Below are 56,443 nucleotides of genomic sequence, written 5' to 3' on the forward strand. Positions count from 1 at the left end.
GAAGAAATTGTGGCCAGCGTGCAGCGCGTGAGCGACCTGATCGGGGAGATCACGGCATCGTCCACCGAGCAGCGCGACGGCATCGCCCAGGTGAACCAGGCGGTCACGCACCTCGATCAGATGACGCAGCAGAACGCAGCGCTGGTGGAGGAGTCAACAGCCGCAGCCGCCTCGATGCGCGACCAGGCGCAGCGGCTGGCGGAGGTGGTGTCGGTGTTCAATGTGGGCGCGGTGGCCGCGCGGGCCCCGGCAGTGGCGCCCCGGGCAGCACCAGCGCCTGCGCCCCGGCCTGCGGTGGCCAAGGCGACGGCCAACGCTCCGCGCGTGGCGTCTGCAGCAGCCCCCAAGGCACCTGCGCCAGCACCGGCACGCCTGCCTGCCGCCAAAGCCTCGTCACCCGCGCCCGCCGCCAAGGCGGCAGCGCAGGGAGGCGATGACGATTGGGAAAGCTTCTGAAGACAGGGTTGCCCGCGCTTGGCAGCTCAGCGCGGGGGCGGATCTTTTACAGACCCGCCGCGCAGCGGGCTAGACCTCCGCGCCTTCCACCAGAAACTGCACCTTGCGTTCACCCTTCCACTCGTTCACGTCGAGGCGGAAGGCCAGCAGCACGCGCGCGGGCAACTGCTCGGTGTGGCCGAACCAGATGGCGTCCACGGGGTTGCCCTGGTGGATGAGCTTGAGCGACAGGTGGTTCTTGGCCTCGCCCACCAGGCGCTGGCTCACGATCTGCACTTCTTCGCTGAAGGTGGGCGGCGCAAAACCCTGGCCCCAGACCTCGCGATGCAGGGTGTCCACGATGTCGGCACGGCAGTATTCGGGGGCCAGCGGGCCGTCGGTTTCGATGCGGCGGGTGAGGGTGGCGGCGTCCAGCCATTCTTGCGCGACCTGGGCAAAGGCCTGCTCGAACACGTCGAACGATTCCTCGGCCACGGTGCAACCCGCCGCCATGGCGTGGCCGCCAAATTTGAGGATCACGCCCGGGTGGCGCTTGGCCACCAGGTCGAGTGCGTCGCGCAGATGAAAGCCGGGGATGGAGCGGCCCGAGCCTTTGAGCTCATGCTCCTTGCCCGGCGCACTGCTCGCGGCAAACACGAACGTGGGGCGGTGCAGCTTGTCCTTGATGCGGCTGGCCACGATGCCGACCACGCCCTCGTGGAAGTCGGGGTCGAACACGCTGATGGCTGGGGGCGGCTCTTCGCTTTCGTCGAACAGGCTCTCGGCCATGAGCATGGCCTGCTCGCGCATGCCGCCCTCGATCTCGCGGCGCTCGCGGTTGATGCCGTCGAGTGTGCTGGCGAGTTCTGCGGCGCGGCCTGCGTCGTCGGTCAGCAGGCATTCGATGCCCAGCGTCATGTCTGCCAGCCGCCCGGCAGCGTTGATGCGTGGGCCTAAAGCGAAACCAAAATCGAAGGTGGTGGCGGCGGGCGCCTTGCGGCCTGCGGCATGGAAGAGCGCAGCGATGCCTGCGGGCATCTGGCCCATGCGAATGCGTTTGAGGCCCTGGGCGACCAGGCGGCGGTTGTTGGCGTCGAGCCTGACCACGTCGGCCACGGTGCCCAGCGCCACCAGGGTGAGCAGCGGGTCGAGCTTCGGTTGGCTGGCGGCGTCAAACACGCCGCGCGCGCGCAACTCGGCGCGCAGCGCCAACAGTGTGTAGAACATCACGCCCACCCCGGCCATGGACTTGCTCTCGAACGTGCAGCCGGGCTGGTTGGGGTTGACGATGGCATCGGCCGCCGGCAGCGCCGGGCCGGGCAGGTGGTGGTCGGTGACGAGCACCTGCAGGCCCAGGGCTTTGGCTTCGGCCACGCCTTCGACGCTGGCGATGCCGTTGTCCACGGTGATGAGCATGTCGGCGCCGCGCTCGGCCACACGGCGGGCGATGGGGGGCGTGAGGCCGTAGCCGTCCGTCACGCGGTCGGGCACCAGGTAGTCCACGTTCCGGGCGCCCAGCAGGCGCAGGCCGCGCACGCCCACGGCGCAGGCGGTGGCGCCGTCGCAGTCGTAGTCGGCCACGATGACCAGGCGCTGGTTCTGCGCCATGGCGTCGGCCAGCAGGCGGGCGGCGGCGTCGATGCCCTTCAATCCCGAAGGGGGCAGCAGGCGGCCCAGGCCGTCGTCCAGCTCCTCATGGGCGCGCACACCGCGTGCAGCGTACAGGCGGGCCAGCAGCGGGTGCACACCGGCCTGCTCCAGCGCCCAGGCGGCGCGGGGGGGAATGTCTCTTGCTACTATTTTCATAGCTTGTGGAGCATGTCTGCCGCGCGCAGGGGCCTGAAAAAGCCTTGAAAACGCTGTGCCAGCGAGCGGGGCGCGTTGTGAAAAGTCCGTGCATTGCGCTCGCCGCACAGCGTGAGCATCACAGGCGCGCCTGCCTCGGCCTGGCGCAGCAGCCCGGCCACAGGGCCCGCGTCCAGCGCGGCCCAGGCCTGGGCCCATGCGCGCCAGTCTTCGCGCAGCGCGGCATCGCGCAGCGGGGTGGGCATGGAGGGGGCGGCGGAAGGGGCGGGCACCGGCTGGGGCAGCGCGCCCGCGCCATGCACCCAGAACGAGTTGACCACCGGCAGCCCGCGCGCCGTGCGCTCGTCGTTGAAGGCGTGGGTGTAGAGCAGCATCTGCATCTCGCTGTGCAGGCGGTGCAGGGTGCGGGCCTGCTTGGCGTCGGGCATCCAGGCGCGCACGTCGCGCAGCAGCACCCGTTCCAGCGAGGCGGTGGCCAGGTTGGCAAACAACGGGCCGCTGGCGAGCCAGCGCGTGGGCTGGTCGTAGTGCAAGGTGATGCCGTCTTCGGCAAACCAGGGCGCCACGATGGCCAGCAGGGCGCGCGATGCGGACTCATGAAGGCCCAGTTGCTCCGGGTCGCGCAGCGTGACGTGGTCGGTGGTGACCTGCCACTGGCAGGGGGTGACAAAGGCCCAGGCTTCGCCATTCGTCGAAAGACCTTGCTGGTGGCGGTGCCAGGCGGCCCAGGGGATGCGGCCGTCCTCGGCAGGCAGGCCCAGGGCCCGGGCCAGGGCGCGTTCGTGCGGGGGGGTGAAGCTGGTTTCTTCGCCGTCGTCGCTCTGGGCGGGGTGGGGGCTGAGCCGGGCAAGGAGCCGGTCCAGGTGGGGCAGGGCGAGGCCCTGTTGGGCTTGCTGGCATCCCTCGGATGCGCTCGCGGCGCCAGGAATGAGCAAATGGGTGGTGTCCGACATCCCCCTATTGTCCGGGATGCCACAATCTGCCCCGGCCCGGCCCCCGGCATTCCGCTGGGGCGAGGCCTTCTTTCCCATTCCATGAAAATCCCCTACGAACTGGCCCTGGGCTGGCGCTACACGCGCGCGGGCCGCGCCACGCGGCGCAATGGCTTTATCTCGTTCATCTCGGGCGTGTCCATGCTGGGCATTGCGCTCGGGGTGGCGGCACTCATCATCGTGCTCAGCGTGATGAACGGCTTTCAAAAGGAAGTGCGCGATCGCATGCTCAGCGTGGTCTCGCACATTGAGATCTTTGCCCCGCAAGGCGCTGCGCTGCCCGACCCGGCGCGCACGCTGGCCGAGGCCAAACAGAACCCCAACGTGATCGGTGCCGCCCCCTTTGTGGCGGCGCAGGCCCTGCTGGCGCGGGGCGAGGACATGAAGGGTGCGCTGGTGCGCGGCATCGACCCGGCGCTGGAAGGCGCGGTGACCGACCTGGCCGCCACCAACGAGAAAACGCTGAACCTGCTGGTGCCCGGCGAATTCCGCGTGGTGCTGGGCGGCGAGCTGGCCCGTGCCCTGGGCGTGCGTGCGGGTGATGTGGTCACGGTGATTGCGCCCGCAGGCCAGGTCACCCCGGCCGGTGTGGTGCCGCGCCTCAAGCAGATGACGGTGGCGGGCACGTTCGACTCGGGCCACTATGAATACGACTCGGCGCTGGTGCTGCTGCACCATGAGGATGCGCAGCGCATCTTCCGCCTGGAGGGCCCCACGGGCGTGCGCCTCAAGCTCAAGGACCTGCACCAGGCGCGCGAGGTGGCGCAGCAACTGGCGGGGAGCCTGAGCGGCATGCTGCTGATCCGTGACTGGACGCAGCAGAACCGCACCTGGTTTGCCGCCGTGCAGCTCGAAAAACGCATGATGTTCATCATCCTCACGCTCATCGTGGCCGTGGCGGCATTCAACCTGGTGTCCACGCTGGTGATGACGGTGACCGACAAGCGCGCCGACATCGCCATCCTGCGCACGCTGGGCGCCAGCCCGAAAAGCATCATGGGCATCTTCGTGGTGCAAGGTGCCATGGTGGGCGTGATCGGCACGGCCGTGGGCCTGCTGCTGGGTCTGGGCATTGCGTTCAACATCGACGTGATCGTGCCCGCCATCGAAAAGGCGCTGAACGCGAGCTTTTTGCCCAAGGACATCTACCTCATCAGCAAGATGCCCAGTGAGCCACAAAGCAGCGACATCGTGCCCATCGGGCTCATCTCCCTGGTGCTGGCCTTCGTGGCCACCCTGTACCCGAGCTGGCGCGCCAGCCGTGTGAACCCTGCCGAAGCTTTGCGCTATGAATAATGTAGCTATCAACCCAATACCATCAGGCGGTAACGGCCAAAATGGTTTGAAAAATGGTGCGGTGGTACTGGAGGCGAAGGGCCTGACCAAGCGCTTTACCGAAGGCCGCCTGGACGTGACCGTGCTGCAAGGCGTGGATCTGCAGGTGCATGCGGGCGAAACCCTGGCCATTGTTGGTGCATCGGGCTCGGGCAAGAGCACCTTGCTGCACCTGCTGGGCGGGCTGGATGCGCCCACGGCCGGGTCGGTGCGGCTCAAGGGAGCCGAGCTGTCGGCGCTGTCGCCCCAGGAGCAGGGCCAGTTGCGCAACCAGCACCTGGGCTTTATCTACCAGTTTCACCACCTGTTGCCCGAGTTCAGCGCGTTGGACAACGTGGCCATGCCGCTGCGCATCCGCCGCATGCCTTCTGAACAGGCCCACCAGGCGGCCGAGCAGGTACTGGCGGCCGTGGGCCTGAAGGCGCGCGTGCACCACCGTCCGGCCGAGTTGTCGGGCGGCGAGCGCCAGCGTGTGGCCATTGCGCGCGCGCTGGTCACGCGGCCGGCCTGTGTGCTGGCCGATGAGCCCACCGGCAACCTGGACCGGGCCACGGCCGATGGCGTGTTCGAGCTGATGCTCCAGCTTGCGCGCGACCACGGCACGGCGTTTGTGATGGTGACGCACGACGAATCTCTGGCCGCGCGCTGCGGCCGCGTGGTGCGGATTGCAGAAGGAAAGCTGCAGGCGCCACGCGCCTGATCGCTCCGGCTGGATAGGCGCGCCGGTTCAGATCCCGAGGATCTTCTTGGCCTCGGCCAGCGCCTTCATTGAATCGTCGTGTTTGCCCGCCTTGTGGTGGGTTTCGCCATCGGCGCGCAGCTGTTTGACCTTGGCCGCGTTGTCGGCCGACAGGCTGGGGTTGGTGGCCAGCTTGGCGTCGATGGCCTTCATCTCGTTGGGGCAGTTGTGGGCCAGCGCCATGCCTGCGGCAGTGGCCAGAAGGGCGGCCAGGGCCGTGGTGCGGATCAGGGAACGCATGGAATGATCTCCTTTGTGCGAATACCAGGGCCGACGGATGGGAGTGCCGAGGCAGGGGCCCTGTGCCTGCGCCCGGCGGGGCTCGGGGGGCTACATCACCCGTCCGTACCACCACACCGACAGCGCCGCCGCCAGCAGGGCCAGCACAGCGCCCGCCAGCGCGAGCAGGGCGGAAATTTCGGTTTCGCGCTTCTCCACCGTCAGGCGTGAGCTGAGGGTCTGGTAGACCTTCTTGAGGTCGGCCGCCGTGGCGGCATGGAAATATTCGGCGTTGGTGCGCGCGGCCACGGCTTTCAGCGTCTCTTCGTCCAGCCGTACGCGCATGGACCAGCCTTCAAATCCAATGGTCTCACCTTGCACTGTGCCCACGCCCACGGTGTATACGCGCACGCCGCGGTCGGCCGCCCACTTGGCGGCTTCGAGCGGGTCCACGCCCGTGGTCCGCTGCCCGTCGGTCAGCATGATGATGGCGGCCGAGTTGTACGAGCCCGGTGCCACGGGGGTGAAGGGCTTGGCCGGGTCCTGCTTGCCGATTTCGTCGATGGGCTTGGGGCGCATGGCCTGGCGGCCGCCCAGCGCGGCGATGTCGATGCCCGCGTCCGGAAAAATGGTGGCCAGCGACAGCATGATGCCGTTGCCTGTGGCCGTGCCGCGCTGCAGCTGAAAACTGTCGATGGCCTTGACGAGGTCCTCGCGGCTTTGGGTGGGCAGCTGTGCCAGCTGGGCGCTGCCCGCAAAGGCCACGATGCCCACGCGCACATGGCGGGGCAGCTCGGCAATGAAGGCCTTGGCAGCATTCTGGGCGGCGGTGATGCGGTCGGGCTCCACATCGGCCGCGCGCATGCTGCCCGAGACATCCATGGCCAGCATGATGGTCTGGTCTTGCGAGGGCAGGGTGATCACCGCCAGTGGCCGCGCGGCGGCCAGCAGCAGCGCGATGAGGGCCAGCAGAAAGAGTGCGGGCGGGATGTGGCGCTGCAGGCGCTGGCCGGGGCCCTGGGCCTCGCGCACCAGCGACAGGCTGGAGTAGCTCAGCGCGGTCTTCTTGCGCCGGTGCAGCAGCCACCAGTACAGCAGCACCAGCAGGGGCGCAACCAGCAGCAGCCAGAGCAGGGTGGGCCAGAGAAAAACCATGGTGCGGGTCCTCAGGTGGCGTAGTGGGGGTGGGGCGCGGTGGAGGCTGCCGTTGCGCGGGGCGCCCGCACGCGGCGCTGGCGCAGGTCCATGAAGCGCAGCAGGGCGTCCACCAGGTCGTCGTCGGTGCACAGCTCCAGCGTGTCGGCCCCGGCGCGCGCCAGGCCGTCGCGCAGTGTCGCCTCGCGCTCGGCCGCCAGCTGTGCAAAGCGGCGGCGGAAGGCTGCATCGTGGGTGTCCACCTGCAGTTGCTCGCCGCTTTCGGCGTCGTGCAGGGTAATCAGACCCAGGTCGGGCAGCTCCAGCTCCAGCGGGTCGAGCAGCCGCACGGCCACCACGTCGTGGCGCTGGGCCAGTTGCGCCAGGGGCTTCTCCCAGCCCGGAGCGCTGATGAAGTCGGACACCACAAACACGGTGGCGCGGCGGCGCAGGTTGGCCAGACCGGTTTGCAGCAGCCGGTGCAGCTCGGTGGCCGCACCGCCGCCTTTGGGCTGGGGCGTGGCGGGCGGGGTAGGGGCCAGCAGGCGGTGCACCAGGTGCAGCACATGGGCGCGGCTGCTGCGGGGTGGCAGCACAGCGTCTACCGCGCGTTCGGCCTGGTGGCTGGCGCCGCCGTACAGCATGGCGCCCACGCGGTTGCCGTGGCGTGTGAGCAGGCGCGAGAGCACGGCCACAAAGCCGGTGAGGATGTCGCGTTTGGCACGCCCTTCCGGTCCAAAGCTGATCGAGGGGCTCAGGTCCAGCAGGAACCAGGCGGTCATCTCGCGGTCTTCGGTGAACACGCGTACATGGGGCTGGTTCAGGCGGGCGGTCACGTTCCAGTCAATGTGCCGCACGTCGTCGTGTGGCTGGTACTCGCGCAGGTCGGCCAGGTCCAGCCCGCTGCCGCGCATCAGGGTGCGGTAGTCGCCTTGCAGCAGACCATCGAGGCGGCGGATGACCTTCCACTCCAGCTCGCGCAGCAGCCGGTCGGCCTGCCCGGGCAAGGTCGGCAGGGTGTGGACTGTGGCGGAAGGGGTGTTGGGCGACTTGTTGCTCATGGTGCAGACTCAGGCCACTTTTTGTTCGTGGTGCAAAGGCCGCGCGGGCGCAGGAATCTTGGCCATGATGCGCTGGATGAGTGCGTCGGCATCCAGCCCTTCGGACAGCGCCTCATACGACAGCGCAATGCGGTGGCGCAGCACATCGGCAGTCAGGTCGGTCATGTCTTCGGGCAGCACATAGTTGCGCCCGCGCAGCATGGCCAGGGCCTGGGCACCCTCGGCCAGGGCTATGGTCGCGCGGGGGCTGGCGCCACAGGCGATGAAGCCGGCCAGGTCTTTGAGGCCATGCTTGGCGGGCACCCGCGTGGCGGCCACCAGTTTCACCGCGTGTTGCAGCAGGGAAGGGTCCACATACACCGTGCGGCATTCGGCCTGCAGCGCCGCCAGCTGGGCGGTGGTGGCCACGGGCAGCACCTGCACGGGCTTGTCCAGCGCGCGCTGGGCGATCACAAACTCTTCTTCTTCGGTGGGGTAGTCGATCAGCACTTTCATCATGAAGCGGTCCACCTGCGCCTCGGGCAGCGCGTAGGTGCCCTCGGTCTCGATGGGGTTCTGCGTGGCCATCACCAAGAAGGGCTCGGGCACCTTGTGGGTTTCGCCCGCAATCGTGACCTGGCGCTCCTGCATCACCTCCAGCAGCGCGCTCTGCACCTTTGCCGGCGCGCGGTTGATTTCGTCGGCCAGCAGCAGATGGGTGAACACGGGGCCCAGCGTGGTGCTGAATTCGCCCGTTCTCTGGTTGTACAAACGTGTGCCCACCAGGTCGGCGGGCACCAGGTCGGGCGTGAACTGGATGCGCTTGAAGCTGCCCTGGATGGTGCTGGCCAGCGTCTTGACGGTGAGCGTCTTGGCCAGGCCCGGCACGCCTTCGACCAGCAGGTGGCCCTGGGCGAGCATGGCGACCATGACGCGCTCCAGAAAGCGGTCCTGGCCTACCACCACGCGTTTGACTTCGTAGAGCACCTGCTCCATGAGGGTGGCGGTGGCGGCGTTGTTCATGGCGCTGGGGGATGGTGTGGTATCCATGGTGCTCCTTGGGGACGGTCGGGGTCAGAAAGGGGGCATGCCAACGGCCGAGGCCGCGTTCTCGATAGGCACCGCAAACCCGATGCCGATGAAGGTGCGCGCGGGCGTGGGGTTGAGGATGGCGGTGACGATGCCCACCACTTCGCCATCGAGCGTGACCAGCGGGCCGCCCGAGTTGCCGGGGTTGGCCGCCGCGTCGAACTGGATCAGGTTGCTGAGCTGGCGCTTGCCCTCGGGCGAAGCGAATTCGCGCTGCAGGCCCGACACCACCCCGGCGGATGCCGAGGGGCCGATGCCAAAGGGGAAACCCACGGCCACCACGTGGTCGCCCGGGCGCAGGTTCTGGGTGGAGCGCAGGGTGGCGGCCTCCAGGTCATCGGGCACCTTGTGCGCCTGCAGCACGGCCAGGTCGTTCTCGGGCTGGGCACCGGTGATGCTGGCGGTGGTTTCCAGCCCGTCGTGGAAGGTGATGCCGATGCGGTCGGCGCCCGCCACCACATGCAGGTTGGTCAGGATGACGCCCTTGTCCACGATGACCACGCCCGTGCCGATGCCCCGCTCGACTTCTTCCTTGCCGTTCTTGCTGCGGCCGTAGCCCACCACGCGCACGATGGAGGGGGCGATGCTTTCTACGGCGCGGGCAGCGGCCGATGGCGGCGTGGTGGCTTCCAGCGTGCGCAGCACGGCGGCATCGATGTCGTCCTGGGTGATCTTGCGGGCAGGGCTGCGGCTGCTGTGCCAGGCGCTGGCTACCAACAGGGCTACCAAAAGCACCACGATGGTCCAGAGGGCCCACAGCTGGCGCCGCACGGCAGGAGCGTGTGGGGCTGCCGCCTGGTTCCGGGCCGCATCCTGCAGCGCGGGTGGCGCGTCGGCCGAGGGCTGGGCAGCGTTCGCAGGTGCTGCGGGTGCGGCCACCGGGGCGGGGGCACGGCTGCGGGCGGGGCGAGAGCTGCTGTAGAGGGCGGGCCGGGGCATCCTGTCACCTTTGCTCTGGGAGCCTGCGGGTGGTCTCGGGGCGTCCCCGGAAGCGCATTCGCAGGTTCAATTGCGCCGAGGGCTGGCGCACGCAAATGACGGTAGCACGGTTTGCCCGTAAATGCACACGCAGGGCTACCACCGCAGTGTGGACCGTGTCGCATGGGGCATCATCGGTGCATGACGACCGCCTGGATTGACACCCACTGCCATCTTGATGCGCCCGAATTCGATGCCGACCGCAGCGCGGTGCGCCGTGAAGCAATGGCGCGAGGGGTGGACCATTGCGTGATCCCGGCCGTGGAGCGCAGCAACTGGGAGACCGTGCGCCTGCTGGCGCACCAGCATGGGGACAGCTATGCGCTGGGCATCCACCCGCTCTACACCGGGCGTGCCGACGATGGGGACGTGGCGCTGTTGCAAGAGATGCTGGTCCAGCACCATGCCGACCCGCGCCTGGCGGCCATCGGCGAGATCGGCCTGGACTACTTCGTGCCGGGGTTGGACCCCACGCGGCAGGAGCGGTTTTACCGGGCCCAGCTGCAGCTGGCCCGCCGGTTCGACCTGCCGGTGATCCTGCATGTGCGCCGGTCGGCCGACAAGCTGCTCAAGGGCCTGCGGGACTTGCCGGTGCGTGGCGGCATTGCGCATGCCTTCAACGGGAGCTTGCAGCAGGCGCAGGCCTTCATCGGTCTGGGTTTCAAGCTCGGGTTTGGCGGCGCCATGACTTACGACCGCGCGTTGCAGCTGCGGGGCCTTGCGGCCGAGCTGCCCGAGGAGGCACTGGTCCTGGAGACCGACGCCCCCGACATCCCGCCCCACTGGCTTTACACCCCGGCCGCACAGCGGGCCGAGGGTCTGCCCCAGGGGCGCAATGCCCCGGCCGAGTTGCCGCGCATTGCCGAGGTGCTGGCGCAGCTGCGTGGCCAGCCCCTGGCGGCACTGGCCCAGGCCACCACGGCCAACGCCTGCGCGGCACTGCCCCGGCTGGTGCCCTTGCTGGCGTTGCGAGGCATTGACGGCGAAATTGAGGAGTAATTTGGGAGCTTTGGGCCGTGTGGTAAACGGTTTACAGCTATCTTTTTTTGCGGCCACCCCAAGGTGCTTGCGTGGTTTCGGTCCAGAATCGGCCCATGTCCGACCTCTGCGCCCCCAGCCTTGCGCCTGTTCCTGCTCCTGCTCCTGTTCGGTGGCAGGGCTTGCCACCCGTGGCGTCTGAAAAGACGGTGGTGCTGGTGCTGGGCAGTTTTCCGGGCGCGGCCTCCTTGCGGGCGCAGCAGTACTATGCCCACCCCCAAAACCATTTCTGGAAGATCCTGCAGGCCCTCTGGCCGCAGCATCCGCTGCCCGCAGCCGGGCCGGAGCATTACCTGCAGCGCTGCGACTGGCTGTTGGCGCGCGGGCTGGGGCTGTGGGATGTCTATGCCAGCTGCGAACGCGAAGGCAGCCTGGACACCAGCATCCGCAACCCCCTGGTCAACGACTTTGCCCGCTTGCTCGGGCGCTGTCCCCGGCTGGCGGCCGTGGCCCACAACGGCGCCGAGAGCTTCCGGCATGCCCCGGCGGTGCAGGCCAGCCTGGCGGCGCAGCACAGGCCGCCATTGCAGGCCGTGCGACTGCCATCGACCAGCCCGGCCAACGCGTCCTGGAGTTTTGACCGTAAATTGGCGGCCTGGGCGGCAGTGTTGTCGGCCCACCGCCTGCTTTGAACGCTTTGAATGACCCGCAAAAAAGAAAAACTGCAAGAGTTGCCCGAAGTCAGTGTGTCGGACGACGGTGAGGTGCGCCACCTGCACCTGGGTACACCGTGGATCCAGGGTTCCATGCGCATTGATGAGCCCTTTGCGCTGGAGTTGGAGTATGTGCAGCGCATGATGGCCTGGCTGCTGTTTGCCGACCTGGCGCAGGTGTCCAAGGGCCATGCCATGCAACTGGGCCTGGGGGCAGGCGCCATCACCAAGTTTTGCCACAAGAAGCTGCGCATCTGCAGCACGGCGATCGAGCTGAACCCGCAGGTGCTGGCCGTGTGTCGCCAGTGGTTCAAGCTGCCGCCCGATGGCCCCAAGCTGCGTGTGGTGCTGGCCGATGCGGCCAAGGAGATCCAGAACCCCATGTGGCTGGGCACGGTCGATGCGCTGGCGGTGGATCTCTACGACCACGAGGCCGCAGCGCCAGTTCTGGATAGCCCGGATTTTTATGCTGATTGCCGGGCGTTGCTGTCGGACACGGGCTGCATGACGGTCAACCTGTTCGGCCGTGCGTCCAGCTTTGACCGCAGCCTCCAGAGCATGGCCCAGGCCTTTGGCAGCGATGCGCTGTGGGCATTCAAGCCCACGCGCGAGGGCAACACGGTGGTGCTGGCGCAGCGCACGCCCTCCCGGCCCAAACGCGCGGAGCTGGCTGAACAGGCCGAAGCGATCCAGGCGCGCTGGGATCTGCCCACCACAAAATGGCTGCGGGCGTTCAAGCCGGTGGCGTCCTGAAAGGCTCTGGATATGACTGCATCCGTGGACACCCCTGGCCGTCTGAAGTCCGCGTCCCATCGCGGTCCGTTGGACTGGCGCCGCATGGTGCAGTGGCTCAGTGACGACCACGTGATCTCGCGCGAGGAAGCGCAGCGCACCATTGCCCGGTGTTCCCAGGCCGAAAGCTCGCAACATGCATTGGTGCGGCTTGCCAGCGTGGCCATGGCGCGTGCAAGCGACGGCAAACCCCTCGATATCGAGGCGCTGTCCGAGTACCTGGCCACGCGGGCGGGCCTGGACTACATGCGCATTGATCCGCTCAAAGTGGATGTGGGCCGTGTCGCCGACAGCATGAGCGCCACCTATGCCGAGCGCCACAAGGTGCTGCCCGTGCAGGTCTCGGCCAAAGAAGTGGTGGTGGCCACGGCCGAGCCCTTCATCGACGACTGGGTGGCCGAGGTGGAGCGCCAGTCTCGCCGCACGGTGCGTCGTGTGGTGGCCAACCCGCAGGACATCCACCGGTTCACGGCGGAGTTTTTTGCACTGGCCAAATCCGTGCGTGCGGCGCAGAAGGCGGGGGGCAATTCGGGCGGCAGCAGCTTTGAACAGCTGGTGGAGCTAGGCAAAAGCAACAAGCAGCTCGACGCCAACGACCAGGGTGTGGTCAAGGTGGTGGACTGGCTGTGGCAGTACGCGTTTGACCAGCGTGCAAGCGACATCCACCTGGAGCCGCGCCGCGAGCAGGGTGTGATCCGTTTTCGCATCGACGGTGTGCTGCACCCGGTCTACCAGATGCCCATGGGGGTGCACAACGCCATGGTGTCGCGCATCAAGCTGCTGGGCCGCATCGATGTGGTGGAAAAACGCCGCCCGCAGGACGGTCGCATCAAGACCCGCAACCCGCGCGGAGAAGAAGTGGAAATGCGCCTGTCCACGCTGCCCACCGCATTCGGCGAAAAGATGGTCATGCGGATCTTTGATCCGGACAACGCGGTCAAGGACCTGGATGCCCTGGGTTTTGCACAGCACGACGCACAGCGCTGGGAGGCGCTGGTCAAACGCCCGCACGGCATCATCCTCGTGACCGGGCCCACGGGCTCGGGCAAGACCACCACGCTGTACTCCACGCTCAAGCGTGTGGCGACCGAAGAGGTCAACGTGAGCACGGTGGAAGACCCGATTGAAATGATCGAACCCAGCTTCAACCAGACCCAGGTGCAGCCGCAGCTCGATTTCAACTTTGCCGAAGGCCTGCGTGCCCTGATGCGCCAGGATCCGGACATCATCATGGTGGGTGAAATCCGGGATCTGGAGACCGCAGAAATGGCCATCCAGGCTGCGCTCACGGGGCACCTCGTGTTTTCGACGCTGCACACCAATGATGCACCCAGTGCCATCACCCGCATGATGGAGCTGGGGGTGCCGCCCTACCTGCTCAACGCCACCTTGCTGGGCGTGCTGGCCCAGCGGCTGGTGCGTACGCTGTGCAAGCAGTGCAAACAGCGGGACGAAACGGCTTCGCGCGATGCGCTGGCCGAGGTCGTCAAGCCCTGGAAGATCAATGGCGCCTACCAGCCCTACAAACCCGTGGGTTGCGTGGACTGCCGCATGGGCGGTTACCGTGGGCGCATGGGGCTGTATGAATTGCTGACCGTGAGCGAAGCACTCAAGGACCGGATCACCCAGGCCCCATCCATCGACACCCTGCGCCGCCAGGCTGTGCAGGACGGCATGCGTCCGCTGCGTCTGGCGGGGGCGCTGCGGGTGGCCGAGGGGTTGACCACCATGGACGAAGTGATCGCGGCCACTCCCCCGCTGGAGTAACGCGCCCAGCGCCGTACAGGCGTCTCCCTGGGCAGCGGTTCGTGGTTCGCACGCGATGCTTTGCCCGCGCGGTGTGGCCATGGGGCGTTACTGGATGTAGGTGGAATCCACATTCGCGCGGGCCATGCTTGCACGCACAATCGCGCAGTCAAGATTTCCGCCTAGGAGACATTTCGTGAAAATCAAGAGTCAAAAAGACTTTTTTTCCGGCCTCATGTTCATGGGTGTCGGAGTGGCGTTTGCGTGGGGTGCAACCACGTACAACGTCGGCACTGGCGCCCGCATGGGGCCCGGCTATTTCCCCCTGTTGCTGGGTATCTTGCTCGCCATCATTGGCAGCGTGATCACCTTCAAAGCAGTCACGGTGGAGACCCAGGATGGCGACAAGATCGGCAAGTGGGCCTGGAAGCCGCTGTTCTTCATCCTGGCTGCCAACTTCGCGTTCGGCATCTTGCTGGGAGGATTGCCCAGCCTCGGGGTTCCGGCCATGGGCCTCATCGTGGGCATCTATGCATTGACCTTCATTGCGAGTCTGGCGGGTCAGGAGTTTCACGCGAAGTCCGTGTTCCTCCTGGCCACCGTGTTGGCCATTGGCAGTTATGTGGCATTCGTCTGGGCGCTCAAGCTGCAGTTCCCCGTGTGGCCCAGTTTCATCACGGGTTGAGCAGGAGCACCGACCATGGATTTGATTAACAACCTCTCGATGGGTTTTGGCGTTGCGTTCACGTTCCAGAACCTGATTTACTGTTTTGTCGGCTGTCTGCTGGGTACGCTGATTGGCGTGTTGCCCGGCATTGGCCCAGTGGCAACCATCGCCATGCTGCTGCCGGCCACCTATGCGCTGCCGCCCGTGGCTGCGCTGATCATGCTGGCGGGTATCTACTACGGCGCGCAATACGGTGGTTCCACTACCGCCATTCTGGTGAATCTGCCTGGCGAGTCGTCGTCGGTGGTGACCGTGATCGACGGCTACCAGATGGCGCGCAAGGGCCGCGCGGGCCCGGCGCTGGCGGCTGCCGGCCTGGGTTCGTTCTTTGCAGGCTGTGTAGGCACGCTGATCCTGGCGGCCTTCGCGCCTCCGCTGACCGAAGTCGCCTTCAAGTTCGGCCCGGCCGAGTATTTCTCGCTGATGGTGCTGGGCCTGATCGGCGCGGTGGTGCTGGCATCGGGCTCCCTGCTCAAGGCGGTGGGCATGATCGTGCTGGGCCTTCTGATGGGCCTGGTGGGTACCGACGTGAACTCGGGCGTGGCGCGCTTCAGCTTCGACATCCCTGAGCTGACCGATGGCATTGGCTTCGTGACCATCGCCATGGGCGTGTTCGGCTACGGTGAAATCATTGCCAACCTGTCGCGTCCCGACGAAGACCGCGAGGTGTTCACTGCCAAGGTGGAAGGACTCTTCCCCACCAAGGACGACTTCAAGCGCATGATTCCTGCCGTGCTGCGTGGCACCTCGCTGGGTGCTGCCCTGGGCATCTTGCCCGGTGGTGGTGCTCTGCTGGCCGCTTTTGCCGCCTACACGGTGGAAAAGAAGACCAAGCTGCAACCTGGCGAAGTGCCTTTTGGCCAAGGCAACATCCGTGGCGTGGCGGCTCCCGAGTCGGCCAACAACGCGGGCTCGCAGACCTCGTTCATCCCCCTGCTGACCCTGGGCATTCCACCCAACGCCGTGATGGCGCTGATGGTGGGCGCCATGACCATCCACAACATCCAGCCTGGTCCCCAGGTGATGACCAGCAACCCCGAACTGTTCTGGGGCCTGATCGCTTCGATGTGGATCGGCAATGCCATGCTGATCGTCCTGAACCTGCCGTTGATCGGCATCTGGATCAAGCTGCTCACAGTGCCCTACCGCTGGCTGTTCCCCTCGATCGTGTTGTTCTGCGCGGTGGGTGTGTACTCCACCAACAACAACACCTTCGATATCTGGATGGTGGGTGCGTTCGGCCTGATTGGCTACATTTTCTACAAGCTGGGTACCGAACCCGCGCCTTTGCTGCTGGGTTTCATCCTGGGCCCGATGATGGAAGAGAACTTGCGCCGTGCGCTGCTGCTCTCGCGCGGTGACTGGAGCGTGTTCGTGACGCGTCCGCTGTCGGCCGGCCTGCTGGCGGCTGCGGCCCTGCTGCTCATCATCGTGCTGCTGCCTGCCGTGAAGAACAAGCGCGAAGAAGCTTTTGTGGAAGATTGATCGCCCTCGGGCTTCCTGCTCCCCCTGACTGAACAACGGCACCTGAGGGTGCCGTTGTTTTTTGGGCAGAGGCATTCGTTTCTGGCTGCTGTTGCCGGTACACAATCGCAGGCAGAGGTCAGCATGCTCACACCATTCCATCCCGCGCAGCACCCCTACCGGGCCATGCTGCACAACGAAATCCACGCCCGCCCGCCCGAGGCGATGAATGCCCCCCTGGCCATTGCACACATCGTGATGCTGGCCGATGCGGCCGGGCGCGAGGCGAGCCGGGCCCATGTTGCCGCGCTTTTGCGCGACCATCACATGGCCCTGCCGGATGCGCACACCACCCATCTGCGGATGGACCTGGGCGCCTTTCGCATGCGCTGGGAGCTGCACACCGAGTTCGTCACCTGGACCTTCATGGTGCCCGCCCCCATGGAGGCTTTTGGCGAGCGCGAGCCCGCCAGCGCCATGGATGCCGTGCCCCACGACTGGCTGGCCGCTTTGCCCGGGCAGTGCCTGTGCAGTCTGAACCTGTGGGTGCTGCCGACGCACACCTTTGGCTCGGGTTCGCTGGTCAAACATGTGCTGCACGAGGACACGCTGGTAGCCTCCACCGTGGCCGATGGCCATGGCGAGGTCTACACCGACTTTGCGATCCATGCGGACGGTTTTTCGCGCATGGTGCTGCTGGCGGGTGGCATGACGCCAAGGCGCCTGGGGCGCCTGGTGCAGCGCCTGCTGGAAATTGAAACCTACCGCATGGCTGCCTTGCTGGGACTGCCCGCCGCCCGCGAAGCGGCCAGCGTCCTGGCCTTTGCCGAGCGTGAACTGGCTGAGCTGGCCAACGCCATCCGCACCGCCAACCGCGACGATGAGCCAGCCCTCCTGGACCGCCTGACCCGGCTGGCCGGGCAGGTAGAGAGCCAGTATGCGGCCTCGCATTCGCGATTTTCGGCCAGCAGTGCCTATTTTGAACTGCTGGACAAGCGCATCGAAGACATTGCCGAATCGCGCCTGGCGGGCATGCAGACCATCCGCGAGTTCATGGACCGGCGCCTGACCCCTGCACGCAGCACCTGCGAGTGGGCTGCGCGCCGCCAGGACGCACTATCGCAGCGTGTCTCGCGCATGAGCAACCTGCTGCGCACCCGCGTGGAGATCGAGCAGCAGCAAAGCAGCCAGGCACTGCTGACCACCATGAACCACCGGCAGGACCTGCAGCTCAAGATGCAGTCCACCGTGGAGGGACTGTCCGTGGCGGCCATCACCTATTACATCGTGGGTCTGGTGAGCTACCTAGCGAAAGGAGCGCAAAAGCTGGGCTGGCCCCTGTCGCCCGAAACCACTGCGGCCGTTGCCATTCCCGTGGTGGCTGTGGGCGTGTGGTGGTCGCTGCGGCGCCTGCATCACAAGGTGTTTCACAAGAACGGTTGAGCTGTCCAACGGAGCGATGAAGGGCCTGCGCCACTTCTGGCCATCGCTGATGAAGGGGGTGCCCACACAGAGCTTCGATGGCACTGGTAGGGGATGCCTGTCACACTCGGCGGCTAGCGATCAGCGTGTGCGCAGCGCGTTCAGCCCGCGCGTTTTCTGACAAAAAATCCAAGCCCCGTGTCGTCAGCCCCCTCTCCATCCGCGCAGGCCCCCACCCCGGCGCCTACTGCCAAGGCGCACATGGCCTCGGGCCTGCTGCTGGCGCTGGCAGGCTCCATTGCGTTCAGTGGCAAGGCCATCATTGTCAAGCTGGCGTACCGCCACGGCGTGGACGCTGTCACGCTCATCATGTACCGCATGCTGTTTGCGCTGCCCATCTTTGCCGTGATGGCCTGGTGGGCCAGCCGGGGCAAACCGCCCCTGAGCCGCAAGGACTGGCTGGGTGTGCTGGGTCTCGGGATCACGGGGTACTACCTGGCGAGTTTTCTCGACTTTGCCGGACTGGCCTACATCAGCGCCAGCCTGGAGCGGCTCATCCTGTACCTCAACCCCACCCTGGTCGTGGTGCTGGGCTGGCTGCTGTATGGCCGGGGCATCCGCTGGGTGCAGGCAGCGGGCATGCTGGTCAGCTACTGTGGGGTGGTGCTGGTGTTTGGCCACGAGGCCAACCTGCAGGGCACCAACGTGGCCTGGGGGGCGCTGCTGGTGTTTCTGAGTGCTGTGAGTTATGCCATCTATCTGGTCTACAGCGGCGAGATGGTGCAACGCCTGGGTTCCCTGCGCCTGGTGGGGCTGGCAACCACCGTGGCCTGCCTGTGCTGCCTGGCACAGTTTGTGGTGCTGCGGCCCCTGGAGGCTGCCGTGGTGGCGCCGGAGGTGATCTGGCTATCTGTCCTCAACGCCACGTTGTGCACGGCCGCGCCGGTGTTGATGGTGATGATGGCCATCGAGCGCATTGGCGCGGGCATGGCTGCCCAGGCGGGCATGGTGGGGCCGCTGTCCACCATCCTGATGGGGGTGTGGATTCTGAGCGAGCCCTTCACCGTATGGGTGGCGGCGGGCACGGCGCTGGTGGTGGCAGGGATTTTTGTGTTCACCCGCCTGGCGCGTCGCCCAGGGGCTTGAAGCGGGGCCGCCGCACCCTGGCAGCAGGGTGCTGGCGCCTCCTCACCCCGCCTTTTTGGCGGCGGGCGCTGGCCGGTTGGCAGGTGCGGGGGCGGCTGGTGCACCGCCTCCACCACCACCACCCAGGCGCTGCGCAATCGTGGCCCGGGAGCCCCCCAGCCCATCAAGCTGCCGACCCATGGACTGCTCCAGGTAGTCCAGGCGGGCCTGGGCGGCCGGGTGGGTGGACATGGTCAGCGTGAACATCGGGTTGTCCGGCGTCACGGTGCGCAGCTGCTGCAGCACCGACACCAGCCCGTACGGGTCGAACCCGGCCTTGGCCGCCATGGCCACGCCGCTGCGATCGGCTTCGAACTCATCGGACTGGCTCAGCCCTTTGGTGTAGACCGTGCGGAACAGCGACAGCAGCTGGTCTTTGACAAGCTGGCCCGCCACGTTGCTGGTGCGGATCTGTGAGGCCAGCAGCTGGGTGCCCACACCCGCCATGGCGCTTTGCCGGATGGCCTGCAGGTGGTGCTTGGCGGTCACGTGCGTAATCTCGTGCGCCAGGATGCCCGCAAGTTCGGATTCGTCGGCGCAGCGGTCGATCAGGCCCTTGGTCACGAACACGTAACCGCCGGGTGCGGCGAAGGCGTTGTACCCGGCGTCATCCAGCACCACAAAGGTCCAGGGCAGCCCGGGGCGGGGCGACTGCAGGCTGATCCAGCGGCCCAGGCGGTTCACGTAGCGTTGCAGCGCCATGTCCGGGTGGGCAGGCTTGGCGCCCAGCAGCAGGGCGGCCAACTGGCGGCCGATCTCGATCTCCTTGGGCTCGTCGATGTTGTTCAGCGACTGGGTCAGCAGGCTGATCAGGTCGTCCCCTTGCGCAGCCGGTGCGGCCTTGCCGCCCGTGATCGCCGAGCCCAGGCCGCCGCCCAGGGAGTTCAGCAGGTTGTTCATGACGTTCTGGCTGTGGGCCGCCAGGGGGACCGCCGCCAGGGCAGTCAACAGGGCGGCCACCCCTGCACAGCGCTTCCAGCCGAAGTTCCGGTGCATGTTCATCTCCTCAGTTCGGGCTGTAGTTGGGGTCGGACGGGTTGCCGGAACTGCCACCGGAGCGGCTGCCGGACCCACCGGACGGCAAGGCGGGCTGCGCCATGGCGGGCACGTCACGCGCCTGTAGCGACGCGGAACTGGCGAACTGGCGCGCCTGGTCGGCGTTCACCCGCATGCCTTCAACCTTGCCCACAGCGGCCGGGTTGGGTTGTGCCTTGGCAATGTCTTCAGCATCCAGGCCGCGAATGCCCACTGTGGAGGTTGCTGTGGTGGTGTTCGCGCCGCTGTTGCCGCCGAACAGCCCCCCGAGGCCTCGCAGGCCGCCGGTGGCGGTGTTGTTGCTGGCTGCTGCCGCGCCGGATTGGGGGCCCAGATCGAACATGTGCACCCAGCCTGTGGCGCCCTGGGGGGTGCTCACCTTGGTCCAGGGGCCTTTGCGCTCGCTGCTGCGTGTCACGACGGTGTTGGCCTCCAGCGGGGCGAGGCTGGCACCGTTGTCTGCAGGGCTGTCGCGCAACTGCGTGGCGCGCTTGATCACGGCACTTTCTTGGGCATGGGTGGCGCCAGTGACCAAGGCCAGCGCGACCCCCGCCAGTGAGGTGGCCAGAGCGTTAGGGTGCAGCCATTTCATGGTTCAACTCTCCATTTATGATTTGCCCACGCTATATGTATCAGTGTGCAACTTGGAGATTGTTATGGATTTGGGTATCGCAGGCAAATGGGCGCTGGTGTGTGGCGCCAGCAAGGGGCTGGGCTTTGGTTGTGCGCAGGCGCTGGTGCGCGAGGGCGTCAACGTGGTCATCAACGCCCGCAATGCCGGTGCACTGGATCAGGCTGCTGCCCGTTTGATAGCTGAATGTGCAAGCCAGGCGCGCGCAAAGGGGCTCAAAGAGTCCGAAGTTCAGGTGCCCCAGGTGCTGGCCGTGGCGGCCGACATCACCACCCCTGCCGGGCGCGAGGCCGTGTTCTCCGTGGCGGGGGGGCCTGGACGGGATTTCGACATCGTGGTGACCAACGCCGGGGGGCCGCCCACCGGTGACTTCCGCGACTGGAACCGCGACGCCTGGATCAAGGCGGTGGATGCCAACATGCTCACGCCCATCGAGCTCATCCAGGCCACGGTGGATGGTATGGCCGCGCGGGGCTTTGGCCGCATCGTCAACATCACGTCCAGTGCGGTGAAGGCGCCCATCGACATCCTGGGCCTGTCCAACGGCGCACGCAGTGGCCTCACAGGGTTTGTGGCGGGTGTGTCGCGCAGCAAGATCGCGGCGAGGGGCGTGACCATCAACAACCTGCTGCCTGGCAAGTTCGACACCGACCGCCTAGCGGCCACTGTGACGGCGGCTGCAGGCAAGGCGGGAAAAAGCGTGGAGGATGTCCGTGCCGTCCAGCAGGCGCAGATCCCGGCGGGCCGTTATGGCACGGCCGAAGAGTTTGGGGCGATCTGTGCCTTTTTGTGCAGCCAGCAGGCGGGCTACATGACCGGCCAGAACGTGCTGGCCGATGGTGGCGCCTACCCAGGCACCTTCTGACGGCACATGGTGGCCAGTGACGGGGGACAGCGGCTACCAGGCCCCTTCGGGAGACCGCATGGAGGGCAGGGGCAAGGCCATGCCATGCACCAGTTCTCTCGAAGGCTCACGCGTGGTGTTTTGCCGACAATTTGCCTTTGGGGCTGAAAAATTGGTGGAATACTGCTCGCCATTGTTTGCCATGTTCACCACCCCCCGCACCTTGATCTCCCACTTTCGCCGCCAGGCACTTCTTCTGTGTGCAGCGCTGGTTGCATGGGGCGGGGTGCACGCGGCCGATCCCCCTGGCAGCGGTGCGGCTACGCCATACAAGCTGCGCGTGGTGGGCGGGCTGGCAGGTGTGAACCAGTACACGCGCCAGGAGGAACCCTTCTGGAGCAAGGAGCTGTCCCGCCTCAGTGGCGGCAGGTTCCAGGCAGAGATCGTGCCGTTTGACCGGGCGGGGGTGCCCGGCAACGAAATGCTGCGCCTGCTGCAACTGGGGGTGGTGCCGTTTGGCACCACGCTGATGAGTTCATTCACCTCGCAATACCCCGAGTACACCGCCCCCGATCTGGCGGGCCTGAACCCCGACATCGCCACACTCAAGGCCACCCTGGGCGCCTTCCGCCCCTATCTGGAAAAAGCCTTGCGCGAGCAGCATGGTGTGGAGGCGCTGGCGATCTATGTGTACCCCGCGCAGGTGGTGTTCTGCAAGAAGCCGCTGCGTGCGCTGTCCGACCTGTCCGGGCGCCGCGTCCGGGTTTCGTCCTCCACGCAGGCCGACTTTGTGGGGGCACTGGGCGGCGTGCCGGTGCTGACCAGTTTCTCGCAGATCGTGTCCAGCTTGACGGCGGGCAATACCGAATGTGCGATCACGGGCACCATGTCGGGCAACATCCTGGGCCTGCCCACACTCACTTCCCATGTGCACACCCTGCCAGTGACCTGGGGCCTGGCCATCTTTGGCGCCAACCAGGCGGCCTGGGCGGGCCTGCCTGCCGACCTGCGCGAACTGCTCAAGCGCGAGCTGCCCCGGCTGGAGTCGGCCATCTGGGCCGAGTCTGAGCGGGAAACCGCTGAAGGCCTGGCGTGCAACCGGGGCGCACCCACCTGCACCGGCGGCACCAAGGGTGCGATGGTAGTGGTGCCTGCTTCGCCTCAGGATGAGCGCAGCCGCCAGGAGATCCTGGCCTCCACCGTGCTGCCGCGCTGGGTGCAGCGCTGTGGTGCGCGCTGCGCCCAGGCCTGGAACCAGACGATTGGCCCCGCGCGTGGCCTGCTGGCCGCGCCCGTCAAATAAATCAATGAGAGAACCCATAACGCCACTGCGCATCAAGGCCTTTGTCGGGGCTGGGGTTGTGGTGTTTGTGGTGGCCGTGGCCATCGTGGCGGCTGCTGTGGCCTGGAACGCCCGCAAGGTGGCCCTCAACGACAGCGAGGCCCAGGCCACCCGTTTTGTGGCGGGGGCCGAAGTGGCGCTCAACCGCTCCCTGCTGACGGTGGACGTGCTGCTGGCCAGCATGGACGAGTTGCTCAACCTGTCGAACACGACCGCGCCCTGGATCGATGCGGAATCGGCCAGCCAGCGTTTGCGCGGCTCCACCCGGCAGAACCTGATGGTGCGTTATGTGGCGCTGCTGGACACCACGGGCAAGACCATGGCGTCGTCCGATCCGGCCGGTGGCGCGCTGGCCGTGCAGCTGCCGGCGGGCTTTCTGGAGTCCGTGCTGGAGCAGTCGGTGTCCACCCTGATGGTCAGCGCCCCGGTGGTGAGTTTTGCCAGCTCCGAACGGGTTCTGTATTTCGCGCGCCACCTGCGCCTGGCCGACAACACGCGCGTGGCCGCCGTGGCCGAGTTGCCGGTGGGCGCCTTGGGCGCGGTGCTGCTCCAAGGCGTGGACATCAGCGGCCTGCAGGTCACGCTGGAGCGCGCCGGCGGGCAGCTGCTGCTGGGCGTGCCGGGCCGCGAGGAGGTCATCGCCCCCACGCTGGCGCCGCCTCTGGCCGAGCTGGCCGACCTGGGTCAGGAGTGGAAGGCCCCGGCGCGCCTCACGGGGGATCCTGCCCTGGTGGTCTTCCGTCCCATCCTGTACCAGGATCTGCGGATCTCCGCGAGCATTCCGCTGCACGAGGCACTGAGCAGCTGGCGCGACCAGCGCGACGCGATCGGGCTGACCGCGCTGGTGTTTGTGGCCATGATCCTGGCGGCGGGGGGGCTGGCTTTTCGTTATCTGGACCGCCTGTCGCAGGCCCGCGTGGCCATTGCGCAGTCCAAGGCCACGCTCGACCAGGCGCTGGAGTCCATGGTCAGCGGCTTCTTGCTGCTCGACAAGAACAACTGTGTGGTGCAGTGGAACAGCCAGTTCGAGGTGATCTTTCCCTGGCTCAGGGGCATCATTGCCCCCAGGCTGCCCTTTCGTGCGGTGATCGAGGAAACCGTCAAGCACCACCACCCCCGGCTGGCCGACGAAGAACATGCGCGCTGGGTGGAGCAGCGGCTGCTGCGGCAAAAACAGCCGCAGCACGAACCGCATGAACAGGTCTACTCCAACGGCCGTACCATCCAGATCACCGAGCGCACCACCCCCGACGGCGGCCTGGTCATCAGCTACCACGACGTGACGGCGCTGCGGCGCGCTAGTGCCGAGATCGAGAACCTGGCGTTCTACGACCCACTGACCAACCTGCCCAACCGCCGCCTGCTCATGGACCGCATGCAGCAGGCCATCGCCTCCAGCGCGCGCAGCGGGCAGTATGGGGCCCTGCTGTTCCTCGACCTAGACCATTTCAAGACCCTGAACGACACCCGGGGCCACGAGGTGGGCGACATGCTGCTGCGCCAGGTGGCCCAGCGCCTGAAAACCTGTGTGCGGCGCGAGGACACCGTGGCCCGGCTGGGTGGCGACGAGTTTGTGGTGATGCTGAGTGACCTGTCGGCCAGCAGCGAAGAGGCGGGCGCCCATGTCCGCCGTGTGGGCGAAAAGATCCTGCGCAAGCTCAACGTGCCCTACACGCTCGGAGGTCATGCCCACCACAGCACGCCCAGCATCGGCGCCACGCTGATGGGGGGCGCGATCCAGTCGTCGGTCGATCTGCTCAAGCAGGCCGACATCGCCATGTACCAGGTCAAGTCGCAGGGGCGCAACGCGCTGTGCTTTTTTGACCCGCAAATGCAGATCAGCATCAGCCTGCGCGCGCAGCTCGAAGCCGACCTGCAGGCGGCGCTCACGGCGCGGCAGTTTGTGCTGCACTACCAGCCGCAGTTCCACCTGGATGGCCGCATGGTGGGCGCCGAGGGGCTGATCCGCTGGCAGCACCCCGAGCGGGGCCTGGTGGCGCCGGGGGCCTTCATCGGCGTGGCGGAAGAAAGCGAACTCATCGTGCCCATGGGCCACTGGGTGCTGCGCACCGCCTGCGAGCAGCTGGCCGCCTGGCAGGGCAACCCGCGCCTGCAGCACCTACAGCTCTCGGTCAACGTGAGCGCGCGGCAGTTCCGCCAGCGTGACTTTGTGGCCCGGGTGGTCGAGGTGCTGCGCGAAACCGGCGCGCGCCCCCACCTGCTCAAGCTCGAACTTACCGAATCGCTGGTGCTGGACAACGTGGACGACACCATCGCCAAGATCGGCACGCTGAAGACCAAGGGCGTGCGCTTCTCGGTGGACGACTTCGGCACCGGCTACTCGTCGCTGGCCTACCTCACGCGGCTGCCGCTGGACCAGCTCAAGATCGACCAGTCTTTTGTGCACAACCTGGGCGTGCGGCACACCGACGATGTGATCGTGCAGACCATCCTGGGCATGGCGCGCAACCTGGAGCTGGACGTGATCGCCGAAGGCGTGGAAACCGAGGCGCAAAAGAAGCTGCTGGCCCAGTACGGCTGCACCTACTTCCAGGGCTACCTGATGGGGCGGCCCGTCCCCGTGGCGGAGCTGGAGGCGCTGCTGGAGCCGGCCGCCACCACCGCCGAAGACCTCGACATGCCCCGTTAAGAGGCTGGGAGAAGAGGCCAAGGGGTGCACTGCACGCCCATGCCCTCTGCATACAGGTGGTTGCTATATTTATGGTAGCTGTAAAGGCATGATGGACGAGCGGTAATGCCGATTTTTATCAATAAATCGACAGGCCTCAGCGCCGCGAAGACACCACAATCCCACCCACGATCAACGCGAACGCCACGCCGTGAAATGCCTGGGGCGTTTCGCCCAGAAACGCGGCCGACAGCAGCCCGGCAAACAGGGGCGTGAGGTTGACAAAAAAGCCCGCCACCGCAGGCCCTGCGCGCTGCACGCCCACGCCCCAGCATCGGTAGGCCAGCACCGCAGGGCCCACGGCAATGAAGGCCAGCGCCGCCACCAGCGGCCAGCCCCAGGAGGCGTGGGTGTGGCCGGTGGCCCATTCGGCCCCGGCAAAGCTGCCCGACCAGGCCAGGCCGAACACCATCTGTGCCATCAGGAAGGCCGCCCAGTCGCCCCGGATGCTGCCAGGCTCGCTGGTGCGCGCCAGCAGCCAGCTGTAGAACGCCCACGAGATGGTGGCCAGCAGCATGAACAGATCGCCCGGCACCAGGCGGAACGCGAGCAGCTGCGCCCATTCGCCCCGGCTCAGCACCAGCAGCACGCCACACACCGACAGCAGCGCACCCACCACCTGGCGCCGCGTCACGGCCGCGCCAAAAAACAGTGCCCCCACGGCCAGCATCCACACCGGCATGCTCGAACCCACCAGCGTTGCGTTGATGGGCGTGGACGTCTGCAGCGCCATGTACTGCAGCGCGTTGTACAGGCCAATGCCCAGCAGCCCCAGCAGCGCATAGCGGCGCCAGTGCGGCCACAGCGGGCTGTTTTTGCGCAGCACACCATGCGCCAGCGGCAGCAGGATGAAGAAGGCCAGCACCCAGCGGATGAAATTGAGGGCGGCGGGGGAAATCAGGTCATGCACCAGCCGCCCCGTGACGGCGTTGCCAGCCCACAGCAGGGGCGGAATCACCAGCAGCACGGCCGTGCCGGGTGTGAGTTTGTGAGTCATGGGGCTGCACTGTAACGGTGCATGCCGTGCCCCGCTGCCGGAAGGCCACAAGGCCCCAGGCCGCCATCGGCGCTGCTGCCACATGCGGCACGCCCGCATGAATCGTGGCAGGATGGCCGCCGTTCTCACCCCCATTTCCCGTTTGTTTGAGGAGACCGTTTGCCATGAGCCTTGCCGTCCAGATCCGCCAGCACGGCGGCCCCGAAGAACTCCAGGTGGTTGATGTGACCGTGGGCAACCCCGGCCCCGGCGAAGTCCGCATCCGCCACCACGCCATCGGCCTGAACTTCATCGACGTGTACCACCGCACCGGCCTGTACCCGCTCACCATGCCCGCCACCATCGGCATGGAGGGCGCGGGCGTGATCGAGGCCGTGGGCGAGGGTGTCACGCACCTGCAGGTGGGCGACCGCGCCGCCTATGCCAGCAACCCGCCGGGCGCGTACTGCGAGGTGCGCGTGATGCCCGCCAAATGCGTGTGCAAGCTGCCCGACGCCATCAGCTTCGAGACCGGCGCGGCCATGATGCTCAAGGGCCTGACGGCGCAGTACCTGCTGAAAAAGACACGCCCGGTGGAAGGGCTGGAGCCCGGCGATTTTGTGCTGTTCCACGCAGCCGCCGGTGGCGTGGGCCTGATCGCCAGCCAGTGGGCCAAGGCCCTGGGCCTGCAGCTCATCGGCACGGCGGGCTCGGATGCCAAGTGCCAGCTGGCTCTGGCCAACGGCGCGGCGCACGCCATCAATTACAGCACCGAGGACTTCGCCGCCCGTGTGAAAGAGATCACTGGCGGTAAGGGCGTGAAGGTGGTCTACGACTCGGTGGGCAAGGACACCTGGGACAAGTCGCTGGAGTGCCTGCGGCCCTTCGGCCTGATGGCCAGCTTCGGCAATGCCTCCGGCCCCGTGCCGCCGTTTGCGCCGGGCAGTCTGGGCGCCAAGGGCTCGCTCTACGTCACGCGGCAGACGCTGTTCACCCACATCGCCACGCGCGAAGCTACCCAGGCCATGGCCGACGACCTGTTCGCCGTGGTGGCCAGCGGGCAGGTGAAGATCCACATCGACCAGCGCTACCCGCTGGCCGAGGTGCAGCAGGCGCACCGGGATCTGGAGGCGCGCAAGACCACGGGCTGCACCATCCTCACGCTGTGAACGCCGACGTGCAGAACCCCTCGTTCGAGCACTGGCTGGCGGGCGCACGCGCGTCGGCGCAGCAGCCCCCGAAGCTGCCGCGCCAGCCGTTGCTGGTGGCCGGGCAGGTGGTGGGGTCGGTGGCGGAGGGTTTTATGAACAAAATCGGCCTCCACCGCCTGCTGGATAAGCGCTTTAAGCTATCAAATAGTGAGCATTCTGGTGCGCCTGCCTGGCACCTGGATGTGCCGACGGGCGCGGCCACGGAGGCGCTCAACACCCTGGCTGCGGCCCTGCGTGATGCAGACCTGTGTGGCCCCTGGCGCAACGAGCAACTGGCCGTGTGCAACCCCGCCGGTGAGGTGGTGGCCACGGTGGAGCGTGGCGCCGTGCGGGTGCTGGGCATCACCACCCGTGCTGTGCACCTGGTGGGCCTGGCGCCCGATGGCCGCATGTGGGTACAAAAGCGCTCCATGACCAAACCCAACAACCCCGGCCTGTGGGACACGCTGATGGGCGGCATGGTCTCTGCCGCCGATTCGCTGCCCCAGGCCCTGGCGCGCGAGACCTGGGAAGAGGCTGGCCTGCGGGTGGAGGCCTTGCACGGCCTGCGCCACGGCGGTCATGTGGATTTCAGCCGCCCGAGCCGCGAGGGCGGCGGCGCGGGCTACATGCGCGAGCGCATCGACTGGTTCTGCGCCCAGGTTCCCGAGGGCATGGAGCCCAGCAACCAGGATGGCGAGGTCGAGCGTTTTGACCTGCTGCCGCTGGATGGCCTGCGCACGCAGGTGGCACAGGGCCTGTTCACGCTGGAAGCTGGCCTGGTGATTGCGGGCTACCTGGGGCAGTGAGCGGCGCTGCAGGCAGACAGCCGAGCCCCTGCAGCGTGGCCTGCACCGCCACATCCAGCGGGGTGTGGGGCTCGCTGCCCAGCACGGCCAGCAGGCGGTCGTTGGCCATGCGCACGGGCTGCTGCCACAGGTAGCGCATTTCGCGCAGCTCGCGCAAGGTCGCCACAAACGGCGATGCCAGCGTGACCAGCCACCACGGAAACGCCTGCACCCGGGGCGCCGCACCGCCGCTGCGCACCACGGCGCGGCCGATGGCGTCGGCCATCTGCGTGCCATCGGCATCCCAGTGCCCGGCCATGTGGAAAGGCGCAAACGCGGGCAGCTCGGCGCGCCGCTCCAGCAGCAGCACCATGGTGCGCGCCACATCGGGCAGGTAAGACCACTGGTGGCCTACGCCGGGGCGGCCAGGCTCCTTGACGCTGGCCACGGGCCGGCCTGGCTGCACCAGGCCCTGGGCAAACCAGCTGTTGCCCACCTGCGGGCCAAAGTAGTCGCCGGCCCGCACGATGATCACGCGGCAGGTGCCCGGGCCCAGCGGGTGGGGCTGGGTGGCCTGCCGCAGGCGGCGCTCCAGCTCTGCACGCACGGCGCCCTTGCGGGTGTGGGGCTGCTGCGGTGCATCCTCGCGCAGCACCGGGAAGGCATCGGGCCCGTAGTTGTAGACCGTGCCGGGCAGCACCACCGTGGCCCCGGTGGCCGTGGCCGCCGCAATGGTGTTGTCGATCATCGGCAGCACCAGCTCGCCCCAGCGCCGGTAGCCGGGTGGGTTGACCGCGTGCACGATCACGTCGCAGCCTGCGGCAGCGGCCACCACGTCCTCACGCCGCATCGCGTCGCCACGCACCCAGGTCATGCCCTCGCGCTGCTCGCGGGCCTGCGCCACACCCCGGTGCAGCGCATGCACCTCCCACCCCCGGTCGCGCAGCTGGCGTGCCACCTCGCCGCCAATGCCGCCGGTGGCGCCCAGAACCAGAACCTTGTTGCCTTGTGCCATGAAACTGCTCCTTATGTGGCCGTGGATGTGGCCGTTGCCGTGTTGATGGGTGCCAGTGTGGAGCGCGGCCCGTCAAAAAGAAATTGCTGAAAATAGAGGTGAGGCTATACATTTATGCATGACTCAACCCACTGCAGAATCGATTGGCTGGGAGCTGTACCGCTCCTACCTGGGGGTGCTCAGCGAAGGTTCGCTGTCGGGCGCCGCCCGGGCTCTGGGCGTGACCCAGCCCACGGTGGGCCGCCACATCGCCGCACTGGAGCACGCCCTGGGGCTCACCCTGTTCACCCGTTCGCAGCAGGGTCTGCTGCCTACCGAGGCCGCGCTGGAGCTGCACCCCTACGCCCAGGCCATGCAGCATTCGGCCGCCGCCCTGGCACGGGCGGCCAGCGGCCATGGCGAGGGCGTGCGCGGCACCGTGCGTGTCACGGCCAGTGAGGTGATTGGCGTCGAGGTGCTGCCCCCGCTGCTGGCCCAGTTGCAGGCCCGGCACCCCGGGCTGACGGTGGAGCTGGCACTGAGCAACCGCGTGCAAGACTTGCTCCACCGTGAGGCCGACATCGCCATCCGCATGACCGAGCCCCGCCAGGAGGCCCTCATCGCCCGCCGCGTGGGCGTGGTGGCGCTGGGCCTGCACGCCCACGCCAGCTACCTGCAGGCCCAGGGCACACCCGCATCGCTGGCCGACCTGGCGCACCACCGGCTGATCGGCTTCGATCTGGAAACCCCGTTCATCCGCGCCGCCCGCAAGGCGCTGCCCCCGTGGCGCCGAGAGGCATTTGCCCTGCGCAGCGACAGCGACCTGGCCCAGCTGGCGCTGATTCGCGCGGGCGGCGGCATTGGCATATGCCAGGTGGAACTGGCGCGGCGCACGCCGCAGCTGGTGCGGGTGCTGCCACAGCAGTTCAATGCCGCGCTGGACACCTGGGTGGTGATGCACGAAGACCTGCGCAACAGCCCGCGCTGCAGGCATACGTTTGATGCTTTGGTGGCGGGGCTGCTGCAGTACACGGGGCTGGCGGAGGAGGGGGTGGGTGTGGTGGCCTGACAGCTTTTTCTCTGCGGGGCTCACGTACCAAGGCCCCGTATTTCGCGAGATGCGGGGGCCGGGGATACCCGCAGCGCCGCGAAAAGCGCCTCAAGTTCGCTCAGGCTTGGCCGAAACATGGTCAAGCGCTGCCTGTGCCGCGCCACGCAACAAAACGAAAACTCTAGCGAGCGGACTGGGCGGGCAATCAACATGGCTTCGACGATCAATACCAACGTGTCATCGCTGACGGCCCAGCGCAACCTGGGCATGAGCCAGACCTCGCTGAACACCTCCATCCAGCGCCTGTCGTCGGGTCTGCGCATCAACAGCGCCAAGGACGATGCTGCTGGCTTGGCCATTTCCGAGCGTTTCACCAGCCAGATCCGGGGTCTGAACCAGGCGGTGCGCAATGCCAACGACGGTATCTCGCTGGCGCAGACAGCAGAAGGCGCGCTCAAGGCCTCCGGCGACATCCTGCAGCGGGTGCGTGAACTGGCGGTGCAGTCGGCCAATGCCACCAACAGCGCGGGTGACCGCCAGGCCCTGCAACAGGAAGTAGGCCAGCTGGTGTCCGAACTGGACCGCATTTCGCAAACCACGGAATTCAACGGCTCCAAGCTGCTGGACGGCACGTTCGGGACACAACAGTTCCAGGTGGGTGCCAACGCCAACCAGACCATCGTAGCCGCCACGGCCAACCTGCGCACCGGTGTGTATGGCAACAATCAGATGATTGCATCCGGCGCAACCCAGCAGGTGTATGGGCCTGAGCCTGCCAATGCCTACGGCACCAACGGGGTCAGTGCAGGGTCTGTGGTCATCAATGGTGCTTTGGGGTCTGGAACAGCAACGATCAGTGCGAATGCTTCCTCCAAGGAGATTGCAGACCAGATCAATGGGCTGGCTGCGCAAACGGGTGTCAAAGCGCAAGCACAAACCAACCTGCAGCTGACTTTTAGCGGGGCGGGGACATACTCTCTAACCCTGCGCTCTGACAACAGCAGCAAGATTGATCTGTCTTTTTCATTGAATGGCGGGACTGGTGCTGCCAACTTGGCTGCGGCCGTCTCTGCGATCAACGACCAGTCTGCAAAGACGGGCGTAACTGCTCAGGTGAATGATGGCGAGACGGGCATCATCCTGGGCAACCGCAGTGGGAACAACATCCTGATCGGTGACCGAACGAACCAGAGCACTGGAACCGTGACTGTTCAGAAGATGGCGGATGACGGAGATGGAGGGCTTACGCTCGTGGGAGCATCGGCGAATCTGATGATCGGGGGGCTGGACGATGCAGTCGTCGTCAGCGGCTACCTTACGTTGGACTCCGACAAGGCGTTTGCGGTCGATGCGACCGGAACCAACGCGGTGGCCGATAGCAGCTCCAGCCTGGAGAAGGTGGCGGATTTGGATGTCACGACTTTTGCCAAAGCTACCAACGCGCTCAAGACGGTTGATTCGGCGCTGAGCTTCATCAACGGCGAGCGTGCCAAGCTCGGTGCCCTGCAATCGCGCTTCGAAACCTCGATCAGCAACCTGCAGGTGACGTCCGAAAACCTGTCTGCCTCGCGCAGCCGCATCCTTGATGCTGACTTTGCCGCAGAAACCGCCAACCTCTCGCGTTCACAGATCCTGCAGCAGGCCGGAACGGCCATGGTGGCCCAGGCCAACCAGCTGCCGCAGGGTGTGCTGGCCCTGCTGCGCTAGCTCTGTCACGGCTTTCGCCTTGCGATTTCCCGCTCGGCTGTGGCGGGTGCCAGCCGGTGTCCTGCCTCCCTTTTCTCAGCCCTGGTCCACCATCGTCTTGAGTCGGCTGGGCGCCAGCGCCCCGGCCGATTCGAGGATGGGGTAGGCCACCGAGCACAGCAGCGAGTTGATGCGCTTGAGTTCGCTGATCAGGTCGATGTGCAGCGAACTGGTCTCGATGCTGGGCACCGTGTTGTCCGACAGGCGCGCCAGATGGGTGGCCGAATACGCATGCTCCAGATCGCGGAAGCGTGCTTTTTCCTCCAGCAGCTTTTGTGCATCGCGCACGCTGCCGTTCAAGAACACGCTCATCGCCAGGCGCAGGTTGTCGATCAGGCGCGCGTGCAGCTCGTTGATCTCTTCCATGCCCGCCTCGGAGAACTGGCGGCCCTTCTTGATCTTCTTGTCCTCGATGTCGATCAACACGCGCTCGATGATGTCGCCAATTTGCTCCATATTGATCGTGAAGCTGATGATGTCGGCCCAGCGTCGGCCCTCGCGCTCGTCCAGGGCTTCGCGCGAGATCTTGGTCATGTAGTACTTGATGGCTGAGTACAGGCCGTCCACCTCGTCGTCGAGCTTGCGCAGGTCTTCGGCCAGCTGCAGGTCGTCGGTCTGTATCACCTTCTGCAGACCGAGCAGCATGGACTCGACCACATCCGCCTGGTGCAGCGCTTCGCGCGCTGCGCAGGAGATGGCCAGCGAGGGCGTGGCCAGGGCCGAAGGGTCCAGGTGCTGGGGCCGGGTGCCAGCGGCAGCCTGGGTTTTTTCGGTGGGCAGCAGTCGCTGCACAGTGCGGGCCACGGTGCCAGTGAGGCCAATGCAGACAATGCCCACGACCACGTTGAACGCCAGGTGGAACAGCACCACCAGTGCGGCGGTTTCAGGCACATAGGGCCGCACATGCTGCAGCCACAGTCCGGTTAGCGGCGTCATGATGATGACGCCAATGATCTTGAAGAACAGGTTGCCCAGCGGCACCTGGCGCGTCTGCACATTGGCCTTCATGGTGGTCAGCACGGCCAGCACACCGCTGCCCAGGTTGGCGCCCAGTACCAGGCCCAGGGCCACGTCGGCAGGAATACCGCCCGAGCCCGCCAGAGCCGCCGTGAGCAGCACCGTGGCCAGGCTCGAATAGGCCACGATGGCCAGCACTGCACCGGTGAAAATCTCCAGCAGCAGGTCGCTGGTGAGCGCACCCAGCAAGGTGCGCACGGTGGGCGACTGGGTGAGCACGGTGGTGGATTCGGTGATCAGGCGCAGCGCCAGCAGCATCAGCCCCAGGCCGATCAGCACGCGGCCCACGCGGCCCACGGCGGTGTCCTTGCGCGAGATGAACAGCACCACGCCCACAAAGATGAACAGCGGTGAGAGCCACGACAGGTCCATCGAGAACACCACCGCCATTACGCTGGTTCCCACGTCGGCCCCCAGCATCACGGCCAGCGCGGCAGGCAGGCCCACCAGGCCCTGGCCCACAAAAGACGACACGATGAGTGCGGTGGCGGTGCTGGACTGCACCACGGCCGTCACGCCGATGCCTGACAGGACCGCCGTGAACCGGCTGCTGACGCTGTGCGCGATGAGCTGCCGCAGGTTGGCGCCGAAGACCCGCAGGATGCCGGTGCGCACCAGGTGGGTGCCCCAGATCAGCAGCGCCACGGCTGCCAGGAGATTGAGGAGATGCTTCATGAAAACCCGTTGTTTCTTCTTCTTGTGACCTGCGCAGACTTCTGCCCGGCTCCCTCGGAGCCGGTGCTGCGTTCATGACTCCATTGTGCGGCGCGTAGACGCGGTTGCGGTGCCCCGTTGGACTGTGCGGCTGTCGGGCCCCACGCAACACGCAAGAACAGCGCACGCTGGTTTGTCACAAAACTGACATATAAGCATACTCCTGATTCCATAGCGTCGGCGCATATGTCCATGCTGGGATAGGGGGGCGTTGTATTGGCATGCCCGCAGTGCAGTGGCGCAAAACAAGAGCAGAAACAAGACGGCCCGCGTGCAGCGGGCCGTGGTGTGTGTGCTGGGTTGGGGACCCGGCGTCAGCGCTCGCGCCGCATCCGCAGCAACTCGTCCAGGATCAGGCAGATCGCGCCCACGCTGATGGCCATGTCCGCCAGATTGAAGGCCGGGAAATGCCCGCCGTGGAAGATGCCCGAGAGGAAGTCCCAGTGGAAGTCCAGAAAATCCACCACATAGCCGTGCATCAGGCGGTCCACCACGTTGCCCACCGCGCCGCCCAGGATGCTGGCGAGCGAGAAGCAGAACAGCTTTTGCCCGGGGTGCGCGCGCAGCTGCCACACGATGAAGACCGTGGCCACTGCGCCGATGCCCGTGAACAGCCAGCGCTGCCAGCCCCCGGCATTGGCCAGAAACGAGAACGCCGCGCCCGTGTTGTGCGCCCGCACGATGTTGAAGAAGCCGGTAATGACCGTGGAGTCGCCCAGCTGGTAGTGGTTCAGGATCAGCGTCTTGGTGATCTGGTCGGCCACCATCAGGAACGCGGCCCAGGCCAGCCAGACCCAGATGCGCGGGCCGTTGCGTGCGGTGGTGCTCGCCATCACGCGTGGGCCCGGCTCTCGCCGCTGCCGAACAGGTTGCTGGTGCAGCGGCCGCAGATGGTGGGATGCGCGGCATCGCTGCCCACGTCACTACGGTAGTGCCAGCAGCGCTCGCATTTGGCGTCAGAACTGGGGTTCACGCGGATCTGTAGCTCGCTTCCAGCTATCAATTCGATAGCGGATGTGATGAATACAAACTTCAGGTCGTCGCCCAGGCTGGCCAACAGCGCGTGGTCTTCGGGGGCTGCCGTCAGCGAAACGGTGGCCTGCAGGGATGAGCCCACCTTGCCATCGGCGCGCAGGGTTTCGATCTCCTTGTTCACCGCATCGCGGATCTCGCGGATGCGCGACCACTTGGCCAGCAGGCCTTCGTCGGCACCGGCACCCACGCCTGCCACGTTGCCGTAGGTCTCCAGGAAGATGGAGTCGGAATTGCCGAACACCTTCCACGCCTCTTCGGCCGTGAACGACAAAAACGGTGCCATCCAGCGCAGCATGGCGTGCGTGATGTTGTAGAGCGCGGTCTGCGCGCTGCGGCGGGCCAGGCTCTTGGGCGCCGTGGTGTAGAGGCGGTCCTTGAGCACGTCCAGGTAGAAGCCGCCCAGGTCTTCCGAGCAGTACAGCTGCAGCTTGGCGACCACAGGGTGGAACTCATACACCTTGTAGTGCGCCAGCACTTCGGCCTGGAACTCGGACGCGCGGGTGAGCGCGTAGCGGTCGATCTCCAGCATCTGGCCGAACGGCACGGCATCCTTGGCCGGGTCGAAGTCGCTCACGTTGGCCAGCAAGAAGCGCAGCGTGTTGCGGATGCGGCGGTAGGCGTCCACCACACGCGCCAGGATCTTCTCGTCGCCCGCGATGTCGCCCGAGTAGTCGCTGGCGGCCACCCACAGACGGATGATCTCGGCGCCGAGCTTCTTGTTGATCTCCTGCGGGTCGATGCCGTTGCCCAGCGACTTGCTCATCTTGCGGCCCTGGCTGTCCACGGTGAAGCCGTGGGTCAGCAGGCCGCGATAGGGCGCGCGGCCTTCCAGCGCGGACGCCAGCAGCAGCGAGCTGTGGAACCAGCCGCGGTGCTGGTCATGGCCTTCGAGGTACAGGTCGGCCTCGGGGCCGGTGTCGTGGTGCACCTCGGGGTGCGTGCCGCGCAGCACATGGCTGAAGGTGGAGCCGGAGTCAAACCACACTTCGAGGATGTCGGTGCTCTTGGTGTAGTGCGGCGCGTCTTCGGCGCCCAGGATCTCTTCGGTCGTCACGCGGCTCCAGGCCTCGATGCCACCCTTTTCCACGATGTCAGCGGCCTGGTCCATGATCTCCATGGTGCGCGGGTGCAGTTCGCCCGAATCCTTGTGCAGGAAGAACGGGATGGGCACGCCCCAGCTGCGCTGGCGCGAGATGCACCAGTCCGGCCGCCCGGCGATCATGTCGTGCAGGCGGGCCTTGCCGTTTTCGGGGTAGAAGCTGGTGTGCTCGATCGCATCGAGTGCGATCTGGCGTAGCGTCTTGGCGGGCTTCATGCCTGCTTTAGTGAACACGCCTTCGCCTTCGTCCATGCGGATGAACCACTGCGCGGCGGCGCGGTAGATCACCGGCGTCTTGTGGCGCCAGCAGTGCGGGTAGCTGTGCGTGATGTCCTTGGTGGTCATCAGGCGGCCTGCGTTGCGCAAGGCTTCGATGATCACGGGCACGGCCTTCCAGATGTGCTGGCCGCCAAACAGCGGGAAGTCGGCCGCGTAGGCGCCGTTGCCTTGCACAGGGTTCAGGATCTCGTCCAGCGCCATGCCATGTGCGCGGCAGGAGTTGAAGTCTTCCAGGCCATACGCAGGCGACGAGTGCACGATACCCGTGCCGTCATCGGCCGTGGCGTAGTCGGCCAGGTACACGGGCGACAGGCGGCGGTAGCCAAAGCTGCCGTCTTCGCTGGCCACGTCGTACAGCGGGTGTTCGAATTCCAGGCCGCCCAGGTTCTTGCCCGGGGTGGTGGCCAGCACGGTGCCGGTGAGGCCGTAGCGCTCCAGGCACGAGGCCACCAGCGGCTCGGCCACGAGCAGGATGCGCTCGCCTGCGTCCACCAGCGCATAGCTGATCTCGGGGTTCAGGTTCAGGGCCTGGTTGGCGGGGATGGTCCAGGCGGTGGTGGTCCAGATGACCACAAACGCGTCCTTGGCCAGTGCGGGCAGCCCGAAGGAGGCGGCGAGCTTGGCTGGCTCATGCGATTTGAAGGCCACGTCCAGCGTGGTGCTCTTCTTGTCCTGGTATTCGATCTCAAACTCGGCCAGCGACGAGCCGCAGTCAAAGCACCAGTACACGGGCTTGAGGCCCCGGTACACAAAGCCGCGTTCCATCACGCGCTTGAAGGCGCGGATCTCGCCCGCCTCGTTGGCGGGGTTCATGGTCTTGTAGGGGTTGTCCCATTCGCCCAGAACGCCCAGGCGCTTGAAGTCCACCATCTGCTGCGCGATCTGCTCGGTAGCGAACGCGCGGCTCTTGGCCTGCATGTCGTCGCGGCTCAGGTTGCGGCCGTGTTTTTTCTCGATGGCGTTCTCGATCGGCAGGCCGTGGCAGTCCCAGCCGGGCACGTACAGCGCGTCAAAGCCTTCGAGCTGGCGCGCCTTGGTGATCATGTCCTTCAGGATCTTGTTGACCGCATGGCCCATGTGGATCTGTCCGTTGGCATAGGGCGGGCCGTCATGCAGGATGAACTTGGGGGCGCCCCGGCGGGCGTCGCGCAGGCGCTTGTAGATGCCCTTGTCTTCCCAGTCCTTCACCCAGTTTGGCTCGCGCTTGGGCAGGTCGCCGCGCATAGGGAAGGGGGTGTCGGGCAGGTTCAGGGTGCTGCGGTAATCCGGAGCAGTGGAGGTGGGCGTGCTGGCGTTGTCGGACATGAGGGAGCCTTAAAACGGGGCATTCCGGGGCAGGCCCGGAGCAATGCGGGGAAACAGGGAGCGAAACGCGAGAGGTGTCGGGCCTGCAGGGCAGGCGCTGCGCAGGCAGCCCCCTAAATTCGGTCGCGCGTGGTCTGACGCCGGGTCTCGGTGTGATTGGGGGCGTGGGCCGAGGCAAAGTAGGCACGCGCGTCGGCGCAGTCTTTGGCGATGCCCTTCGTCAGGGCGTCCAGACCGTCGTACTTCAGCTCGTCGTGCAGTTTGTGCAGCAGTTCCACGCGCACGATTTTACCGTACGCCCCCTCGGGCCCCAGATCGGCGGGCCACTGCAGGCAATGGGTTTCCAGCAGCACACGGCCGCCATTGACGTCGTTTGGGTCCAGCGAGGGGCGCACGCCCAGGTTGGCCACCCCCGGCAAAGGCTCGGCCGAGAGGCCATGCACAAGCACCGCAAAGATGCCGCTGGCGGCGGGTTTCCAGTGCGCGAACCGCAGGTTCAGGGTGCGAAAACCGTTGCCCGCACCGGCGGACGTGGCGCCCAGCTCGCGGCCCAGCTTGCGGCCATGCACCACATGGCCGCTGATGGTGTAGGGCCGCCCCAGCAGGCGGGCTGCTGCTTCCATGTCGCCTGCGGCCAGGGCCTGGCGCACGGCGGAACTCGATACCCGCAACCCATGCACCTCGTAGCTGTTCATGCGCGCTACGTCAAAACCTTTGGCTTGCCCGGCAGCGTCCAGCATGGCGTAGTCGCCCGCGCGCTGGCGGCCAAAGCGGAAATCGTCGCCCACCAGCACGTAGCGGGCGCCCAGGCCGCGCACCAGTACCTCGTCGATGAAAGCGTCGGGCGATTGGGCGGCCAGCCGGGCGTCAAAAGGCAGCACCACGGTCTGCTGCACACCGCAGCGTGCCAGCTCGGTCAGCTTGTCGCGCAGCGTGCCCACGCGCGCGGGGGCGAGTTCCGGCTTGCTGTGAACCCCGGCAAAGTAGTCCCTCGGGTGCGGCTCGAACGTCAGCACGCAGCTTTCCACCCCCCGGTGCGCGGCCTCGCTGTTGAGCAGGGCCAGCATGGCCTGGTGGCCCCGGTGCACGCCATCGAAATTGCCGATGGTCAGCGCACAGGCATTGGCAATGCCAGGGTGGTGGAAGCCGCGAAAGATCTTCATCGGTTTGTTATCTTTTTGATAGCACCATGCGCAGGTCCATCAAGCGCAGGACGCCAATTTGTCATGAAAACGGAGTATATTGTGACCCACGGCTGGCCCCGCGCAGGGCTGCCCGCGAGACATCTGCGTTCAGAATCCTTTAGGACTTGCGCAAACCGGGATGCAACAACCGCCTTTTCCTCGGGGCGGACCACTTGCCAGAGTCCTGTTTTGCGTAAGTCATGTCCTTGTGTACTTTGTGTTCCAGGAGGCGTGTTTTGAAGGTCTTGAAGCTGTCAGCCCAAGGGCTGCCCCAATCGTGGATTTCGCTTGAACAGGCGGTGATTCATTACGCCGCCGGGGAGGTGCGCTGGGAATCCGGCGGCCAGATCGCCCGGTTCCGGGGTGGGCACAACGCCATCACGGGTGAACAATCGGTGATTGCCATCAACAGCATCATCGGCACCAAGGGCGTGCCCAGCATCAACCCGTTCGATCTCAAGCCTAGCCTCACCAACAGCAAGCTCTTCGCTCGCGACCGCAATGTGTGCGCCTACTGCGGCGGCCACTTCCACGAGGAACACCTCACGCGCGAACACATCGTGCCCTTTGCCCGCAACGGGCAGGACCACTGGATGAACGTGGTGACGGCCTGCCGCCCCTGCAACCACCGCAAGGGCCCGCGCACACCCGAGCAGGCGCACATGCCGCTGCTGTACACGCCCTACGTGCCCAGCCTGTGGGAGGACTTCATCCTGCGCAACCGACGCATCCTGGCGGATCAGATGGATTTTCTGATGGCCCATGTACCCAAGTCGTCACGTCTGCTGGCCTGACGCCCTGACACCCGGCTGGGCGCGGGGTGGTCAGGGATTTTTGAAGCGTGAAGGCTTCAGGCGGCCTTGCAGGCGGTCACTACGAACCCGTTCACGGGTTGGTGGTTTTCCTCGCGCAGTTCGGTGTCACGCACTTCCACCGAAGCAAAGCCTGCGGCTTTGCACAGGGCCTCGATGTGGCTGCGTTTGTGGGCGTAGCGGCCAGAGGGCTGTAGCACCAGGTCGGCGCCTTGCTCGGGTGCAGTCTCGAATGAAAAGACCATCATGCCGCCCGGCACCAGCACACGCAGAGCATTGGGAATTGCCTCGGTCACGTCACCGGCGTAGATGAACACGTCGAGCGCCGCGATCACCTGGTAGAGGCCATCGGGTGTCTCGCGCAGGGCATCGTGCAGGTTCACGGTGTGGAAACGGTCGTACACGTTGTGGCGCGCCGCCTGATCGATCATCTTCATCGACGGGTCCACGCCCACCAGTGCGCCGTCCAGGCGGCCCAGGCACACACCCAGCAGGCCGGTGCCGCAACCCAGATCCAGCACATTGATTTTCTTTTCTGGGTGGCGCGCCAGGATCTGGTCGCCCACCTGCTTGGGCAACTGGTACTTGAGGCCCCGCACCATGTGCAGGTCGTAGAACTCCGCCATGTTGTCAAACATCGGGCGAGTCAGCTCCGCAGGTTGCTGCCTGGGTGTTTCGCCGCGCGCGAGCTGTGCGTAGTACTGATAGACCGCGTCATCCGGTGCCAGACTCAGCAGGACTGCAGTGTCTTGTTCTGCGTCGGCGGGCTTGCCCGCAGCAACGCATGCCTGCACACGTCCAATGAGGGTCTTGGAATCCTGAGGGTTCTCTGCGACGAGCGCGCCCCACAGCGCCAGGGACTCCTCGTGCTGGCCCAGGCTGCTCAGGTCGGCGGCCAGCAGGCGCCGAAGCATCACGTCGCCGGGCACCAGTTCCAGGCCTCGACGAAGGTGGCGGATCGCCATTTCGTAGTGGCCTGCACGGTGTGCAATGTCCACCACGCCGGCCAGAACCTGCAGGTTCTGCGGTTCGATCAGTGCAACCTTTTCAGCGGTTTCTACCGCCTCCTTGAACTGGTTCTGGCGGGCGAGCAACAGCGCCAGTTCCAGCAGGCCAGGGCCCCAGTCCGGGGCCAGCGACACCGACTTGCGCAGGGCTTCAAACGCGCCCTTCACATTGCCAGCCTTTTCTGCCAACAGGCCACCCAGCATGAAAACGCGCGCGTCTTGCGGCCATTGGGCGTTGGCCTTGTTGAGCGTCTGAGCCGCATTCTTGAGGTCGCCCTGGGCAATTTGTTCGCGGGCCTTGGTCAGATATTGGAGATTGGGGTCGGTCGCTGTGGCGCTCATGGGGTGCTGGATGGTTGCAAACGGACCGCTGTGCGGTCTGCCAGGCTCTGCGAGCCCGTATCGATAAGGAATGGGTGCTGAATTATCCAGGATTCCTGCCGCAGGCCCTTGGGGGTAGGCAACGGCTGCGCGGCGACTCAGCCCTGGCCGATGCGCTGGGCTTGCAGGGACAGCGTGAAACAGGTGCCTTCTCCCACTGTGGATTCGACGGTGATGTCGCCACCATGCAGGCGCGCCACCCTGCGCGCCACCCACAGTCCCAGGCCAAACCCTCTGCTTTGGTCGGTGCGGTCACCCCGTTCAAACCGTTCAAAGATCCGGTTCATGACATCGAGTGACATGCCGGAGCCTTCATCCGCCACCGAAATTTCCAGAAGCCCTGATTCCCCTCTGCGTGCCGCGATGAAAATCTCCCCCGCTGCGGCGTACTTCACGGCGTTGTCCACCAGGTTGGACAGCGCGATGTGTAACAGCGTTGCATCACACACCCACTCCTCGGGTGCGGCGTCGGTGAACAACTGCAAGTGGTGGCGTGGAGACCAGTGCACCAACTGTGCCGCGTGCTGCAGCAGATCGCTCACTCTGGTGGGCGACGCCTGTAAAGAGAATCCCGCGCTATCCAGTCTTTCATTGATCAGGCAACTGTCTACCAATGATGTGAGGCGCCTGCAGGCCCTGCGGATCTGTGCTGCACGGTCAGTTTGGGATGGAAGATCGGGCGAAGGAAAGGCCTGTTGTTCCGCTGCTGCGCTATCTATAACGGCCAGAGGGGTTCTGAACTCATGGCTGATCATGTGAAAGAACTGCTTTTGCTCATCCCGCAGAGTTCGTTCGTTCTCCAGGGCCTGGCCCAATGCAGTTTGTGCCTCCGTGAGCTGAGCGGTGCGCTGCTCGATGCGCTCCTCCAGAGAATGCTCGGACAGGGCTAGCCGCTCGATAGCCCGGTCCTTGGCCAGTTGCGCCTGTCGGTACCGTGCCACCATGCCGACAAAAACAGCGATGGCGAGCAAACTGGTGAAGGCGATGGCTTCCAGTTGCCAGAGCGAGGTTGCATCTATCCTCAATGGGACCAGTCCTGTCATGAGGATGGCGATGGGGACCCCGCCCAAGCCGTGCAGGCCATAGGCAGCGAGCAGCAGCGCATGCGCAGCGATGCGATCTCGCCGTCGCAATGTCAGCAAGCACATGGCCACGCCCGCCACGTCGGCGGCGAGAAGGGAGACCAGGTTGACCCATGCCACGGCCGGGTAAAACCCCAGCGGCACGCTCAAGGTACCGAGCAAGTTCAGTGCGATCAGGAATGTGAGGAGCCTGTCTGTCCTGCGGTAGCGGGTTCCGCGCGTCAGCTGTTCTTTGATCTGCCAAGCCAGCGTGGCGGGCAGAAGAAATGCCCCTATGCCCACGGCGTGGCTGGCCCACACTGTGAATTCGTCCGGCGACCAGAGGCTCCCGTAGCCGCGCACATTGAAGATGTGAATGGCGCTGACGGTTCCCAGCACAGCCAGCGAGAACAGCGCGCGCGTGCGGAAGATGGCAGTCGCCGCCCAAATACAGACGAGCAAGATCGCCATGGCACCAAAGTACAACCCCATGCCGCGCTCGGATCGGGCAAGTTCTACCGCTAGCGCCTCTGTGGTGAGCACCTCCGCCTGGAACTGTATGGCGCTGGTGGTCTGGATTCGAACCAAGGCCGTTTGGCCGGGTACCAGGCGAAAGAGGTGTTGCCGGATGCCGACTTTTTGGTTCGGCGGAACCAAGTCGCCGCTGGTTTGCTCCAGCCACTCCCCGTTCACACCCTTCTGGTAGAGGGTCACGAAGTCGAGATAAGTGGGTTGGGCGAGTAGCCAGAGGCCTTCCTGGCCGGGGCCCAGGGTGGGGGCAGGCACCTCAAACCGAAGCCATACGGTATGGCCCAGATACCCTGCGTTCAAGGGGGTGCTCAGCCGGGATGTCATGGCACTCGCCTCGGTGCCAGCCACGGCATCGGGCCCGAGATGACCGAGTGGGTCATCCAGTCTGTCCATGGGAATGTCCCAGCCTAGCTGGGCGGTGGCGAACAGCGTGGAGGACCGGGCTGTCGCAGGCCACAAGGCGATCACCACAAGCAGGCAGACCCACAGCGCAGCCAGCCAGCAGCACGCCGTATGAGATTGGATTGGAGGTGGGTTGGCTGTGAGTTTTCGTGAGTTGTTGTGCATGGCTGGCTCGTCGATGCGCTGACACAATGGTACGTAGCCAAATGTTTCGGACCCACCATCTATTCCTGTCATGTCTGCAGAACCGATCATCGCAGTCGTAGAGGACGACGAAGACATCCGCAGCAATGTGTGCCGGTTTCTCGGGCGCTCGGGTTTCCAGTCCTGGGGGGCAGATTCCGCGGAGGATTTTTATGTCCGCCTACTGCGCAGCCGTGCCGATCTGGTGGTCATTGACATCGGATTGCCCGGCGAGGATGGCTTGAGCCTGCTGACCCGATTGGCTGCGCAGGGTGTGCCTACCGTGCTGATGACGGCCCGCGCGGATCTAGACAGCCGGATCAAGGGGCTGGAGGCCGGTGCCTTGCAGTATTTCGTCAAGCCGGTCGATATGCAGGAGCTGGTTGCAGGCATTCGGTCCCAGTTGCGCAACAAGCAATTGCATGGCGGCGGCGAAGCGGTGGCAGCCGTGCCGTGGCAACTGGATTCTGCCAGCGCAACTTTGCGGGCCCCCAATCAGCAGACCGTGGCCCTCACGACCCGGGAGCTGGAGCTTCTGTCCTGCCTCATGCAGACACGGGGCGCGGTGGTGAGCAAACAGGCCCTGGTCCAGGCCGTGGGGGGGCGCGCGCTGGATGACGATTTCCATCGCATCGAGTCTGCTCTGACGCGGCTGCGCCGCAAGACCCTCGAAGCCACCGGCACGCCTTTGCCGGTGCGGGCGGTGTTTGGCAAAGGGCTTGTCTTCGTGCCTTAAACGACTGTCTGCCGGGGAGGGCATCGATTCATCCGGTGCTGGATCCCCCTCATACCCCACCTAAGAAATTCTTGCATCGGTGACCAGAAGGCCGCCGAGGGGTGGCTTCGTCTGCGTGCGCCGTTTTTGCGTGAAGTGTGTGTTCGTTTTGTATCTGCCTGCGTTCGCAAGTGCGTCGGCAGCTTATCTACCAAGAGGGGGAATGTGTTGAAAACAATGAGTATGTGGAAAGTGGCGCGGGCATTGGTGCGTCAGTGCCTGCGAAGTGTGCTTGCGGCTGGTGCTGGCGCGGTGCTGGCGACTTCCGTTGCACAAGCAGGTGTTGTCAATGGCAATTTTGAAACCGGGGATTTCACGGGTTGGACGGTGACGCACTACCAGAACATCGGTATTGCTACCTTCCCTCCTACCCAGAAAAGCCATCTGAACTTGCAGGCGCCTGGCCAGGCGCCTGTGACCCAGGTGGTGAGCACGGCATCGGGTACGCCCGCCAACGCACCGGATGCTCCTGGCCAGGCTTTGAGTATTCCCTTTCAGGGCACCTACAGCGCGCGCGTGAACGCGCGTGGCAACAACAATCGGGCCAGTGGCATCCATCAGTCCGCGCAGATGGTGCTCGGCGACGTTGACCCTGTCGATGGCAAGGTGCACCTGCGCATGGCGGTCGCGCCGGTGATTCAAGACGGTGGCCATGCTCCCGATGGTCAAGCCTATTTCTATGTAGAAGTGCGGAATGTCACCAAGGGCACGCGCCTCTTCTACACGTTCAATTTCGCAGCCCAGCCGGGTGTGCCATGGCAGACCGTGGGCGGCTACCAGTACACGGGATGGCAGGCAATTGATGTGGCGCCTGGCAGTGGTTTGCTGGACGTGGGTGACACCGTGGAGGTGGAAATCATCGCCTCAGGCTGTAGCGCAGGCGGCCACTCGGGTGAAGTCTATGTGGACTCGATCGGGCCGTTCTTCGCGGGTCTTCTGGTGTCTGCAACCGGGCCGACTACGGCGCAGCCCAGCGACAACGTGACCTACACCTACACCTACAGCAACAACAGCGGGGTGATGGTTTTCAACAGCCAGGTCAGCGCCACCAGCCCACAGATTCGCAACAGCACCAACACCGCGACCATTGATGCCGTCTTTCAGTCGGTGAGTGTGCCTGAGGGAGCATCTTGCACCACGCCGGCCGTGGGGTCTGCCGGCACCGTGACCTGCGACTTCGGTTCCTTGGTCGATCACCAGAGCGGTACCTTCCAGATCGTCTGGGGCATTCCTGCCAATGCGAGCACGACCAGTCCGAACAACTCGCTGAATCACGGTACGTACTCCATGTCCGCCACGGGCGCCAGCACGGTGCTGGGCCCCATGGTGCAGACGCAGGTGGTGAGCGGCGCCACGCTCACGGACCTGGTGGTGACCGTGACCGACGGTGCATCGGCCAGTGCGGTGGGCAGCACGCCCACCTACACGGTGGTGGTGACCAACAATGGTCCCTCGCCCGTGATCGGCGCCACCCTGACCCAGCCCACCGTTTCGGGCCTGACCGTAGGAAGCTGGACCTGCAGCGGTGCGGGCGGCGGTGCCTGCCAGGCAGGTGCTCCTGCTGCAGGCGCATTGCCTGGTGGCGGCGTCTTGCTGGATGTCCCTGTGGGCGGCAGCGTCACCCTCACGTTTGGATCGACGGTGACGGGCCCCACGTCCGCGTCCACAGTTTTCAACATCGCGCCCCCGGCAGGTGTCACAGACAGCAACACGGCCAACAACACGGCGGGTGACACCAACTCGGCGGCTGCAACCTTGCATAACCTGACCCTGACGAAGTCGGGGGCGGGCAGTGGAACGGTGGTCAGTGTTCCTGCTGGCATGAGCTGCGGCGCCACCTGCGCCATGCCCGTGGCCAATGGTGGCCAGGCCATCCTCACGGCGACGGCAGCGGCGGGTAGCATTTTCACGGGCTGGTCGGGTGCGTGCACTGGAGCGGCCAACCCATGTACCGTGCCGGCCATGACGGCCGACGCGGCCGTGACTGCCAACTTCGCGTTGTCAGCCACCGTCACCATGACATCCGGTGCCGGTGGGACCGTGTCGCCCGGAACCTCGCGCACAGTGGCTGTGGGCGGTTCCGTGACCTATACGCTGACACCCGGTGCGGGGAACATCCCCAGCGCGAGCGGCACGTGCAATGGCGTGCTCGCAGGCAACACCTACACGATCAATCCTGTGACTGCAGATTGCAACGTGGCATTCAGCTTTGCGGCCTTGGCCGTGACGGCCAGTGCAGGCCCCAACGGAGCCGTGACGCCCTTGGGGGTGACCAACGTTGCGGCGCCCGGCAATACCGTGGTGTACACCGTGACACCCAGCCCGGGCTATACCGCGCGGGTCGCTTCGGGGGGCAGCGCCTGTGGTGGCAACCTGGTGGGCAACACCTATACAACCAATCCGGTCAATGCGTCCTGCACGGTGGCGTTTTCGTTTGTGATGGTGCCGACGTCCATTCCTACCTTGTCAGAATGGGGCCTGCTGATCCTGTCGGCCTTGATGGCGCTGTTCTTTGTGGGCATGCACCGACGCCAGATGCGCTGAGCTGACTTCAGCCCGATGCGATGAATCGGGTTCGGCGGCGCCATCTGCCGCCGAGCCCTTTTCTTTTTTGTTTTGAAGGGTAGAGCGATGAATCGAGCGATGCACAGGATTTACGCACCGTGGGTGGCTGGCCTGGGGATTTTGGCGTTTGCAGTAGGGCCTGTGTTTGCCCAGACGCAGTCGCTGCCGGTGAGAAAAGCCGGACTGTGGGAGGTCACGATCCGGGGCGCGGGCGATTCCATGATGCGGCAACAGAAGGTGCAGCAGTGCACCAATGAAGAGGTCGAATCCATCATGCTGCTGTCCGTGGTTCCTGGCCAGGAACACTGCCATGACGTGGCCGTGAAGAAGCCAGGGAAGGGGCATGAAATACGCACCATGTGCTACGTGCACGACAACCGGGTGGAAGCCGCTGTGGAACTGTCGGGAGACTTGCAGGCCGCTTATCGGGGCGTCTTTGAGGTGAAGTACTCCAAGCCGGTGCGCTTCAACCCTGGCCGGACAGAGTTTGAGGGGCGCTGGTTGGGGGCGTGCAAGGCAGGCCAGCGCGCGGGAGACATGTTGCTGCCCAACGGCGCAACGGTGAACGTGGTGGACGACCGCAAACATGCCGAGGCCCACGGGCACCAGGGGCATGAAGGGCACAAACACTGAAGGTGTAGTGCACAAGGGGGTATTGCGCGGGCGCCAGCTTCGTCCTTCGTCCTTTGCCCTCCGCATGAGAGGCAGGCCAAGGCTGCGCGGCAATGCGCAGCCTTCGGCTTTGGTCTGGGCTACTGGCTGATTTCCAGCATCACCAGACGCCCCTGCGAGGCAGGCCAGGTCTGGCCCACCACGCGTTCGCCGATGAACTCGGCTGCAATCGTGCGCTGCCCGCCCGAGGGCTTGACCTTGGCTGTCGCCACGCCCGCGCCAGCGGGCACACCTGCCGGTGCCGCACCATCCAGCAGCATCTTGTCGCGCGCCGGGTCCAGGTAGCCCCGGGGGCGGGTGAGGGTGACGATGGACTCTGCAGCCTTGTCCGCGTCGGCCATGCGTTCTGCGCGCAGGTGGATGAGGTTGCTGCTGCGGGGAAAGCCGCTGCGGTAGATGTGGGTGGTGGCGTAGCCGGGCGCTGAAATCACGAACTCGGTGGGGGTGCCAGGCGGGATGCTCAACGGCCCCCACACGCCATCGGCCCCCACGGTCTTGCGCAGCAGTGGCGGGCCACTGCGGGCGCCGGTGGCGGCGTCGGTGGCATAGACCTCCAGCTGGGCGCCTGCCAGTGGCAGGTTGTTGCTGAAGTTGCCGGTCTTCGCGTCGGCCGGGTCTACACCGAGGCCGGTGACCTTGCCATTCAGCACCACCTGCTTTTCTGCCGCGATGGTGGTGGCCTGCGGAGCCTTGCCGGTGATGAAGCGGTAGGTGGCTTCAAACGCGGCGGGCGAGTACGAGGTCTCGCGGTGGTCGATGCGCGGGATCACCACATTGGTGGCGCCTTTGAGCTCGGGCCCTGCGGCGGTCACGTTGGTGGTGGTGCCCTTCTGGCCGATCCACAGACCATCGGGCTGGGCGAACTTGTCGTTGTTGTCCGAGCGGATGGTCATCCATTTCACGGGGCCGCTCACCTCGTCGCCTGCCGCATTTTTGGGCGCATTCAGTGCTTTGAGAAAAGGGCCCGTGCCCGAGAACTCGTTGCCTTCGCGGAACCCCGGAATTGCCCACACGCCGTGGTTGGGTGTGCCGCCCAGGATGGCGTGGCTCACGGTTTTTTCACCCCCGCCGTTGTAGATGTAGTTGCGGATGGCGTTGCCGCCGCGCGAATTGCCCACCAGCACGACCTGGCGGGCGCCGGTGGTTTTGAGCACCTGGTTCACTTCGGCCTGGAGGTAGGCCATGTGCTCTGCGGCTGATGTGCGGCCTGGCTGGGGCTTGGCATCTTCATCGCGCGCGAGTGGGTAGGGCAGGTCGATGGCGTGCAGGCGCTCGCGCGGCCAGCCGTTGGATTCGAAGCGCCACACGGTGGTCTGCCACAGCGCAGCGGTGTCGCCATTGCCGTGCACAAAAACGATGGGCGGGGCCTCGGCCAGGCCGGGGCTCTGGGTGGCACAACCAGCCAGGGCCAGAGTGGCTGCCGCAGCAGCAGTGGCGAGGAGGAGGGATCGGCGTTGCAGCCACAGCGTGTTCATCGGAAGGTCTCCTGAAAGAAAAAATGCCCGTGAGCCGTTCAGCCCACGAGCATTGCACAAGTGCGTGACAGCTCCGGTTTATGCAAAAACGCCAGCGGTGTCCTGCATGTGGGCCGACACCTCGCCCAGGTGGTGCAGGGTGTCGCCAAAGGTCATTTCCAGCTGCGTGAGCTTCTTGAAATAGTGGCTGCCGATGTACTCATCGGTCACGCCGATGCCGCCGTGCAATTGCACCGATTGCTGGCCCACAAAGCGCATCGATTGGCCCAGCTGCACCTTGGCGCGGGCCATGGCAGCGCGGCGTTCGGCCGCAGGGGCGCCGAGCTTGAGGCTGGCGTAGTAGCTCATCGAGCGGGCCAGTTCCAGCTGCATCTTCATGTCGGCCACACGGTGGCGCAGCGCCTGGAAGCTGGCGATGAACACGCCGAACTGCTTGCGCTGGTTCATGTATTCGACGGTGAGCGCCACGGTCTTGTCCATCACGCCCACGGCCTCGGCGCAGGTGGCGGCAATGCCGGTGTCCACGGCCAGCTCCAGCGCGGCCAGGCCGTCGGTGGTGATGAGCGTGGCGGGGGCGTTGGCCAGTTGCACTTCGGCGGCGCGGCTGCCGTCTTGCGTGACGTAGCCGCGCGTGGTGACGCCAGCGGCCGAGCGTTCCACGAGGAAGAGGGCGATTTTTCCGTCCAGCTGCGCAGGCACGATGAAGGCATCGGCCTGGTCGCCAGCGGTTACTATGCTTTTTGTAGCTGTTACGGTATATCCAGCGGGCGCAGAGGCCGCTTTTGCCTCACAAACATCCAGGCGGTAGCGTGCCTTGCGCTCCTGGTAGGCCAGCACCACCAGGGCTTCACCGCTGGCCACGCGGGGCAGCCAGGCGCCTTGCACGTCGGCGGGTGCGTAGTGCGACAGCACGCTGCTGGCGATGAAGGCCTGGGCGATGGGCTCCAGCACCATGCCACGGCCCAGTTCCTCGGCCACCACCATGGCGTCGATCGCGCCCTGGCCCATGCCGTCGTGGGCTTCGGGCACGGTCAGCGCGGTCAGGCCCAGCTCGGCCAGCTCGCCCCAGGCGGCGCGGTCGAAGCCGCCTGCGGCCACGGTGGCGCGGCGGCGCTCGAAGCTGTAGCCCTTGTCCACCCACTTGCGCACGGCGTCGCGCAGTTGTTCCTGGTCGTCAGAAAAATCGAAATCCATGTTCTTGTCTCCTGGAACTTGGGGTCAGCCGAGGACGGTCTGAGCCACGATGTTGCGTTGGACCTCGTTCGAGCCGCCGTAGATGGTGGTCTTGCGCAGGTTGAAGTAGGTGGATGCCAGCGGCGCGTTGGCGGTCACGCCGCCGGGGAAGTTGCCTTGCCAGCCAGCTTCCATGGCTTCTTCGATGAAAGGCAGGCTGAACGGGCCGGCGGCCAGCATCATCAGCTCGGCGTAGCGCTGCTGGATCTCGCTGCCCTTGATCTTGAGCAGGCCTGCGATGTCGAGCGAGTTCTTGCCGCTCTTCTCGGCCGACAGCACGCGCAGCACCAGCATTTCCAGCGCCACGATGTCCACTTCGAGCAGGGCGATCTGGTCACGGAAGCGCTGGTCGTCCCACACACCTTCGGTCTTGGCAATGCGCTTCAAGCGCTCCAGTTCGCGCTTGCTGCGGTTCACGTCGGCGATGTTGGTGCGCTCGTGGCTCAGCAGGTGCTTGGCGTAGGTCCAGCCCTTGTTCTCTTCACCGATCAGGTTCTCTGCGGGCACTTCGACGTTGTCGAAGAACACCTCATTGACTTCGCACTCGCCATCCAGCAGCTTGATGGGGCGCACGGTGACGCCCTTGGACTTCATGTCCAGCAGCAGGAAGGAGATGCCGGTCTGCGGCTTGCCTTCGTTGCTGGTGCGCACCAGGTTGAACATCCAGTCGCCGTGCTGGCCCAGCGTGGTCCAGGTTTTCTGGCCGTTGACGATGTACTTGTCGCCCACACGCTCGGCGCGGGTCTTGACGCTGGCCAGGTCCGAGCCCGAACCGGGTTCGCTGTAGCCCTGGCTCCACCAGACTTCGCCGCTGGCGATGCCGGGCAAAAAGCGCTTTTGCTGCTCGGCATTGCCAAACGCCATGATCACCGGGGCCACCATCACGGGGCCGAAGGGCACGATGCGGGGCGCGCCAGCCAGCGCGCACTCTTCTTCAAACAGGTGCTTTTGCACGGCCGTCCAGCCGGGGCCACCAAATTCCTTGGGCCAGCCAAAACCGAGCCAGCCTTTTTTGCCCAGGATCTTGGCCCAGCCCTGCATGTCTGCACGGGTCAGGCGCAGGGCGTTGTGCACTTTGTGCGAGATTTCCTTTGGCAGGTTGGCGTGAACCCATGCGCGAACTTCGTCGCGAAAGGCCTGTTCTTCGGGGGTGAATGCGAGATCCATGCGGCTTGTCTCCTGAGAAGTCCTGTTTGTAGCACGGTCGTTCGTTTTATTCCTGTCCGGGTGGCGACATCGGCGCGGCGTCTGCGGCCATGCCCAGCTCTGCGCACAGCCGTTGCACGGTGGCGCGCAGGCTGGCCACCTCGGCCTCCAGCGCGTCCACGCGGGCCTGCAGGGCGGGGGATGGCCCCGCTGCGCCGGTGCCTGGCTGGGGGGCATGGCTGCTGCTGGTGTCCACCGGCCCGCACATCAGGTGCGCCCAGCGCTGCTCGCGCGCGCCGGGTGCGCGGGGCAGCTGCACCACCAGCGGGCCGCCTTTTTCGGCGCTGCGTTCCTGCAACTCGTCCAGAAACGCCTCGACCGAGGAAATGTCGGCAAACCGGTACCAGCGCTCGGCGTTGATGCGCAGCTCGCCCGCCGTCTGCGGGCCGCGCAGCATCAGCAGGCCCAGCAGCACGGCCGATTGTTCGGGCACGCCCACGCCACGCTGAAAGTTGTGCTCCCAGCGCGTGGTGCGGTTGCCGCTGCTCTCAAACGCCAGGGTCAGCAGCTTGAGCGAATCCAGCGCCTCCTGCGCCTCGGCATCGCTCAGGTTCATCACCGGGTCGCGGCTGGTTTTCTGGTTGCAGCCGGTGACCAGGCCGTTGAGCGACATGGGGTAGCTGTCGGGCACGGTGCGCGCCTTCTCCATCAGGGTGGCGAGCACGCGGGCTTCGTGGGGGGTGAGGGGGCGGGTCGCAGGATCAAAAGGCATGGCTGGGATAATCCGGGGCAATTTATGAAGAACATCGTCATTCTGATCTCTGGCGGCGGCTCCAACATGGCCACCATCGTCCGGACTGCGCAGCAGGAGCACTGGGAGCAGCGCTACGGCGCCCGCGTGGCGGCCGTCATCAGCAACAAACCGGATGCTGCAGGGCTTGCTTTTGCGCGGGAGCAGGGCATTGCGACGGAGGCGCTGGACCACAAGGCCTTTGCCAGCCGCGAGGCGTTTGATGCCGAACTGGCCGCCACCATCGACCGCCACCAGCCCGCGCTGGTGGTGCTGGCCGGATTCATGCGCATCCTGACGCCCGGGTTTGTGGCGCACTACGCGGGGCGGCTCATCAATATCCACCCCTCGCTGCTGCCTGCCTTTACCGGGCTGCACACGCACCAGCGCGCGATTGATGCAGGCTGCAAGTTTGCGGGCGTGACCGTGCACCAGGTGACGGCCGAACTGGACGTGGGCCCCATCCTGGACCAGGCGGTGGTGCCGGTGCTGCCTGGCGATACGGCCGAGACGCTGGCGGCGCGGGTGCTGACCCAGGAGCATGTGATCTACCCCCGCGCCGTGCGGGCGCTGGTGCAGGCGCTGTAGTGCCCTTGTGATGTCAATGCTATAAAAACAATAGCTTTAAAGGCAATATGGCCGCGCGCAGAGGCCTGCTTTTTGCCTGAAACCCACTGGCGCGCGCAGCTCGTCAACTGACGGGCGAATCGCACTGCGCGTGCCAAGGGGCTGGAAGGGGCTCCGTCCGCCCCCTTCCAGGGGCTGCGCGTGTCTCCCCGGCTGCGTCAGGCCGCCGCGCTCAGGCTGCTGGTGCTGGACGATGCGGCGCTCCAGCCATTGGCGGCCAGCGCGTACTGCTGCCGCGCAAAGTCGGCCAGCCGCGCCAGGTCGGTGCGGCCGCCGGATTCGCTGCCGGTGGTCGCTGACTGGGCCTGGCGGGTCAGCTGGTCGATGAAGGCCTGGGACTCGCTGGTGCTGATGCTGGCGTCGCCATCGGTGTCGATGGCGTTGAACAGCGCGGTGATTGCGTCCTGCGCCACGCTGCTGGTGCTGCCTGCCAAGCGCTCGGCGGCCGAGACCGTGCCGTCCTCGTTGGTGTCCAGCGGGTCGTAGCTGGCGGCCGAATTGCTGCCCCCAGCACCACCCGGCCCCCCGGGAGGCGGCGGCATGCCGCCCATGGCCTGCATGCCTCCTGCTTCTCCCCCCACGCCCGAAGGGCGGCCCGCGTCGAATTCGGCTTCGCTCAGGCTGCCGTCGCCATCCGCGTCCAGCTGGCTGAAGATTTCGTCGCTGCTCACGCCCGTCTTGCCGACCGTGCCGCCGGACATGGCCTCCAGCAGGGCCTGCAGCTCGGTTTGGCTCACGCTGCCATCGCCGTCGCTGTCCACCTTGCCAAACAGGTCGTCACCTGCCTCGCCGGTGGCGGCCGCGCTGGTGCTGCTGTCCCCGCTGCGCGACTGGGCAAACGCCATGGTCGAGGGGGGCGGGGGCAGCACGTTTTGCATCGTCTTGCCCAGCTCGTCGGCATTGAGGCTGCCATCGCCGTTGGCGTCGTACTGCTTGACCAGGTCGGCCGCGCTGGCCTGGCTGCTCATGCCGGTCTTTTTGGCCACATCGTCCAGCAGGCCCTGGAGTTCGGTATCGCTCACGCCGCCGCTGCCGTCGGCATCGATTTTGGACAGCAGCCGCTCTGGCGAGGGCGGCGGGCGCGATGCCCGCTGCACGCTGGCACTGGACCAGGCACTGCTGACGCTACTGATGGTCGTCATCGTTGTTCCTTTCTTCCAAAGGTGGGTCGGTGCCTGGTCCCCCACAGCGGAAGCCCTCAGCCATGGCCCGCGTCCATTCTTGGGCGGGCATGTCTCCGGGGTTTGTCTGCTTTGTACCAAGGCCGGTACAAAGGGCGCCTGCAAGCTCCGAACAGGGGGGCAAATGCCCGCCAGATTGCCCCGAGGGCGCGGGGGCGGCTGCCTAAACTTGGGACGATCTTTTGGAGGCGTTTTTGCGCCTGTGCCCGCCCATGCAACACATCCTGGTGGTGGACGACGATGTCGAGATCACCACATTGCTCACCGAATACCTCGCCCGCTTTGGCTATGCCGCCCACGCAGCGGGTGATGCGCTGTCGATGCGGGCCCAGATGGCCGCGCACCCCATCGGCCTGGTGGTGCTGGACGTGATGCTGCCCGGCACCGACGGCATCACCCTGGCGCGGGAGCTGCGCGAGCGCTCCCGGGTGCCGATCATCATGCTCACCGCCCGCGCCAACCCCTATGACTGTGTGCTGGGCCTGGAAATGGGGGCCGACGACTACATGGGCAAACCCTTCGAGCCGCGCGAGCTGGTGGCCCGCATCCAGACCGTGCTGCGCCGCGTCGCGGGCGACACGGCCCCGGCCCGGCAGGGGCCGGACGAGGTGGTGCGTTTTGACGGCTGGACGCTGCACAGCATCGAGCGGCACCTGGTGTCCCCCCAGGGCGTAGTGGTGCCGCTGTCCAACGCCGAATTCCGCCTGCTCTGCACCTTTTTGCGCATGCCACGCCGCGTCTTCAGCCGCGACCAGCTCATGGAGCAGGCCCGGGGCCGGGCCATGGATGCGTTCGAGCGCAGCATCGACCTGCTGGTCTCGCGCCTGCGCAGCAAGCTGTCGGACGACCCGCGTTCGCCCTCGATGATCCGCACCGTGCGTGGCGCGGGCTATCTGTTCAACGTGCAGTCGCTGCAGGGGCAGGTGGGGTGGCCCCACTGATGGCCTCATGGATGGCGGCACGCGGGCGCGCTGCGCTGCAGCGCTGGTTGCCAAACACCTTGTTTGGGCGGCTCGCGCTGCTGCTCATCGTGGCGGTGATCGCGAGCCATGTGCTGGCGCTCACGCTCATGTTTGAACTGCGCCCAGCGCACCCCGAACGCCCGCCGGGCCCGCCGGGCCCGCCACCGCATTGGGGTGTGGCCGAGGGACGCCCCCTGCCACCCCCGGGCCAGCCGCCCCATGGCGAACGGCCCGATTTCTGGAATGCGCCGCTGTCGCTGCAGATGGGCCTGCTGCTCGACATCGGCGTGCGCCTGGCCGCGCTGGTGGCCGTGGCCTGGTGGGCGGCACGCTGGCTGTCGCGCCCCATGCACCGGCTGGCCACGGCCGCGCAGCAGCTGGGCCGCGACATCAACCGCCCCCCGCTGCCCGAGGACGGCACGCTGGAGTGCCGCGACGCCAGCCGGGTGTTCAACCAGATGCAGGCGCGCATCCGCCAGCAACTGGCCGAGCGCGACCGGTTTGTGGCGGCGGTGTCGCACGACCTGCGCACACCGCTGACCCGGCTGCGCCTGCGCACTGAAAGCCTGGGCGATGCCCGTGCGCAGCAGCTGTTTCGCCGCGACATTGCCGAGATGGACGCCATGATCACCTCCACGCTGGACTACCTGCGCGGCGTGGCGGGCGCCGAGGCCTGGGCGCTGCTGGATGTGCGGGCGCTGGCCGACAGCCTGGCCGACGACCAGCTGGCCCTGGGCCACCGGGTCTCGGTGGCCGGGCAGGCGGCCCCGCTGCGTGCACAGGCCGTGGCGCTGCGGCGCTGCCTGGACAACCTGGTGGGCAACGCGATCCGCTACGGCGGCAGTGCGGAGATCACGCTGCACGATGCGGCCGACTCGCTGACCGTCGAGGTGCGCGACCATGGCCCCGGTTTGCCGCCGGAGGAACTGGAGCGCGTCATGGAGCCGTTCTACCGCGTCGAGGCCTCGCGCAACCGCCAGAGCGGCGGAGCGGGGCTGGGGCTCACCATTGCCAGCGATATTGCGCGCCGCCATGGCGGGCAGCTGGTGTTGCGCAATGCCGCAGGTGGCGGGCTGGTGGCGGCGGCCACCTTTCCGCGCAAGGCGGCTTGAAGAGGGCTGGTCTCAGCCCGCTTCGGCGGCGTCGTCGCATTTCTCAAAACGGGGCCGCAGCACGCCATCGATGAGCACCTGCTCTTCAAACATGGCGGCGGGGCGCACCCACAGGCCGCGCTGGCCATACAGCGCGCGGTACAGCGTCATGGGCTCCAGCGTCTCGCTGTGGCGCACGGTGTCGATCACCTCGTAAAGCATGCCCTTGTAGTGGCGGTACAGCCCCGGGGGCGTGCGGATCAGTGCGGGCAGGTCGTCGTCGGTCATGGTGGTGGGGCGGGGGCTCAAGTGGTTAGGATGGCGGCTGATAAAAATCAAGCAAGAGTGAGGGACGTCCGTGGATCAGGCAGATTTTGTGCATCTGGTGCGCATGAGCGAGCATGCCAGTGCCGACAACAGCCGAGCGTACCGCCGCAGTGTGGCGGCGTTTGCGGCGCTGGGCTACGCATGGGTGCTGGGGTGCCTGGCGCTGGCCGTGGGTATCTTGATGTGGGTGGTGCCGCAGCTGCTGCACGGCCGCTTTCGTTTGGCGTTGGTGTGGGCGCTGCTGGGGGCGGGCGGGCTGCTCTGGGTCAGCCTGCGGGCCCTGTGGGTGCGGTTTGACGAGCCTGCCGGGGTGGAGATCACGGCGCTGGACGCTCCTGACCTGTTCGAGGCTCTGGCGCGCATCCGCCGCAAGATCAAGGGGCCGCCCATCCACAAGGTCACGCTCACCGACGAATTCAACGCCAGCATCCAGCAACTGCCGCGTTTTGGCCTGCTGGGCGGCGCCGTCAACCACCTGAGCATCGGCCTGCCCCTGTTGATGGCGCTGG

48 protein-coding genes and 1 pseudogene (1 of these 49 cut by a window edge) are annotated in these 56,443 nt (G+C 66.0%); 26 read left to right on the plus strand and 23 right to left on the minus strand.

The annotated features are described in order from the left end of the window. Window positions 1-456 (plus strand): annotated as a pseudogene (locus CBY09_RS00005) (methyl-accepting chemotaxis protein); the annotation flags it as partial. Between the two features lie 69 nt (window positions 457-525). Here CBY09_RS00005 and recJ read toward each other — a convergent pair. Both recJ and CBY09_RS00015 read right to left on the minus strand, forming a co-directional pair. Continuing rightward, window positions 526-2,241 (minus strand): single-stranded-DNA-specific exonuclease RecJ, encoded by a 1,716-nt coding sequence (recJ, locus tag CBY09_RS00010; RefSeq protein WP_094285341.1) that lies wholly within the window; start codon window positions 2,239-2,241, stop codon window positions 526-528. Next, the gene (locus CBY09_RS00015) at window positions 2,238-3,194 is read right to left on the minus strand and encodes a phosphoglycerate mutase (RefSeq protein ID WP_094285342.1); all 957 of its coding nucleotides are present in this window, start codon (window positions 3,192-3,194) and stop codon (window positions 2,238-2,240) included. The genes recJ and CBY09_RS00015 overlap by 4 nt, the downstream gene beginning before the upstream one ends. A gap of 81 nt (window positions 3,195-3,275) precedes the next feature. Here CBY09_RS00015 and CBY09_RS00020 point away from each other — a divergent pair, with 81 nt between their 5' ends. Both CBY09_RS00020 and lolD read left to right on the plus strand, forming a co-directional pair. Beyond that, complete coding sequence (locus CBY09_RS00020; RefSeq protein WP_094285343.1) at window positions 3,276-4,529, plus strand: lipoprotein-releasing ABC transporter permease subunit; 1,254 nt, start codon at window positions 3,276-3,278, stop codon at window positions 4,527-4,529. Further along, window positions 4,522-5,268: a lipoprotein-releasing ABC transporter ATP-binding protein LolD gene (lolD, locus tag CBY09_RS00025; RefSeq protein WP_094285344.1), complete on the plus strand. Its 747-nt coding sequence runs from the start codon at window positions 4,522-4,524 to the stop codon at window positions 5,266-5,268. Before CBY09_RS00020 ends, lolD begins: the two co-directional genes overlap by 8 nt. Window positions 5,269-5,295: 27 nt before the next feature. Here the strand turns inward: lolD and CBY09_RS00030 are convergent, their stop codons facing one another. The 5 genes from CBY09_RS00030 to CBY09_RS00050 all read right to left on the minus strand — a co-directional run bounded on the left by CBY09_RS00030 (window position 5,296) and on the right by CBY09_RS00050 (window position 9,728). Continuing rightward, window positions 5,296-5,547, minus strand: coding sequence for a hypothetical protein (locus tag CBY09_RS00030; protein WP_063461349.1), 252 nt, complete (start codon window positions 5,545-5,547; stop codon window positions 5,296-5,298). Between the two features lie 90 nt (window positions 5,548-5,637). Beyond that, a complete protein-coding gene (locus CBY09_RS00035; RefSeq protein ID WP_094285345.1) occupies window positions 5,638-6,681 on the minus strand; it encodes a VWA domain-containing protein in 1,044 nt (347 codons plus the stop codon). An 11-nt stretch (window positions 6,682-6,692) separates the two neighbouring features. Then, on the minus strand, window positions 6,693-7,721 hold the full coding sequence (locus CBY09_RS00040) for a DUF58 domain-containing protein (RefSeq protein WP_094285346.1): 1,029 nt from the start codon (window positions 7,719-7,721) through the stop codon (window positions 6,693-6,695). A gap of 9 nt (window positions 7,722-7,730) precedes the next feature. Next, window positions 7,731-8,750: an AAA family ATPase gene (locus CBY09_RS00045; RefSeq protein WP_094285347.1), complete on the minus strand. Its 1,020-nt coding sequence runs from the start codon at window positions 8,748-8,750 to the stop codon at window positions 7,731-7,733. 24 nt (window positions 8,751-8,774) lie between these two features. Then, window positions 8,775-9,728 (minus strand): S1C family serine protease, encoded by a 954-nt coding sequence (locus CBY09_RS00050; protein WP_094285348.1) that lies wholly within the window; start codon window positions 9,726-9,728, stop codon window positions 8,775-8,777. A gap of 180 nt (window positions 9,729-9,908) precedes the next feature. Between CBY09_RS00050 and CBY09_RS00055 the strand changes: the two genes are divergently transcribed. From CBY09_RS00055 to CBY09_RS00090, 8 genes are all read left to right on the plus strand, one after another. Next, a complete protein-coding gene (locus CBY09_RS00055) occupies window positions 9,909-10,766 on the plus strand; it encodes a TatD family hydrolase (RefSeq protein ID WP_094285349.1) in 858 nt (285 codons plus the stop codon). Window positions 10,767-10,861: 95 nt separating this feature from the next. Then, entirely contained in the window at window positions 10,862-11,437 is a 576-nt protein-coding gene (locus tag CBY09_RS00060; RefSeq protein ID WP_094285350.1) for a DNA-deoxyinosine glycosylase, read from the plus strand. A 9-nt stretch (window positions 11,438-11,446) separates the two neighbouring features. Further along, a complete protein-coding gene (locus CBY09_RS00065) occupies window positions 11,447-12,211 on the plus strand; it encodes a class I SAM-dependent methyltransferase (RefSeq protein WP_094285351.1) in 765 nt (254 codons plus the stop codon). A gap of 12 nt (window positions 12,212-12,223) precedes the next feature. Next, complete coding sequence (gene tfpB, locus CBY09_RS00070) at window positions 12,224-14,017, plus strand: type IV pilus assembly ATPase TfpB (RefSeq protein WP_094285352.1); 1,794 nt, start codon at window positions 12,224-12,226, stop codon at window positions 14,015-14,017. A 175-nt stretch (window positions 14,018-14,192) separates the two neighbouring features. Next, window positions 14,193-14,681: a tripartite tricarboxylate transporter TctB family protein gene (locus CBY09_RS00075; RefSeq protein ID WP_094285353.1), complete on the plus strand. Its 489-nt coding sequence runs from the start codon at window positions 14,193-14,195 to the stop codon at window positions 14,679-14,681. Window positions 14,682-14,696: 15 nt separating this feature from the next. After that, window positions 14,697-16,208 (plus strand): tripartite tricarboxylate transporter permease, encoded by a 1,512-nt coding sequence (locus tag CBY09_RS00080; RefSeq protein ID WP_094285354.1) that lies wholly within the window; start codon window positions 14,697-14,699, stop codon window positions 16,206-16,208. A gap of 165 nt (window positions 16,209-16,373) precedes the next feature. Continuing rightward, window positions 16,374-17,630: a DUF3422 family protein gene (locus CBY09_RS00085; RefSeq protein WP_240515542.1), complete on the plus strand. Its 1,257-nt coding sequence runs from the start codon at window positions 16,374-16,376 to the stop codon at window positions 17,628-17,630. Between the two features lie 240 nt (window positions 17,631-17,870). Continuing rightward, the gene (locus CBY09_RS00090) at window positions 17,871-18,755 is read left to right on the plus strand and encodes a DMT family transporter (RefSeq protein WP_094285356.1); all 885 of its coding nucleotides are present in this window, start codon (window positions 17,871-17,873) and stop codon (window positions 18,753-18,755) included. Window positions 18,756-18,797: 42 nt separating this feature from the next. Here the strand turns inward: CBY09_RS00090 and CBY09_RS00095 are convergent, their stop codons facing one another. Together CBY09_RS00095 and CBY09_RS00100 are read right to left on the minus strand one after the other, a co-directional pair. Further along, window positions 18,798-19,790: a M48 family metalloprotease gene (locus tag CBY09_RS00095; RefSeq protein WP_240515518.1), complete on the minus strand. Its 993-nt coding sequence runs from the start codon at window positions 19,788-19,790 to the stop codon at window positions 18,798-18,800. A 10-nt stretch (window positions 19,791-19,800) separates the two neighbouring features. Further along, window positions 19,801-20,421 (minus strand): SH3 domain-containing protein, encoded by a 621-nt coding sequence (locus CBY09_RS00100; protein WP_094285358.1) that lies wholly within the window; start codon window positions 20,419-20,421, stop codon window positions 19,801-19,803. Between the two features lie 64 nt (window positions 20,422-20,485). Here CBY09_RS00100 and CBY09_RS00105 point away from each other — a divergent pair, with 64 nt between their 5' ends. The 3 genes from CBY09_RS00105 (at window position 20,486) to CBY09_RS00115 (ending at window position 25,296) form a co-directional block, all read left to right on the plus strand. Further along, window positions 20,486-21,325, plus strand: a complete 840-nt coding sequence (locus CBY09_RS00105) for an SDR family oxidoreductase (protein WP_094285359.1) — start codon at window positions 20,486-20,488, stop codon at window positions 21,323-21,325. Window positions 21,326-21,506: 181 nt separating this feature from the next. After that, a complete protein-coding gene (locus tag CBY09_RS00110) occupies window positions 21,507-22,607 on the plus strand; it encodes a TRAP transporter substrate-binding protein (protein ID WP_094285851.1) in 1,101 nt (366 codons plus the stop codon). 4 nt (window positions 22,608-22,611) lie between these two features. Next, a complete protein-coding gene (locus CBY09_RS00115; RefSeq protein ID WP_094285360.1) occupies window positions 22,612-25,296 on the plus strand; it encodes a bifunctional diguanylate cyclase/phosphodiesterase in 2,685 nt (894 codons plus the stop codon). A 136-nt stretch (window positions 25,297-25,432) separates the two neighbouring features. Here CBY09_RS00115 and CBY09_RS00120 read toward each other — a convergent pair whose 3' ends face one another. Then, on the minus strand, window positions 25,433-26,332 hold the full coding sequence (locus CBY09_RS00120) for a DMT family transporter (RefSeq protein WP_094285361.1): 900 nt from the start codon (window positions 26,330-26,332) through the stop codon (window positions 25,433-25,435). 164 nt (window positions 26,333-26,496) lie between these two features. Between CBY09_RS00120 and CBY09_RS00125 the strand changes: the two genes are divergently transcribed. Further along, window positions 26,497-27,480 (plus strand): quinone oxidoreductase family protein, encoded by a 984-nt coding sequence (locus CBY09_RS00125; protein ID WP_094285362.1) that lies wholly within the window; start codon window positions 26,497-26,499, stop codon window positions 27,478-27,480. Next, the gene (locus CBY09_RS00130) at window positions 27,477-28,310 is read left to right on the plus strand and encodes an NUDIX hydrolase (RefSeq protein WP_094285363.1); all 834 of its coding nucleotides are present in this window, start codon (window positions 27,477-27,479) and stop codon (window positions 28,308-28,310) included. The genes CBY09_RS00125 and CBY09_RS00130 overlap by 4 nt, the downstream gene beginning before the upstream one ends. On the opposite strand, the gene CBY09_RS00135 is transcribed toward CBY09_RS00130, so the two are convergent. Next, window positions 28,264-29,304 carry an NAD(P)H-binding protein gene (locus tag CBY09_RS00135; RefSeq protein ID WP_094285364.1) on the minus strand — a complete coding sequence of 347 codons (1,041 nt, stop codon included), beginning with the start codon at window positions 29,302-29,304 and terminating at the stop codon, window positions 28,264-28,266. The two genes, CBY09_RS00130 and CBY09_RS00135, sit on opposite strands and share 47 nt — an antisense overlap. Window positions 29,305-29,422: 118 nt before the next feature. On the opposite strand from CBY09_RS00135, the gene CBY09_RS00140 reads away from it, so the two are divergent. Both CBY09_RS00140 and CBY09_RS00145 read left to right on the plus strand, forming a co-directional pair. Continuing rightward, window positions 29,423-30,352 carry a LysR family transcriptional regulator gene (locus tag CBY09_RS00140; RefSeq protein ID WP_094285365.1) on the plus strand — a complete coding sequence of 310 codons (930 nt, stop codon included), beginning with the start codon at window positions 29,423-29,425 and terminating at the stop codon, window positions 30,350-30,352. 192 nt (window positions 30,353-30,544) lie between these two features. After that, window positions 30,545-32,041 carry a flagellin N-terminal helical domain-containing protein gene (locus tag CBY09_RS00145; protein WP_094285366.1) on the plus strand — a complete coding sequence of 499 codons (1,497 nt, stop codon included), beginning with the start codon at window positions 30,545-30,547 and terminating at the stop codon, window positions 32,039-32,041. Window positions 32,042-32,116: 75 nt separating this feature from the next. On the opposite strand, the gene CBY09_RS00150 is transcribed toward CBY09_RS00145, so the two are convergent. The 4 genes from CBY09_RS00150 to CBY09_RS00165 form a co-directional block, all read right to left on the minus strand. Next, the gene (locus CBY09_RS00150; protein WP_094285367.1) at window positions 32,117-33,772 is read right to left on the minus strand and encodes a Na/Pi cotransporter family protein; all 1,656 of its coding nucleotides are present in this window, start codon (window positions 33,770-33,772) and stop codon (window positions 32,117-32,119) included. Window positions 33,773-34,125: 353 nt separating this feature from the next. Then, on the minus strand, window positions 34,126-34,644 hold the full coding sequence (gene lspA / locus CBY09_RS00155) for a signal peptidase II (protein WP_094285368.1): 519 nt from the start codon (window positions 34,642-34,644) through the stop codon (window positions 34,126-34,128). After that, window positions 34,644-37,529, minus strand: coding sequence for an isoleucine--tRNA ligase (gene ileS / locus CBY09_RS00160; RefSeq protein WP_094285369.1), 2,886 nt, complete (start codon window positions 37,527-37,529; stop codon window positions 34,644-34,646). The genes lspA and ileS overlap by 1 nt, the downstream gene beginning before the upstream one ends. A 113-nt stretch (window positions 37,530-37,642) precedes the next feature. Next, window positions 37,643-38,692 carry a bifunctional riboflavin kinase/FAD synthetase gene (locus CBY09_RS00165; RefSeq protein ID WP_094285370.1) on the minus strand — a complete coding sequence of 350 codons (1,050 nt, stop codon included), beginning with the start codon at window positions 38,690-38,692 and terminating at the stop codon, window positions 37,643-37,645. 257 nt (window positions 38,693-38,949) lie between these two features. On the opposite strand from CBY09_RS00165, the gene CBY09_RS00170 reads away from it, so the two are divergent. Further along, window positions 38,950-39,507: an HNH endonuclease gene (locus CBY09_RS00170; protein ID WP_094285371.1), complete on the plus strand. Its 558-nt coding sequence runs from the start codon at window positions 38,950-38,952 to the stop codon at window positions 39,505-39,507. 56 nt (window positions 39,508-39,563) lie between these two features. Here CBY09_RS00170 and CBY09_RS00175 read toward each other — a convergent pair whose 3' ends face one another. Both CBY09_RS00175 and CBY09_RS00180 read right to left on the minus strand, forming a co-directional pair. Next, complete coding sequence (locus CBY09_RS00175) at window positions 39,564-40,874, minus strand: methyltransferase domain-containing protein (RefSeq protein WP_094285372.1); 1,311 nt, start codon at window positions 40,872-40,874, stop codon at window positions 39,564-39,566. Window positions 40,875-41,011: 137 nt separating this feature from the next. Beyond that, window positions 41,012-43,072, minus strand: coding sequence for a sensor histidine kinase (locus CBY09_RS00180; RefSeq protein WP_205734068.1), 2,061 nt, complete (start codon window positions 43,070-43,072; stop codon window positions 41,012-41,014). A gap of 70 nt (window positions 43,073-43,142) precedes the next feature. Here CBY09_RS00180 and CBY09_RS00185 point away from each other — a divergent pair, with 70 nt between their 5' ends. From CBY09_RS00185 to CBY09_RS00195, 3 genes are all read left to right on the plus strand, one after another. Beyond that, window positions 43,143-43,826 carry a response regulator transcription factor gene (locus CBY09_RS00185; protein ID WP_094285853.1) on the plus strand — a complete coding sequence of 228 codons (684 nt, stop codon included), beginning with the start codon at window positions 43,143-43,145 and terminating at the stop codon, window positions 43,824-43,826. Between the two features lie 366 nt (window positions 43,827-44,192). Further along, the gene (locus CBY09_RS00190) at window positions 44,193-46,409 is read left to right on the plus strand and encodes an IPTL-CTERM sorting domain-containing protein (RefSeq protein ID WP_165773850.1); all 2,217 of its coding nucleotides are present in this window, start codon (window positions 44,193-44,195) and stop codon (window positions 46,407-46,409) included. A 189-nt stretch (window positions 46,410-46,598) separates the two neighbouring features. After that, complete coding sequence (locus CBY09_RS00195; protein WP_165773851.1) at window positions 46,599-47,063, plus strand: DUF3617 domain-containing protein; 465 nt, start codon at window positions 46,599-46,601, stop codon at window positions 47,061-47,063. A gap of 119 nt (window positions 47,064-47,182) precedes the next feature. On the opposite strand, the gene CBY09_RS00200 is transcribed toward CBY09_RS00195, so the two are convergent. The 4 genes from CBY09_RS00200 to CBY09_RS00215 all read right to left on the minus strand — a co-directional run bounded on the left by CBY09_RS00200 (window position 47,183) and on the right by CBY09_RS00215 (window position 51,728). Then, on the minus strand, window positions 47,183-48,577 hold the full coding sequence (locus tag CBY09_RS00200; protein WP_094285376.1) for an alpha/beta fold hydrolase: 1,395 nt from the start codon (window positions 48,575-48,577) through the stop codon (window positions 47,183-47,185). 78 nt (window positions 48,578-48,655) lie between these two features. Next, entirely contained in the window at window positions 48,656-49,771 is a 1,116-nt protein-coding gene (locus CBY09_RS00205) for an acyl-CoA dehydrogenase family protein (protein WP_094285377.1), read from the minus strand. Between the two features lie 24 nt (window positions 49,772-49,795). Next, window positions 49,796-50,977 (minus strand): acyl-CoA dehydrogenase family protein, encoded by a 1,182-nt coding sequence (locus CBY09_RS00210; RefSeq protein ID WP_094285378.1) that lies wholly within the window; start codon window positions 50,975-50,977, stop codon window positions 49,796-49,798. 46 nt (window positions 50,978-51,023) lie between these two features. Further along, entirely contained in the window at window positions 51,024-51,728 is a 705-nt protein-coding gene (locus tag CBY09_RS00215; RefSeq protein WP_094285379.1) for a YceH family protein, read from the minus strand. A gap of 24 nt (window positions 51,729-51,752) precedes the next feature. On the opposite strand from CBY09_RS00215, the gene purN reads away from it, so the two are divergent. Further along, the gene (purN, locus tag CBY09_RS00220; protein WP_094285380.1) at window positions 51,753-52,334 is read left to right on the plus strand and encodes a phosphoribosylglycinamide formyltransferase; all 582 of its coding nucleotides are present in this window, start codon (window positions 51,753-51,755) and stop codon (window positions 52,332-52,334) included. Window positions 52,335-52,531: 197 nt separating this feature from the next. Here the strand turns inward: purN and xopAW are convergent, their stop codons facing one another. After that, window positions 52,532-53,515 (minus strand): EF-hand domain-containing protein, encoded by a 984-nt coding sequence (gene xopAW, locus CBY09_RS00225; protein ID WP_094285381.1) that lies wholly within the window; start codon window positions 53,513-53,515, stop codon window positions 52,532-52,534. Between the two features lie 251 nt (window positions 53,516-53,766). Between xopAW and CBY09_RS00230 the strand changes: the two genes are divergently transcribed. Together CBY09_RS00230 and CBY09_RS00235 are read left to right on the plus strand one after the other, a co-directional pair. Beyond that, complete coding sequence (locus CBY09_RS00230; RefSeq protein ID WP_094285382.1) at window positions 53,767-54,495, plus strand: response regulator; 729 nt, start codon at window positions 53,767-53,769, stop codon at window positions 54,493-54,495. Further along, the gene (locus CBY09_RS00235) at window positions 54,495-55,628 is read left to right on the plus strand and encodes an ATP-binding protein (protein ID WP_094285383.1); all 1,134 of its coding nucleotides are present in this window, start codon (window positions 54,495-54,497) and stop codon (window positions 55,626-55,628) included. The genes CBY09_RS00230 and CBY09_RS00235 overlap by 1 nt, the downstream gene beginning before the upstream one ends. A gap of 12 nt (window positions 55,629-55,640) precedes the next feature. Here the strand turns inward: CBY09_RS00235 and CBY09_RS00240 are convergent, their stop codons facing one another. Then, a complete protein-coding gene (locus CBY09_RS00240) occupies window positions 55,641-55,895 on the minus strand; it encodes a DUF1653 domain-containing protein (RefSeq protein WP_094285855.1) in 255 nt (84 codons plus the stop codon). A 70-nt stretch (window positions 55,896-55,965) separates the two neighbouring features. On the opposite strand from CBY09_RS00240, the gene CBY09_RS00245 reads away from it, so the two are divergent. Next, window positions 55,966-56,443, plus strand: the beginning of a protein-coding gene (locus CBY09_RS00245; protein WP_094285384.1) for a M48 family metallopeptidase. The gene runs 1,376 nt beyond the window's last position; 478 of the gene's 1,854 nt are visible here — the first part of the coding sequence; its start codon is at window positions 55,966-55,968; its stop codon lies beyond the right edge, outside the window.

Origin of the sequence: Acidovorax kalamii (assembly GCF_002245625.1) — a bacterium.
In the GTDB taxonomy this organism is placed as follows: Bacteria; Pseudomonadota; Gammaproteobacteria; order Burkholderiales; family Burkholderiaceae_C; genus Acidovorax; species Acidovorax kalamii.

What these genes read in the sequence shown, in the direction of transcription:
- CBY09_RS00040 (WP_094285346.1), bottom strand. Translation starts at nt 7,721, where the DNA reads ATGAGCAACAAGTCGCCCAACACCCCTTCCGCCACAGTCCACACCCTG.
- CBY09_RS00205 (WP_094285377.1), bottom strand. Translation starts at nt 49,771, where the DNA reads ATGGATTTCGATTTTTCTGACGACCAGGAACAACTGCGCGACGCCGTG.
- CBY09_RS00145 (WP_094285366.1), top strand. Translation starts at nt 30,545, where the DNA reads ATGGCTTCGACGATCAATACCAACGTGTCATCGCTGACGGCCCAGCGC.
- CBY09_RS00230 (WP_094285382.1), top strand. Translation starts at nt 53,767, where the DNA reads ATGCAACACATCCTGGTGGTGGACGACGATGTCGAGATCACCACATTG.
- ileS (WP_094285369.1), bottom strand. Translation starts at nt 37,529, where the DNA reads ATGTCCGACAACGCCAGCACGCCCACCTCCACTGCTCCGGATTACCGC.
- lspA (WP_094285368.1), bottom strand. Translation starts at nt 34,644, where the DNA reads ATGGCGAGCACCACCGCACGCAACGGCCCGCGCATCTGGGTCTGGCTG.
- xopAW (WP_094285381.1), bottom strand. Translation starts at nt 53,515, where the DNA reads ATGACGACCATCAGTAGCGTCAGCAGTGCCTGGTCCAGTGCCAGCGTG.
- CBY09_RS00110 (WP_094285851.1), top strand. Translation starts at nt 21,507, where the DNA reads ATGTTCACCACCCCCCGCACCTTGATCTCCCACTTTCGCCGCCAGGCA.
- CBY09_RS00065 (WP_094285351.1), top strand. Translation starts at nt 11,447, where the DNA reads ATGACCCGCAAAAAAGAAAAACTGCAAGAGTTGCCCGAAGTCAGTGTG.
- CBY09_RS00055 (WP_094285349.1), top strand. Translation starts at nt 9,909, where the DNA reads ATGACGACCGCCTGGATTGACACCCACTGCCATCTTGATGCGCCCGAA.
- purN (WP_094285380.1), top strand. Translation starts at nt 51,753, where the DNA reads ATGAAGAACATCGTCATTCTGATCTCTGGCGGCGGCTCCAACATGGCC.
- CBY09_RS00050 (WP_094285348.1), bottom strand. Translation starts at nt 9,728, where the DNA reads ATGCCCCGGCCCGCCCTCTACAGCAGCTCTCGCCCCGCCCGCAGCCGT.
- lolD (WP_094285344.1), top strand. Translation starts at nt 4,522, where the DNA reads ATGAATAATGTAGCTATCAACCCAATACCATCAGGCGGTAACGGCCAA.
- CBY09_RS00035 (WP_094285345.1), bottom strand. Translation starts at nt 6,681, where the DNA reads ATGGTTTTTCTCTGGCCCACCCTGCTCTGGCTGCTGCTGGTTGCGCCC.
- CBY09_RS00095 (WP_240515518.1), bottom strand. Translation starts at nt 19,790, where the DNA reads ATGCACCGGAACTTCGGCTGGAAGCGCTGTGCAGGGGTGGCCGCCCTG.
- CBY09_RS00020 (WP_094285343.1), top strand. Translation starts at nt 3,276, where the DNA reads ATGAAAATCCCCTACGAACTGGCCCTGGGCTGGCGCTACACGCGCGCG.
- CBY09_RS00235 (WP_094285383.1), top strand. Translation starts at nt 54,495, where the DNA reads ATGGCCTCATGGATGGCGGCACGCGGGCGCGCTGCGCTGCAGCGCTGG.
- tfpB (WP_094285352.1), top strand. Translation starts at nt 12,224, where the DNA reads ATGACTGCATCCGTGGACACCCCTGGCCGTCTGAAGTCCGCGTCCCAT.
- CBY09_RS00215 (WP_094285379.1), bottom strand. Translation starts at nt 51,728, where the DNA reads ATGCCTTTTGATCCTGCGACCCGCCCCCTCACCCCCCACGAAGCCCGC.
- CBY09_RS00115 (WP_094285360.1), top strand. Translation starts at nt 22,612, where the DNA reads ATGAGAGAACCCATAACGCCACTGCGCATCAAGGCCTTTGTCGGGGCT.
- CBY09_RS00185 (WP_094285853.1), top strand. Translation starts at nt 43,143, where the DNA reads ATGTCTGCAGAACCGATCATCGCAGTCGTAGAGGACGACGAAGACATC.
- CBY09_RS00030 (WP_063461349.1), bottom strand. Translation starts at nt 5,547, where the DNA reads ATGCGTTCCCTGATCCGCACCACGGCCCTGGCCGCCCTTCTGGCCACT.
- CBY09_RS00180 (WP_205734068.1), bottom strand. Translation starts at nt 43,072, where the DNA reads ATGCACAACAACTCACGAAAACTCACAGCCAACCCACCTCCAATCCAA.
- CBY09_RS00060 (WP_094285350.1), top strand. Translation starts at nt 10,862, where the DNA reads ATGTCCGACCTCTGCGCCCCCAGCCTTGCGCCTGTTCCTGCTCCTGCT.
- CBY09_RS00140 (WP_094285365.1), top strand. Translation starts at nt 29,423, where the DNA reads ATGACTCAACCCACTGCAGAATCGATTGGCTGGGAGCTGTACCGCTCC.
- CBY09_RS00200 (WP_094285376.1), bottom strand. Translation starts at nt 48,577, where the DNA reads ATGAACACGCTGTGGCTGCAACGCCGATCCCTCCTCCTCGCCACTGCT.
- CBY09_RS00135 (WP_094285364.1), bottom strand. Translation starts at nt 29,304, where the DNA reads ATGGCACAAGGCAACAAGGTTCTGGTTCTGGGCGCCACCGGCGGCATT.
- CBY09_RS00240 (WP_094285855.1), bottom strand. Translation starts at nt 55,895, where the DNA reads ATGACCGACGACGACCTGCCCGCACTGATCCGCACGCCCCCGGGGCTG.
- CBY09_RS00125 (WP_094285362.1), top strand. Translation starts at nt 26,497, where the DNA reads ATGAGCCTTGCCGTCCAGATCCGCCAGCACGGCGGCCCCGAAGAACTC.
- CBY09_RS00105 (WP_094285359.1), top strand. Translation starts at nt 20,486, where the DNA reads ATGGATTTGGGTATCGCAGGCAAATGGGCGCTGGTGTGTGGCGCCAGC.
- CBY09_RS00100 (WP_094285358.1), bottom strand. Translation starts at nt 20,421, where the DNA reads ATGAAATGGCTGCACCCTAACGCTCTGGCCACCTCACTGGCGGGGGTC.
- CBY09_RS00210 (WP_094285378.1), bottom strand. Translation starts at nt 50,977, where the DNA reads ATGGATCTCGCATTCACCCCCGAAGAACAGGCCTTTCGCGACGAAGTT.
- CBY09_RS00080 (WP_094285354.1), top strand. Translation starts at nt 14,697, where the DNA reads ATGGATTTGATTAACAACCTCTCGATGGGTTTTGGCGTTGCGTTCACG.
- CBY09_RS00165 (WP_094285370.1), bottom strand. Translation starts at nt 38,692, where the DNA reads ATGAAGATCTTTCGCGGCTTCCACCACCCTGGCATTGCCAATGCCTGT.
- CBY09_RS00015 (WP_094285342.1), bottom strand. Translation starts at nt 3,194, where the DNA reads ATGTCGGACACCACCCATTTGCTCATTCCTGGCGCCGCGAGCGCATCC.
- CBY09_RS00090 (WP_094285356.1), top strand. Translation starts at nt 17,871, where the DNA reads ATGGCCTCGGGCCTGCTGCTGGCGCTGGCAGGCTCCATTGCGTTCAGT.
- CBY09_RS00150 (WP_094285367.1), bottom strand. Translation starts at nt 33,772, where the DNA reads ATGAAGCATCTCCTCAATCTCCTGGCAGCCGTGGCGCTGCTGATCTGG.
- CBY09_RS00085 (WP_240515542.1), top strand. Translation starts at nt 16,374, where the DNA reads ATGCTGCACAACGAAATCCACGCCCGCCCGCCCGAGGCGATGAATGCC.
- CBY09_RS00045 (WP_094285347.1), bottom strand. Translation starts at nt 8,750, where the DNA reads ATGGATACCACACCATCCCCCAGCGCCATGAACAACGCCGCCACCGCC.
- recJ (WP_094285341.1), bottom strand. Translation starts at nt 2,241, where the DNA reads ATGAAAATAGTAGCAAGAGACATTCCCCCCCGCGCCGCCTGGGCGCTG.
- CBY09_RS00120 (WP_094285361.1), bottom strand. Translation starts at nt 26,332, where the DNA reads ATGACTCACAAACTCACACCCGGCACGGCCGTGCTGCTGGTGATTCCG.
- CBY09_RS00175 (WP_094285372.1), bottom strand. Translation starts at nt 40,874, where the DNA reads ATGAGCGCCACAGCGACCGACCCCAATCTCCAATATCTGACCAAGGCC.